Annotated in this window: 52 protein-coding genes and 1 pseudogene; 32 read left to right on the forward strand and 21 right to left on the reverse strand. The window is 72.8% G+C overall.

Features of this window, described 5'->3' with window-relative positions; translation table 11 throughout:
* Positions 1–493 precede the first annotated feature (493 nt).
* The 3 genes from ACIPLC_RS33890 (at position 494) to ACIPLC_RS33900 (ending at position 1869) form a co-directional block, all read left to right on the forward strand.
* The gene (locus tag ACIPLC_RS33890; protein WP_400476880.1) at positions 494–1033 is read left to right on the forward strand and encodes a GNAT family N-acetyltransferase; all 540 of its coding nucleotides are present in this window, start codon (positions 494–496) and stop codon (positions 1031–1033) included.
* A 164-nt stretch (positions 1034–1197) separates the two neighbouring features.
* Entirely contained in the window at positions 1198–1461 is a 264-nt protein-coding gene (locus ACIPLC_RS33895) for a transposase domain-containing protein (protein WP_400476929.1), read from the forward strand.
* A 54-nt stretch (positions 1462–1515) separates the two neighbouring features.
* A complete protein-coding gene (locus tag ACIPLC_RS33900) occupies positions 1516–1869 on the forward strand; it encodes a hypothetical protein (RefSeq protein ID WP_400476881.1) in 354 nt (117 codons plus the stop codon).
* A gap of 44 nt (positions 1870–1913) precedes the next feature.
* On the opposite strand, the gene ACIPLC_RS33905 is transcribed toward ACIPLC_RS33900, so the two are convergent.
* Positions 1914–2408: a DUF4240 domain-containing protein gene (locus tag ACIPLC_RS33905; RefSeq protein ID WP_400476882.1), complete on the reverse strand. Its 495-nt coding sequence runs from the start codon at positions 2406–2408 to the stop codon at positions 1914–1916.
* Between the two features lie 65 nt (positions 2409–2473).
* A complete protein-coding gene (locus ACIPLC_RS33910; RefSeq protein WP_400476883.1) occupies positions 2474–3196 on the reverse strand; it encodes a flavin reductase family protein in 723 nt (240 codons plus the stop codon).
* 477 nt (positions 3197–3673) lie between these two features.
* On the opposite strand from ACIPLC_RS33910, the gene ACIPLC_RS33915 reads away from it, so the two are divergent.
* Positions 3674–6709, forward strand: a complete 3036-nt coding sequence (locus tag ACIPLC_RS33915; protein ID WP_400476884.1) for a CARDB domain-containing protein — start codon at positions 3674–3676, stop codon at positions 6707–6709.
* A 178-nt stretch (positions 6710–6887) separates the two neighbouring features.
* Here ACIPLC_RS33915 and ACIPLC_RS33920 read toward each other — a convergent pair whose 3' ends face one another.
* Entirely contained in the window at positions 6888–7442 is a 555-nt protein-coding gene (locus ACIPLC_RS33920) for a TetR/AcrR family transcriptional regulator (protein WP_400476885.1), read from the reverse strand.
* Between the two features lie 141 nt (positions 7443–7583).
* Between ACIPLC_RS33920 and ACIPLC_RS33925 the strand changes: the two genes are divergently transcribed.
* The 4 genes from ACIPLC_RS33925 to ACIPLC_RS33940 all read left to right on the forward strand — a co-directional run bounded on the left by ACIPLC_RS33925 (position 7584) and on the right by ACIPLC_RS33940 (position 10273).
* Entirely contained in the window at positions 7584–8387 is an 804-nt protein-coding gene (locus ACIPLC_RS33925; protein WP_400476886.1) for an alpha/beta hydrolase, read from the forward strand.
* A gap of 233 nt (positions 8388–8620) precedes the next feature.
* Positions 8621–9115: a hypothetical protein gene (locus tag ACIPLC_RS33930; protein ID WP_400476887.1), complete on the forward strand. Its 495-nt coding sequence runs from the start codon at positions 8621–8623 to the stop codon at positions 9113–9115.
* Between the two features lie 186 nt (positions 9116–9301).
* Positions 9302–9721, forward strand: coding sequence for a hypothetical protein (locus ACIPLC_RS33935; RefSeq protein WP_400476888.1), 420 nt, complete (start codon positions 9302–9304; stop codon positions 9719–9721).
* Between the two features lie 267 nt (positions 9722–9988).
* On the forward strand, positions 9989–10273 hold the full coding sequence (locus ACIPLC_RS33940; RefSeq protein WP_400476889.1) for a hypothetical protein: 285 nt from the start codon (positions 9989–9991) through the stop codon (positions 10271–10273).
* A 54-nt stretch (positions 10274–10327) separates the two neighbouring features.
* On the opposite strand, the gene ACIPLC_RS33945 is transcribed toward ACIPLC_RS33940, so the two are convergent.
* Positions 10328–10486: a hypothetical protein gene (locus ACIPLC_RS33945; protein WP_400476890.1), complete on the reverse strand. Its 159-nt coding sequence runs from the start codon at positions 10484–10486 to the stop codon at positions 10328–10330.
* A gap of 16 nt (positions 10487–10502) precedes the next feature.
* Positions 10503–10964 carry an ATP-binding protein gene (locus ACIPLC_RS33950; RefSeq protein WP_400476891.1) on the reverse strand — a complete coding sequence of 154 codons (462 nt, stop codon included), beginning with the start codon at positions 10962–10964 and terminating at the stop codon, positions 10503–10505.
* Between the two features lie 113 nt (positions 10965–11077).
* Here ACIPLC_RS33950 and ACIPLC_RS33955 point away from each other — a divergent pair, with 113 nt between their 5' ends.
* Positions 11078–11965, forward strand: coding sequence for a Scr1 family TA system antitoxin-like transcriptional regulator (locus tag ACIPLC_RS33955; protein WP_400476930.1), 888 nt, complete (start codon positions 11078–11080; stop codon positions 11963–11965).
* Positions 11962–12150 carry a DUF397 domain-containing protein gene (locus tag ACIPLC_RS33960; RefSeq protein ID WP_400476892.1) on the forward strand — a complete coding sequence of 63 codons (189 nt, stop codon included), beginning with the start codon at positions 11962–11964 and terminating at the stop codon, positions 12148–12150. The genes ACIPLC_RS33955 and ACIPLC_RS33960 overlap by 4 nt, the downstream gene beginning before the upstream one ends.
* Positions 12151–12226: 76 nt before the next feature.
* Here ACIPLC_RS33960 and ACIPLC_RS33965 read toward each other — a convergent pair whose 3' ends face one another.
* Entirely contained in the window at positions 12227–13411 is a 1185-nt protein-coding gene (locus ACIPLC_RS33965; protein ID WP_400476893.1) for an alpha/beta hydrolase family protein, read from the reverse strand.
* Positions 13412–13621: 210 nt separating this feature from the next.
* On the opposite strand from ACIPLC_RS33965, the gene ACIPLC_RS33970 reads away from it, so the two are divergent.
* Positions 13622–14425, forward strand: a complete 804-nt coding sequence (locus ACIPLC_RS33970; protein WP_400476894.1) for a class I SAM-dependent methyltransferase — start codon at positions 13622–13624, stop codon at positions 14423–14425.
* 8 nt (positions 14426–14433) lie between these two features.
* Here ACIPLC_RS33970 and ACIPLC_RS33975 read toward each other — a convergent pair whose 3' ends face one another.
* The 3 genes from ACIPLC_RS33975 to ACIPLC_RS33985 form a co-directional block, all read right to left on the reverse strand.
* Positions 14434–16842 (reverse strand): SAM-dependent methyltransferase, encoded by a 2409-nt coding sequence (locus ACIPLC_RS33975; RefSeq protein ID WP_400476895.1) that lies wholly within the window; start codon positions 16840–16842, stop codon positions 14434–14436.
* Between the two features lie 8 nt (positions 16843–16850).
* Positions 16851–17096, reverse strand: coding sequence for a hypothetical protein (locus ACIPLC_RS33980; RefSeq protein WP_400476896.1), 246 nt, complete (start codon positions 17094–17096; stop codon positions 16851–16853).
* A gap of 75 nt (positions 17097–17171) precedes the next feature.
* Entirely contained in the window at positions 17172–17483 is a 312-nt protein-coding gene (locus ACIPLC_RS33985; RefSeq protein WP_400476897.1) for a hypothetical protein, read from the reverse strand.
* Here ACIPLC_RS33985 and ACIPLC_RS33990 point away from each other — a divergent pair.
* Positions 17482–18273 carry an aminoglycoside N(3)-acetyltransferase gene (locus ACIPLC_RS33990; protein ID WP_400476898.1) on the forward strand — a complete coding sequence of 264 codons (792 nt, stop codon included), beginning with the start codon at positions 17482–17484 and terminating at the stop codon, positions 18271–18273. The two genes, ACIPLC_RS33985 and ACIPLC_RS33990, sit on opposite strands and share 2 nt — an antisense overlap.
* 303 nt (positions 18274–18576) lie before the next feature.
* Positions 18577–19524 (forward strand): LLM class flavin-dependent oxidoreductase, encoded by a 948-nt coding sequence (locus ACIPLC_RS33995; RefSeq protein WP_400476899.1) that lies wholly within the window; start codon positions 18577–18579, stop codon positions 19522–19524.
* Positions 19525–19562: 38 nt separating this feature from the next.
* Here the strand turns inward: ACIPLC_RS33995 and hemC are convergent, their stop codons facing one another.
* The 3 genes from hemC to ACIPLC_RS34010 all read right to left on the reverse strand — a co-directional run bounded on the left by hemC (position 19563) and on the right by ACIPLC_RS34010 (position 23640).
* Positions 19563–20498 carry a hydroxymethylbilane synthase gene (gene hemC, locus ACIPLC_RS34000; RefSeq protein WP_400476900.1) on the reverse strand — a complete coding sequence of 312 codons (936 nt, stop codon included), beginning with the start codon at positions 20496–20498 and terminating at the stop codon, positions 19563–19565.
* A gap of 107 nt (positions 20499–20605) precedes the next feature.
* Positions 20606–22918 carry an ABC transporter permease gene (locus ACIPLC_RS34005; RefSeq protein WP_400476901.1) on the reverse strand — a complete coding sequence of 771 codons (2313 nt, stop codon included), beginning with the start codon at positions 22916–22918 and terminating at the stop codon, positions 20606–20608.
* A complete protein-coding gene (locus tag ACIPLC_RS34010) occupies positions 22915–23640 on the reverse strand; it encodes an ABC transporter ATP-binding protein (RefSeq protein WP_400476902.1) in 726 nt (241 codons plus the stop codon). Before ACIPLC_RS34010 ends, ACIPLC_RS34005 begins: the two co-directional genes overlap by 4 nt.
* A gap of 117 nt (positions 23641–23757) precedes the next feature.
* On the opposite strand from ACIPLC_RS34010, the gene ACIPLC_RS34015 reads away from it, so the two are divergent.
* From ACIPLC_RS34015 to ACIPLC_RS34040, 6 genes are all read left to right on the forward strand, one after another.
* The gene (locus tag ACIPLC_RS34015; protein ID WP_400476903.1) at positions 23758–24633 is read left to right on the forward strand and encodes a sensor histidine kinase; all 876 of its coding nucleotides are present in this window, start codon (positions 23758–23760) and stop codon (positions 24631–24633) included.
* Positions 24630–25355, forward strand: a complete 726-nt coding sequence (locus ACIPLC_RS34020; RefSeq protein WP_400476904.1) for a response regulator — start codon at positions 24630–24632, stop codon at positions 25353–25355. Before ACIPLC_RS34015 ends, ACIPLC_RS34020 begins: the two co-directional genes overlap by 4 nt.
* A gap of 168 nt (positions 25356–25523) precedes the next feature.
* Positions 25524–26729, forward strand: a complete 1206-nt coding sequence (locus ACIPLC_RS34025; protein WP_400476905.1) for a cytochrome P450 — start codon at positions 25524–25526, stop codon at positions 26727–26729.
* A gap of 130 nt (positions 26730–26859) precedes the next feature.
* Positions 26860–28017 carry a type III polyketide synthase gene (locus ACIPLC_RS34030; protein ID WP_400476906.1) on the forward strand — a complete coding sequence of 386 codons (1158 nt, stop codon included), beginning with the start codon at positions 26860–26862 and terminating at the stop codon, positions 28015–28017.
* Entirely contained in the window at positions 28014–28598 is a 585-nt protein-coding gene (locus ACIPLC_RS34035) for an NUDIX hydrolase (RefSeq protein ID WP_400476907.1), read from the forward strand. The genes ACIPLC_RS34030 and ACIPLC_RS34035 overlap by 4 nt, the downstream gene beginning before the upstream one ends.
* A gap of 114 nt (positions 28599–28712) precedes the next feature.
* The gene (locus ACIPLC_RS34040; protein ID WP_400476908.1) at positions 28713–29138 is read left to right on the forward strand and encodes an SHOCT domain-containing protein; all 426 of its coding nucleotides are present in this window, start codon (positions 28713–28715) and stop codon (positions 29136–29138) included.
* 72 nt (positions 29139–29210) lie between these two features.
* Here ACIPLC_RS34040 and ACIPLC_RS34045 read toward each other — a convergent pair whose 3' ends face one another.
* Positions 29211–31697 carry a Tex family protein gene (locus tag ACIPLC_RS34045; protein WP_400476909.1) on the reverse strand — a complete coding sequence of 829 codons (2487 nt, stop codon included), beginning with the start codon at positions 31695–31697 and terminating at the stop codon, positions 29211–29213.
* A gap of 167 nt (positions 31698–31864) precedes the next feature.
* Here ACIPLC_RS34045 and ACIPLC_RS34050 point away from each other — a divergent pair, with 167 nt between their 5' ends.
* The 7 genes from ACIPLC_RS34050 to ACIPLC_RS34080 all read left to right on the forward strand — a co-directional run bounded on the left by ACIPLC_RS34050 (position 31865) and on the right by ACIPLC_RS34080 (position 36162).
* Positions 31865–32302 carry a PPOX class F420-dependent oxidoreductase gene (locus ACIPLC_RS34050; protein ID WP_400476910.1) on the forward strand — a complete coding sequence of 146 codons (438 nt, stop codon included), beginning with the start codon at positions 31865–31867 and terminating at the stop codon, positions 32300–32302.
* A gap of 64 nt (positions 32303–32366) precedes the next feature.
* Positions 32367–33266 carry an aminoglycoside phosphotransferase family protein gene (locus ACIPLC_RS34055; protein ID WP_400476911.1) on the forward strand — a complete coding sequence of 300 codons (900 nt, stop codon included), beginning with the start codon at positions 32367–32369 and terminating at the stop codon, positions 33264–33266.
* A gap of 132 nt (positions 33267–33398) precedes the next feature.
* A complete protein-coding gene (locus ACIPLC_RS34060; RefSeq protein WP_400476912.1) occupies positions 33399–33899 on the forward strand; it encodes a DUF6232 family protein in 501 nt (166 codons plus the stop codon).
* Positions 33896–34219 carry a hypothetical protein gene (locus ACIPLC_RS34065; protein WP_363619038.1) on the forward strand — a complete coding sequence of 108 codons (324 nt, stop codon included), beginning with the start codon at positions 33896–33898 and terminating at the stop codon, positions 34217–34219. The genes ACIPLC_RS34060 and ACIPLC_RS34065 overlap by 4 nt, the downstream gene beginning before the upstream one ends.
* Before the next feature lie 114 nt (positions 34220–34333).
* Complete coding sequence (locus ACIPLC_RS34070) at positions 34334–34969, forward strand: TetR family transcriptional regulator (RefSeq protein WP_400476913.1); 636 nt, start codon at positions 34334–34336, stop codon at positions 34967–34969.
* A gap of 50 nt (positions 34970–35019) precedes the next feature.
* Positions 35020–35754: a tyrosine-protein phosphatase gene (locus ACIPLC_RS34075; protein WP_400476914.1), complete on the forward strand. Its 735-nt coding sequence runs from the start codon at positions 35020–35022 to the stop codon at positions 35752–35754.
* 147 nt (positions 35755–35901) lie between these two features.
* On the forward strand, positions 35902–36162 hold the full coding sequence (locus ACIPLC_RS34080) for a hypothetical protein (protein ID WP_400476915.1): 261 nt from the start codon (positions 35902–35904) through the stop codon (positions 36160–36162).
* 73 nt (positions 36163–36235) lie between these two features.
* On the opposite strand, the gene ACIPLC_RS34085 is transcribed toward ACIPLC_RS34080, so the two are convergent.
* Positions 36236–37162, reverse strand: coding sequence for a pentapeptide repeat-containing protein (locus tag ACIPLC_RS34085; RefSeq protein WP_400476916.1), 927 nt, complete (start codon positions 37160–37162; stop codon positions 36236–36238).
* A 169-nt stretch (positions 37163–37331) separates the two neighbouring features.
* Between ACIPLC_RS34085 and ACIPLC_RS34090 the strand changes: the two genes are divergently transcribed.
* Positions 37332–38027, forward strand: a complete 696-nt coding sequence (locus ACIPLC_RS34090; RefSeq protein ID WP_400476917.1) for a GNAT family N-acetyltransferase — start codon at positions 37332–37334, stop codon at positions 38025–38027.
* On the opposite strand, the gene ACIPLC_RS34095 is transcribed toward ACIPLC_RS34090, so the two are convergent.
* Together ACIPLC_RS34095 and ACIPLC_RS34100 are read right to left on the reverse strand one after the other, a co-directional pair.
* Positions 37958–38812: an SGNH/GDSL hydrolase family protein gene (locus tag ACIPLC_RS34095; protein ID WP_400476918.1), complete on the reverse strand. Its 855-nt coding sequence runs from the start codon at positions 38810–38812 to the stop codon at positions 37958–37960. The genes ACIPLC_RS34090 and ACIPLC_RS34095 overlap by 70 nt on opposite strands.
* Positions 38813–38952: 140 nt before the next feature.
* Positions 38953–39306, reverse strand: a pseudogene (locus ACIPLC_RS34100) (winged helix-turn-helix transcriptional regulator); the annotation flags it as partial.
* A 97-nt stretch (positions 39307–39403) separates the two neighbouring features.
* Between ACIPLC_RS34100 and ACIPLC_RS34105 the strand changes: the two are divergent.
* Both ACIPLC_RS34105 and ACIPLC_RS34110 read left to right on the forward strand, forming a co-directional pair.
* A complete protein-coding gene (locus ACIPLC_RS34105; protein WP_400476919.1) occupies positions 39404–40618 on the forward strand; it encodes a pyridoxal phosphate-dependent aminotransferase in 1215 nt (404 codons plus the stop codon).
* 18 nt (positions 40619–40636) lie between these two features.
* On the forward strand, positions 40637–40969 hold the full coding sequence (locus ACIPLC_RS34110) for a YnfA family protein (RefSeq protein WP_400476920.1): 333 nt from the start codon (positions 40637–40639) through the stop codon (positions 40967–40969).
* A gap of 99 nt (positions 40970–41068) precedes the next feature.
* Here the strand turns inward: ACIPLC_RS34110 and ACIPLC_RS34115 are convergent, their stop codons facing one another.
* The 3 genes from ACIPLC_RS34115 to ACIPLC_RS34125 all read right to left on the reverse strand — a co-directional run bounded on the left by ACIPLC_RS34115 (position 41069) and on the right by ACIPLC_RS34125 (position 43741).
* Positions 41069–42736 (reverse strand): purple acid phosphatase family protein, encoded by a 1668-nt coding sequence (locus ACIPLC_RS34115; RefSeq protein ID WP_400476921.1) that lies wholly within the window; start codon positions 42734–42736, stop codon positions 41069–41071.
* Between the two features lie 194 nt (positions 42737–42930).
* Positions 42931–43185 (reverse strand): hypothetical protein, encoded by a 255-nt coding sequence (locus ACIPLC_RS34120; RefSeq protein WP_400476922.1) that lies wholly within the window; start codon positions 43183–43185, stop codon positions 42931–42933.
* 151 nt (positions 43186–43336) lie between these two features.
* Positions 43337–43741 (reverse strand): (2Fe-2S) ferredoxin domain-containing protein, encoded by a 405-nt coding sequence (locus ACIPLC_RS34125; protein WP_400476923.1) that lies wholly within the window; start codon positions 43739–43741, stop codon positions 43337–43339.
* Positions 43742–43854: 113 nt separating this feature from the next.
* Here ACIPLC_RS34125 and ACIPLC_RS34130 point away from each other — a divergent pair, with 113 nt between their 5' ends.
* Complete coding sequence (locus ACIPLC_RS34130) at positions 43855–44205, forward strand: ArsR/SmtB family transcription factor (RefSeq protein ID WP_400476924.1); 351 nt, start codon at positions 43855–43857, stop codon at positions 44203–44205.
* Positions 44206–44257: 52 nt separating this feature from the next.
* Here ACIPLC_RS34130 and ACIPLC_RS34135 read toward each other — a convergent pair whose 3' ends face one another.
* Positions 44258–45913, reverse strand: a complete 1656-nt coding sequence (locus ACIPLC_RS34135) for an FAD-binding dehydrogenase (protein WP_400476925.1) — start codon at positions 45911–45913, stop codon at positions 44258–44260.
* Positions 45914–46224: 311 nt separating this feature from the next.
* On the opposite strand from ACIPLC_RS34135, the gene ACIPLC_RS34140 reads away from it, so the two are divergent.
* Complete coding sequence (locus tag ACIPLC_RS34140) at positions 46225–47163, forward strand: SGNH/GDSL hydrolase family protein (protein ID WP_400476926.1); 939 nt, start codon at positions 46225–46227, stop codon at positions 47161–47163.
* 60 nt (positions 47164–47223) lie between these two features.
* On the opposite strand, the gene ACIPLC_RS34145 is transcribed toward ACIPLC_RS34140, so the two are convergent.
* On the reverse strand, positions 47224–48345 hold the full coding sequence (locus ACIPLC_RS34145) for a HoxN/HupN/NixA family nickel/cobalt transporter (protein WP_400476927.1): 1122 nt from the start codon (positions 48343–48345) through the stop codon (positions 47224–47226).
* Between the two features lie 279 nt (positions 48346–48624).
* Here ACIPLC_RS34145 and ACIPLC_RS34150 point away from each other — a divergent pair, with 279 nt between their 5' ends.
* Entirely contained in the window at positions 48625–50469 is a 1845-nt protein-coding gene (locus ACIPLC_RS34150) for a CocE/NonD family hydrolase (protein ID WP_400476928.1), read from the forward strand.
* The last annotated feature ends 262 nt before the right edge of the window (positions 50470–50731 follow it).

Below are 50731 nucleotides of genomic sequence, written 5' to 3' on the forward strand. Positions count from 1 at the left end.
CAAAGGATGGATGTTGTTCATCTATCGGGCATAGCGTAATCAAAGCGACGTGACCATAAGCCATTTATGGGATCAGAGATCCCAAAACCCCCACTCAGACGCGCACGGAAAGTCGATCAGGTCGACTTCCCGTGCAGCATTCACTGGGCCCGGCGCAGAATATGACGGTCGGTCTACATATTTAGCCCGCGGCAAGCATGAGCACCCCGCCCGAGCACAGGAAGTCGACCTGGCCGACTTCCTGCGCGGCACCCAGGCGGGCTGGAAACAAGGAATATGACGGTCGGTCTACATAATCGCCCGGGATGGAATCAGCACCGAGCGCAGGGAGTCGGGAGTCGGGAGTCGGGAGTCGGGCAGCATGCCGTGTGACGCAGAGCCGTACCTGCCTGCGTCCGTGGCGAAACGGGAGGTTGGCGCCGGGGGCTAGTCCCAAGGCCGGGGAGTTGAGCTTTCCCGTTCGGTTGGTTTGACCACCTGTTAGCCTGCGCGGATGGAAGATCTGGGGCCCGGGGCTTGGCCGCCTGAGCCGATTAGGACCGCGAGGCTCGTGCTCCGTGAGCCCGAGGCCCGGGACCGTGCGGCGTTCATCGAGCTGCTCGCCTCGCCAGAGGTGCACACCTACCTCGGCGGCCCCCGGCCGCGTGACGAGCTCGAACGCGAGATACCCAAGGTGCCCGAGCGGTGGCCCGGGAGCTTCATCGTTGATCTCGACGGGTCGATGATCGGCCAGATCCTGCTCAGGAGGGCAACGGGGCACCGTCGCCCGGCTGCTGCGGGGAAGGCCGATCTCGGCTACCTGTTCCTGCCGCGGGCGTGGGGATTCGGGTACGCCGCCGAGGCGTGCGCGGCGGCACTCGACTGGCTCGCCGGCGCGCTTCCCGGCGAGCCGGTGGTACTCACCACCCAGACCGCCAACGTCGGCTCGATGCGTCTCGCGGCGAAGCTGGGGTTCACCGAGGTGGAGCGGTTCGAGGCCTGGGGCGCCGAGCAGTGGCTCGGCATGTGGTCCCCGGTCACGCCGTCCAGTTGAGTGTGCGACGGAGCCGCCGGGGAGTACCCGCCCATCCACGGGCGAGCGGCCTGCAACCGCGACTTGCCGGCGCGCATGCCGGGCGTCACCTCTAGAAACAACGCGGAACAGGCCGCCATAACGCGGACGGTCAAGGTAGCGGGCGTGCGTTCGCGCCCGGTCATATCCGCGAGTTGACCCGGATCGTGCCGTTCGAGATGGTCGATGAGGCACGGGCGGCGACCCGAACGGTCCAGCGGCGGGTCCGGCTGGTGCCGGCGCGCGCCACCGTGTATCCGCTGCCGGCCGGAGCATTGTTCGCCGAACCGGGCTACTACCGGCAGGTCTTCGACCGATTGTGCGCCGGCCTGTCGGAGACCGGGCGCCGACCAGACCGAGTGGCAGCGCGCTCCGGCAGGCCCGCCAGCGTCTGGGAGCGGCGCCGTTGAGGGCGCAGGAGGTCTGGGCACCGCTGGTGGCTTACCAGGCAACTGCGGACCGCGATGACCGACGCCACCGACAGCGTCCCGGGCACCGACCCGGACCGCGCAGGCTTCACCATCGCGCAGGCTTCACCATCGCGCAGGCTTCACCATCGCGCAGGCTTCACCATCGCGCTGTCTGCTACCCGCGACCAACTCGTCCTGGCCGCAGGCATCATCGTGGACACCGCCGTCGACCTGGTCGAAGTCGTCGGCCGCCACGTGCTGGCCCGGCTCCTGCCCATGCGGCGGGTCCGCGCCGAAGACCGCATCGTCAAACGAGCGATCTCCAAGGACAACGCACGCGGACCCGCCATCGACCGGACCACCTACCAGACCACCACCAGCGTCAGCATGCTCACGACCGACCCTTGACAGCATCCAGCCCGCTGTAACGCTCTAGCTGAACGGCGTTGGGGCTAGTCCGCGAAGCGGGCGGACAGGCGCGGGAGGAGGGTGGGGAGGTCGTCGTCCTCCCAGGGTTCGCCGATCGGGGAGCCGAAGGTGATGCCGTTGGAGGGGAGGTCGTCGCCGGTGAGCCGGCGGTAGGCGTGGGCGGCCGCGTAGCCGAGGTCTTCGGCTTCCAGTTCCTCCTGGTCGGGGGCGAGGAGTTCGGCGAGGCCGTCCGGGTCGGCGAGGGCCTGTTCGAAGAGGGTGCGGCCGGCGCCTATCAGCCAGTCGCGGAAGTAGTCGAAGCCGTCGTCGCTGCAGCCACCGTTGATGAGGTAGCCCGCGCCCCAGAGCAGCCAGGTGCAGGAGCGGGCCTTCTGCTGCGCGTAGTGACGGTCGAAGTCGGCGATCTGATCGGGCGCCAGGCCGGCGAGGTGTTCGGTGAGCGCATCGGCGTGTTCGCTCTCGTCGGCGGCGTCGGCGCGGGTGGCGTCGATGATCCGCCAGAAGGTGTCGAGGTCCATGCCCGTCACTCTGGCAGCCGGGGCTGACACTTGCGCGCGCGGACCGCGCCATGCCTCCAGCGGCTTCAACGCGGCGTCTGGGTACGGAAGCTGTGGCCGAGTTCGGGGCCGAGTCCGTAGTAGTGACGGAAGTTGTAGATCAGCGGGCTCCACCGGGCCGGGTCGACGTGCTGGGAGCCGGGGACGACGATGCGCGGATCGGCGTGGACCTTGAGCACGTGGGCTTCGACGATGAGGAACCCGCCGGAGGCGTCGGGCTGGATCCGGGCGGCGCGGGCCTCCAGTTGCAGGGGGCATTCGGCGACCCGGGGCGGCCGGACGAGTTCGGAGGGCTCGGGGCGCAGTCCCGCGGCCGCGAACTTGTCCCGCTCGAACCGGAAGACACCCTGCTTGTGGTCGGGTACGGGGGTGCGCCCGGTGAGCGGGGCGAGTTGTTCGACCGCCGGCCACTGGGTCGGCGCGGGCAGGTTGATCACCAGCTCGGGTCGGCTGCGGAGGTTGTGCGCGGTCTGCGCCTCGGCCCCCATGCCGAGGACGATCACCTGGCCGAGGGCCCAGGCCGAGGACATCGGCGCGAGATTGGGGGTGCCGTCCTCGTTCTCCGTGGAGAGCAGCACGACGGGCGTTCCGAAGTAGAGGATGCTCGGCGCGATGGCCACGTGGTCCGGGTCCGGGACCGGGTCCAGATTCGGGTCCAGATTCGGGTCCAGATTCGGGTCCAGGTCCGGGTCCGGGACCGGGCCCGCCGAGGTGTCGGTGCGCGTACTGCCGGGTGTCATGGTGTTCACGAGAGTCGACGGTAGGGCGGGGATTCTTCGGCGCGGGCCGAAGGATCGCCGTCGGCCGGTCCGACGATGCGTCCGTTTCCGCCCCACGTTCCCGCCCCATGCTTCCCTCTCGCGTTCCCGCCCACGTTCCCGCCCCACGTTCCCGGCCTGCGCGTTTCAGCTCGGGCGGCACCGGCCTCGGGCACGAGCGCGCGCCGTTCTCTGACGGCGGCATCAGGTCGGGTGTCACCAGACCGCGGGTGACGGGGCGGTGGCGGGGCGACAGCAGAGCGACGGCAGAGCCGCCGGGCACCGCGCGAGGGACCGCGATGGGGCCAGGTGGCCGACACGCGACAGCCACAGGCGGTTCGGGTACGCATGGCGGCCCGGGCCAACCCATGTCAAGTTACTCAAAGTGTTCACAAAAACACTTCGTGTTATCAACATTCTGTGGCGTGAGGCCTTTCGCTGATCACGCCCGACTGGAACGGAGGCGGTATGGCAGGGATCAGACGCGGCCGGTCGCGCGGCAGGCTCGCCGCAGCGATCGGACTGGCGGTCATCGGCATGACGGCGGGTTGGGGAGGCGGCGCAGCACAGGCCTTCCCGGCACAGGCCTTCCCGGCACGGGAGACGGCGTCCGTCAGGCCCGCCGCCGACGCGACGGCGGACGACGCCGACAGGAAGTCCCCGAACGGCGCGGACGGCGCGGACCGCGCGGACGCGAAGTCCGGTCCCCGGGCGCTGACCTGTCCGCCGGTACCGTTGTGGACGAACACCGGCGGTGGCGGTGACCAGCTGTACTCGTACAGCCCGACCGGTACGCAGTTGTCCGACGTGCCGCTGGTGCGGGACTACGGGGACATCGCGTGGAGCGCGGACGGCACGACGCTGTACGGGGTGTCCTGGCAGGAAACCCCGCCGACCCTGTACACGATCAACCCGGCCACCGGCGCGGAGACCAGCTCGGTGGTGATCACCGGTCCGGCCGCGGTCGACGGATTCGACTTCAACGCGCTGAGCGCCCGCCCGGACGGCAGCCTGTTCGTCGGGTCGTTCTTCTCGAACCAGATCTGGACGATCAACCCGGCCACCGGGGCGAGCACGCTGTTCCCCGTCTCGTACCCGGCCGGGCTCGTCTCCTCGGGCGACTTCATGACCCTGTCCGACGGCGATGTCCTCGGGGTCGCGTTCGATCCGATCGCGCAGAACCCCACCTACTACTTCCGAATCCACCCGGACAACACGATCACCGAGATCGGGACCACCCCGAACTCCATCTACGGTCTCGCCCAGTCCGGCGGCAACGTCTACATCTTCCGCGCGAACGGCACCATCGAGATGCTGAACTCGGTGCCGACCGCCACCTCGACCGCGACACTGCCGACCACCGTCGTCGTGAACACGGGGCACCGCTTCTACGGTGCCTCGGCCATCCAGGACGCCGGGAACTGCAACCTGCCGGCTGGCACCTCCTACACCGTCGCGAAGTCGGTCTCCCCGGCCGGCCCGGTGAACCAGGGCGACACCCTGACCTACACCGAGACCGTCACCAACACCGGCACCAACCCCGCCACCTACGCGGGTTTCAGTGACGACCTCTCCGCCGTACTGACGGACGGCACGCTGGTGCCCGGCTCCATCACCGCCAGCTCCGGCACCGCCGCCGTCACCGGGAACACCCTGACCTGGTCGGGCACGCTGACGGCGCCGCCCGCCGCCGGGTCCACCGTGACCGTGACCTACCAGGTCAAGGTCAACAACCCCGACACCGGCAACCTCGCGCTGACCAACAACCTCGCGCCGACCATCGCCGGTGGTACCTGCGCGACCGCGACGGGCTGCACCACCACCGTGCTGGTCAACGTCCCCGCCCCGTCGATCACCAAGGCGGCTGCGGAGAGCTCGTTCGTGGCGGGGCAGACGATCCACTACACCTACACGGTGACCAACAACGCCCCGGTGCCGATGACGAACGTCGCGGTCACCGACACCGGCCCCGGCACCCCGACGGTCACCTGCCCGGCGGGCCCGCTCGCCCCGGGCGCCTCGGAGAACTGCACCGCGACCTACACCGCGACCGCCGCCGACGCCACGGCCGGCAAGATCACCGACACGGCGAACCTCACCGCCACCGTCGGCACCCAGCCCGTGACCGCCACCAGCAACCAGGTCACCGTCCCGCTGCGGGCGCTGACCATCACGAAGTCCGCCGTCCAGCCGGACTTCACGGCCCCCGGCGAGACCCTCAACTACACCTACACCGTCACCAACACCGGCCAGATCCCGCTGACCAACGTGACGGTGACCGACCTGACGCCCGGTGTGACCGTCTCGGGCTGCGGCACCAACCAGCTCGCGCCCGGCCAGTCCACCACCTGCCAGGCCACCTACGTCACCACCGCCGCCGACGTCGCCGCCCAGAACGTGCCCGACCAGGGCCAGGTCACCGGCACCGACACCGGCGGCCAGACCGTCACCACCACCAGCAACAAGGTCAACACCCCGCTGGTCGCGATCACGGTGGTGAAGAAGGCCGCCGAGGCGCAGTACACCGCCGCCGGGCAGACCATCCACTACACCTACACGGTCACCAACACCGGCGCCCAGCCGCTGACCAACATCGGCGTGGTCGACAACGGCCCCGGCACCCCCACCGTCACCTGCCCGACGGGCCCGCTCGCACCGGGCGCCTCGGAGGACTGCACCGCGACCTACGTCACCACCGACGCCGACGTCGCCGCCGGCAAGGTCGTCAACACCGCCCAGGTCACCGGCACCACCCCCAGCGGGCAGAACGTCACCTCGACCAGCAACAAGGTGACCGTGCCCTTCGCCGGCCTGAAGATCGTCAAGGCCGTCCAGGAGACCGCGTACTCCGCCGCCGGGCAGACCCTGCACTACACCTTCACCGTCACCAACACCGGTAACACGACTATCAGTTCGATCGCCGTGACGGACGTCGCCCCCGGCGTGCCCGTGGTCTCCTGCCCGGTCACCACCCTGGCGCCCGGTGCGTCCACCACCTGCACCGCGACCTACGTGACCGCCGACTGCGACGTGACCGACGGGAAGATCACCAACACCGCGACCGTCACCGGCACCACCCCCGACGGCACCCCCGTGACCGCCACCAGCAACACCGTGACCATCGTCGCCTGCACCCCCTGCGAGGACCAGGACCACGGCGGCTGCGACGGCCACAACCCCGGCGGGTGGGATGACGGCCACGACGGCCACCACCCGCCGGGCCACGGCCCCGAGGGCACCGGCCCGGCCAACACCACCCCGGGTAGCACCACCCCGGCCAACACCACCCCGGGTAGCACGTCGGCCGGCGAACACCCCTCCGGCGAACACCCCGCGCCCGTTCCCCCGCAGCGCTCCGCCGCACAGGAACCCGCCCTGATGCTCGCGGGCACCGGAACCCCGGTGGCCGGGGTCGGCCTCGGCGGTGGCGCGCTGCTGGGTGTCGGCTGGCTCCTCGCCGGCTTCGCCTCCGGCCGCCGGCGCCAGGGCCGCTCCGGAGAGTGACCGCCCTTCGCCACCCGGGCAGGTCCTGGCAACACCCGCAACACCCGCAACACCCACAACACCCGCAACGGGCGTAGCAGCCGGAAGAGCAGAGTGCGCCACCACCGGTGGCGCACTCTGCCGCGGTTTCGTGCGGCTGTTCGGCGATCCCGTGACCGCGCCCGCCGGGGTGGGGGCGCTAACCGAGGACGGCGACCACGGCGCCCGCCAGCGCCTCGCGCACCGCCGCGGGGGCGGTGAAGCGGCTCTGGTTCATCGCGCCGTGCCGCAGGATCAGCAGGGTGTCGGCCGCCCGGTCGGGGTCGGGGTGGCCAGCGGCGGCGAGCAGGCCGGTCAGCAGGGCGCGGAACCAGTCCATGTGCTCCTGGATCGCGCGGCTGACCGGGTGGTCGGGGGCGGGGTAGTCGGCGGCGGCGTTGATGAACGGGCAGCCTCGGAAGCCGGGTGCGCAGAACTCGTCGGAGATGCCCGCGAACAGGGCCGTCACGGCCTCGCGCGGAGGAAGGTCCGCCACTGTGGCGGCGGCCGCACGGAAGAGGCGGTCGTGCTCGCGGACGTAGGCGAGCACGACGTCGTCCTTGGACGGGAAGTGCCGGTAGAAGGTCGCGTTCGCGACCGCCGACTCGCGGATCAGCTGGTCGATGCCCACCCCGCGCACGCCCTGGGCGTAGAAGAGCCGCATCGCCGCGGCCAGGATGCGCGCGCGCGGTGGCGCGGAATCTTTCGTCGTCATGACTTGACGCTAGCAGAAGGATCGTTCTACCTTGGAGAGGTAGAGAGAACGATCTTTCTACTTCTCGGATCGGACGGCCGCACCCCGGCCTGCCACCGCTCCGGACCCCCCGAACCCTCATGCACCAGGAGAGACCCCGCCATGCCCAGCAACCGCACCCCGGTCATGTTCATCCACGGCCTCTGGCTGCACTCCACCAGCTGGCAGGGCTGGGCCGACCGGTTCCGCGACGCCGGCTACGAACCGGTCCTCCCCGAATGGCCCGGCGTCCCCGCCACCGTCGCCCAGGCCCGCAGGAACCCCGACCCCCAGGGCGGAATCGGCCTCGCCGAGATCTCCGCCCACCACGCCCGCATCATCCGCGACCTCGACACCCCGCCCGTCATCGTCGGCCACTCCGTCGGCGGCTTCATCGCCCAGCACCTCCTCGGCCAGAACCTCGCCCAGGCCGCCGTCGCCATCTGCCCCGGCCAGATCAAGGGCGTCAAGGCCGTCGGACCCGCCCAGGCCAAGTCCGCCTTCGCGTTCCTGCGCAACCCCGCCAACACCAAGCGCGCCGTCTCACTCAACCCCGAGCAGTTCCGCTACGCGTTCGCCAACGCCGTCTCCCAGCAGGAGTCCGACGAACTCTTCGACGAATGGACCATCCCCAGCCCCGCCCGCCCGCTCTTCCAACTCGCCCTGAGCAACTTCGCCCCGCACTCCCCCGCCAAGGTCGACACCCGCAACCAGAACCGCGGACCACTCCTCCTCCTGTCCGGCAAGCAAGACCACACCGTCCCCGACGTCCTCACCCGCTCCACCCACAAGCAGTACCGCAAGTCCCCCGCCGTCACCGACTACCACCGCTTCGACGACCGCGGCCACTCCCTCACCGTCGACCACGGCTGGACCGAACTCGCCGACCACTCCCTCACCTGGCTCAACCAGCACCACATCAGCTGAACGGGCGACACCGCCCCCGGCGCCATCCGCCGGTGGCGGTCAGGAATCAGCGCCCTCGTTCACGGGCTCCGTCTCAGCCTCGACCTCGGTCTCAGCCTCAGCCTCGGTCTCAGCCTCGGTCTCGGTCTCAGCCTCGGTCTCGATCTCGAACGGAGCCCGCCCGGTGCCGGTCGGCCGGCCACCCCGCGGTTATGGTGTGGTGGGTCCACGGAGGCCATGGACAGGAGGGCCTCATGACGGTCGGGCATCGGTGGCCGGTGGACGAGACTCCCTGGCCCGAGCAGGCCACGCTGGCCTACGGCGAACTGGTGGAACTGGCGACGCCGCACCCGCCCCTTCCGGAACTGGGCCGGCTCGGGCCCGAGATCGTGGGCACCCGCGGGGTGATCGTCGCGTGTGCCGTCGAGCAGGACGAACGCGATGACCACGTCGGACCGCTCTACACGGTGGAGACCGAGGACGGCAGTCCCTGGCGGCTACGGCCGGAGTTCCTGGTCTCCCGGGGAGGGCTCCGCCCCGACATGCCGCCCCGCTACCGCAGCGACCTGCCCGAAGGAACCCGCGTCCGGATCCGCACGGAGTCGGACACGCCGGGCACGACGACGGGCGCTGTCGGGGAGGTCACCGGGATCTGGTGGACGACGTCCCTGGAGCCTCCGAAGGGCTACATCGTGCAGGTCGGCGAGGAATCCCACTGCGTGGCCCCACAGCAGACCGAGGCCCTCTAGGCCCGTTTGCGAAAGTGGATCCCGGCTCAAGACGATCAAGTTGGGGCGCGCGGGGATCTGGCGGACCCCGGATCTACCACCTGTTCCGCCGGTGGCACCGCGACGGTGGGCGTACGGCTCCCGAGGCGGCCGACCGCCGGACCTCCGACGAGGGGGCCATCCGCCCGACGGCCAGGGGGCCCTCGCATGAACACCGGCACCACCAGCACCACCGGCGCCACCTTGCGTGGACTGCGACTGGCCCTGCGGACCTACCCCGCCGCCTACCGCGCCGAGCACGGCGAGGAGATCACCGCGGTCCACGCCGACGCCACCGCCGGAGCCGGCCGACTGGCCACCATCCGCGAGACCGTCGGCATCGCCGCGTACGGCCTGCGGGTGCGCACCGGCATCACCGCGAGCAACACCGCAGGACGCCTGCTCGCCACCACCGCCCCGCTGGCCGCCGCCATGGCACTCGGCCAGCAGCTGACCGCCCTCGCGTTCCTCCCCCGGGCGTGGCAGCAGGCCACGGCCAACAACGCCCGCGCCTTGCAGCAGCCCGGGGCCGTCTTCCGCTACCTGAAGCCCGCTGCGGGAGCCCCGAGCCGCCTCGGCGCGGCGTGACCCCACCCCGCACTCTCTCGGCCCTCCCGGCGAACGCCGCGCACGACCTCCCCGGTCGGCGCGGCGCTCCGCTTCACGGATCCGCTGTCGCAACAGGTCCCGACTCGGCGGGAGGTCGACCGTCGGCCACGCGAGGTCTCCGGAGAGAGGCGGGGCCAGTCCCGCTGCACGGGCTGCGCCAGGGCAACCATTCGGCCCCGGGGGCCGTCATTTCACGGATGTCGGGGCACGAGAGCCCCGCCTCAAGGACGGCGGGAGCCGGTCTCGTTGAAGAAGAAGCCGTACTGGCAGTCGTACTGGTGGCGGCTGCTGTTCCGTGCGGACGGCACGGCGGCGTGGGAGGCGATGGGCCGGGGACCGCTCATCCCCGTCCCGAGCGCCGCACTGGCGAGGGCTCCCCTTGAGGTGTGGGCCGATGCCTTGCTGGAGGGGGCGCCGTACGAACTCGAAGACCTGCGCGGCGATCTGCTCCTTGAGTGCTACGCGGAGGCCGCCGTCACGGACGGCACTCCGCCGGTGTACTCACGCCAGGTGCGGCTGCCGGGGAAGTGAGTCCGGGGCCGGTTCGGCGCGGGAAGTCGGTGGGGCCGACTTCCCGTGCCGTCGTCAGCGGGCGGGGGCGGGGGCCGAGGTCGGGGTCGGGGCCGGGGTCGAGGTCGGACTCGGGTGGGGGTGGTGGCCGGACGGGTGACCGGCGGTGAGGGGGTAGATCCAGGCGAGGAGAGCGAGGAGGAGGGCGAAGGGGAGGAGGGTGTAGGCGGTCACGGCGCCCGGGGTGACGTCAGGACGCATCGAGGGCGGCGGGGAGGTCGAGTTCGGCCCAGACGGTCTTCGCGTTGGGGTGGCGGGGGATGGTGCCCCAGCGGTCGGCGAGGGCGTCGATGAGGGTGAGGCCGCGCCCGGACTGGGAGTTGGGGGCGAGGACGGCGGGCAGGGCGGGGTAGCGGTCGCCCCGGCAGTCCGAGACCTCGATCCGCAGGGTGGTGCCCCGGCGCACGGTGGTGGTGAGACAGAGGTGAAACTCGAAGCCGCGCCCCGGAACGCGGCCATGGGTAGTCGCGTTGGCGGCGAGCTCCGCGACGACGAGGAGAGCCGAGTAGTACGGCTCGGTGTGGGACAAGTTCAGTCCCCAGGCCGTGAGTTGACGCCTGGCGATGCGTCGGCAGATCGCGGCGCCCTTGGGAGTGGCGGCGAGGGTGATGGTGTGACGGCGGGGGCTGTCGAGGGGGATTTCGGTCGTCATGGAAAAAATGGTGACGTCGCGGACGTACGCTGACCATGCATCTGGGGAGTACGGAGAGTGCTTGTCCAGCTGCGGACAGCTTTTGTTCGTGTGGCCGAATCACAAACGGGGTGATCGCGGTGGGTGCAGCGCGGAACATCGAGTCGAGCGACGACGTTCGTACGGAACTGCCGGAGGACCTCTCGGAGGTGTCGGACTTCTTCCGCGCCATCGGGAAGCAGATCAAGTTGCTCCGGGAACGGGCCGGGATGACGCAGAAGGAGCTCGGCGAGCACGTCGGCTACGGGGAGCACCTGATCGGCGCGGTGGAGCGCGGGCAGCGCACCCCGCAGCCGGAGTTCCTGGTGGCAGTGGACAAAGTCCTCAACGCCGGCGGCCTGTTGGCCATCACGAAGGACGACGTGATGCGGGCGCGAGCCAAGGCGCGGCTGCGGCACCCGGCCTGGTTCCGGGGCTACGCGGCCCTGGAGGTCGACTCGATCGAGACGCACAACTTCGCCACGCTCGACATCCCTGGTTTGCTCCAGACCGAGGAACACGCCCGGGCCGTCTACGCGATGAGGCAACCCCCCTTGTCGGAAGAGGTGATCGAGATGCGGGTCGCCGCGCGAATGGCGCGCCAGGAAGTACTGACCCGGTGGCCCCGGGGGATGTTCAGCTGGGTGATCGACGAGAGCGTGCTGCGCAGGCCCCTGGGCGGGTGGGACGTGCACGCGGCCCAGCTCCGTCGGCTCCTGGAGGTCGGACGGACTCGCGGCATGGTCATCCAGGTGCTGCCGCTGGACAAGACAGAGCACGCGGGTATGGGTGGACCGTTCATCCTGATCACGCCCAAGGGGCGCCCCCAGCACGCCTACATCGAGGCGCAGACGAGCAGTAGGCTGATCACCGATCCGGATGAAGTCCGGATCATGAACGCGCGCTACAACATCCTCAGGGCGCAGGCCCTTAGTCCCGAGGAGTCCCTGGCCTTGATCGAGAAGATCCTGGGAGAACGATGAGCACCGAGCTGGCATGGTTCAAGAGCAGCTACAGCGGCAACGAGGGCGGCGAGTGCGTCGAGGTCGCCGAGACCACCGAAGTGATCCACGTGCGCGACTCCAAGGACAAGAGCGGCCCGCAGCTGGCGTTCGAGCCGGCCTCGTGGCAGGCGTTCGTGGCGTTCGCCGCGACCGCCGAGGTCTGAGCACTATCCCAACGGCCCACCGCTAGGCAGCGGTGGGCCGTCGGCGTACCGCCAGAAGGCATGGAACTCGCCTGGTTCAACGGGTGAAGGCCACCTCGGGGAAGTCCCGGCTGGGGCCGTTGAGCAACGGCTCGCAGGCTCCCTTGAGTTGGCGTTCGAAGAAGGCGCCGACATAGCTGGTGGTGATCACGATCGACCGGGGAGCGTTCGGGATGGGCAGCACGCCGCTCTCGTTGACCAGGTAGTCCAGGTCGGTGAAGGCGTAGTGGTCGGCGCCGGCGACGGTGAGCCACCGCTTCCATCCGTTCAGGTTCGGCCAACTGCTCGTCCAGGACGGCACGATGTCCGGGCTGCTCGGGTCCGCGGCCGCGATCAGCAGGACCGGGCGGCCGTCGATGCCGGTCGCGGGAACCGGTGGGGTGATGGCGCCGTCGAGGTCGACACCGGCCAGCACGCGTCGGTCCGCGCCCATGGCGGCCAGGGTCGCATCGCCGCCGACGGAGTGTCCGGCCATGCCGATCCTCGCCGGGTCGATGAGTGCGGAGTACCGCCACACCGGGCGCGGACCGGTGAGCTCGGTGAGCAGGAAGGACACGTCCTGGGCGCGGCCTGCGGCGATCTGTTCCTGGGTGGCCGCGCCGGAGTTGTACTCGTCGCACGCCGTACAGGGCAGGATGCCGTCCGGAAACCGGGTGGCCGCCGATTCGTGGGCATGGTCGACGGTCGCCACCACGAATCCCCGGCTGCTCAGTTCCTCGGCCAGCGCGGTGAGGGTGTAGCGGGGCACCGTGAAACCGGGGGACAGCACGACGAGCGGGTAGCGGCCCCGCGCCGGTGCCGCGTCGGCCCGGGCCCAGGTACGGGCGTCGGCGAGGCGGGCCGGTTCGAGGGCCCCCGACAGACCGGCATAGGTGATCAACGCCGACGCTTCGGCGGTGCTCATGTACGCGGCAGGCGTGCCGCTGTTGGCGCGGGCAGGGTAGTAGAGGTCGACCATCAACTGTCGCGGTCCCGACTGCGGTGCCCACGGATCGGCGCGCCGGTGGTCGACGAGGTGCAGGGTGTCACGACCGACCGCGTACGGCCCGGTCGGCCTCGGCAACGACAACGCACTCGCTGTCTGGGCCTTCGACGTGCTGGCTGCCGTCAGCGGTGTCGCGGCGGGTGCCGCGACCGCTGGGGCTGACACGCTCAAGGGGATGATCACCATGGCGGTGGCGCAGCTCACCGCGTACCTGGTTGCCCGTCGGATTGTCCTCATGGCGGTGATTCTTTCCACTGGCGCGGAGGTGCGGCATCCGGGTAGGCCCCCGACGAATCCCTGACTTCGGCGTCGAACTCCCCTACGAGCCATCATGACGGCTTAGGCGATCTCGAATTGTCGACGTCGATCCGATCGCCGATGCGTGGGCGGTTGCAGCCCGGGGTGAAGGGGGTGGCCGGCCGGCGGCGGCGCGGCTAGCGTGACCACATGGATCGAGATCAACGCCTACTGCACGCCTCGTCGTTCGGCGCGGCGGCGGTCGCGTACGCCGAGCACCGCCCGGACTACGCGCAGGACGCGGTGCGTTGGGCGCTCGAACCCGCTCCCGGCCCGCGCGTGCTCGACCTCGGCGCCGGAACCGGCAAGCTGACCGGCGTGCTGGCCGCGCTGGGTGCCGAGGTCATCGCGGTCGAGCCCGACCCGGCGATGCTGGCCGAGTTGCGCCGTTCGCTGCCGAAGGTCCGTGCCCTGTCGGGGAGCGCGGAGGCGATTCCGCTGCCGGACGCTTCCGTCGACGCCGTGGTCGCCGGCAACGCCATGCACTGGTTCGACATGGCCGTCGCGGGGCCCGAGATCGCCCGGGTCCTCGCCCCCGGTGGCGTCCTGGCCGGTCTGTGGAACGTGATGGACGACCAGGTCGCCTGGGTCGACGGGCTCGCGCAGGTCAGCGGGGGCGAGGCCATCGGCCCGCGTGACACGCCTGCCAGCTGGCGCGCCGAGACGACCGGCATGCACCTTCCGAAGACCGGCGCGGCCGCCCGGTTCGGCTCGCCGGAGCAGGCGGCGTTCCCGCACGGGCAGCTCCGCACCGCCGACTCCCTCGTCGCGACCCTCGCGACCCGCGCGGGCGTGCTCGTCATGCCGGAGCAGGAGCGGGAGGCCAGGCTCGGCCGGATCCGCGCGTTCCTCGCGGACAGGCCGGAGACCGCCCACGGCGAGTTCACGCTCCCGATGCTGACCGCCGTGCTGCGCGTCCGGCGGCTGGCCCCCGCCCTGGGGCCGAGAGGCTAGCCACGCGGTCAGAGACCCGCCTCCCAGAGCGCGCGCCGCACCGTGTGCAGGGCGGTGGCGGACTGTTCCCAGCCGTGCCACCAGAACAGGCCGCCACTGTGGCTGGCCTCGGCGGCGAGCGCCGCCAGGTGCGCCCACGGCCCGGCCGGGAGGCCGAACTGCGGGCGGGTGGCCAGGAGTTCGGCCTCCCCGGCGGCGACCGGCACCATGCCGACCACCGGCAGCGGTGAGCCGTCGGGCGCGCGGCCGGTGCCGCTGAGCATCGGGTGCAGGGTGATCGGGTCGAGCAGCAGGGTCAGCTCGGCGGCCGGCAGCGGCGCGGGGCCGTCGCGCCAGGTGAGGCGCTTGCCGGTGAACTCCGCCTTGACGAGCGGCTGTTCGTCGAGCGTGACGCCGTCCCCGGCCACCCGGAGCTCCGCCCCGCGGCCACCCGGCAACTGCACCCGGTAGGAGCCGTACAGATACGGCGGCGCGGCCGACGCGGGCACGGCCCGGGCGTAGGGGACGGCGACGCCGTCCACCTCGAAGGCCGCCGGGCCGACCACGACCGCGGCCGCCGTGGGCACGCCGTCGACCGTGACGCGGACCCGCAGTGCGCGGCCGCCCTCGCCCGGGCCGACGGAGACGAGCAGTTCGCGCCCCGCCCCGTCCGCCGCCCGGTAGTCGCCGACCAGGTCCGCGAGCGGCGGCACGTCCGGCAGTGCGTACTCGGCGAGTTGGACCGAGAACTCCGCCGCCGCCACCCGCCCGGCGGGCCACACCGCGCCGACCAGCCGGCGCCGCCCGTCCCGGCCGACCTCGGTGCGCAGTTCGCCGCCGCAGTCGTTGCCGTCCTCGGCCTGCCAGCGCAGCACGCCGTGGACGTAGCGCGGGCCGGTGATCCGCCGCCCGTTGACGTGGATCCGGTGCCGGGGCGGGTCGGTGGCACGGCCCAGGACGTAGACGTCGAGGTCGCCGCCCGGCGTGCCGTACAGGCCCGTCCACGGGTAGAGGGCCTCGGCGAGGACGGTGTCCAGGTCCCGGCGGACGGTCGTCCCGTCGAGCCCGCCGCCCCCGAGCCCGAGCCCGCCGTCGCGGACCGACCGGAGCAGCGCGCGCGCCTCGGACTTGCGGGTGAGCAGGGTGCGCAGCCGCCGCGCCGCCTCCGGGGCCGGCCGCCGGTAGCGGCCCTTGGCGGCGGCCTGCATGGCCGCGTCCTCGCGGCGGGCCAGCAGCGCGCGTTCGGCGTCGGCGAGGTCCGGCGGCGCCCAGGACGCCACCGCCGCCTCCGGCTCCCGGACGAAGCGTTCGCGCAGGGCGCCGTCCTCCCCCAGGGCGAGGACGAAGCGGGCGGCGGGCGTGTCCTCCTGCCAGTGGTAGCCGCCCGGGATGTGGAAGTCCGTGAAGCCGTCGAGGGCGGCGAGTTCGCGCGGCCCGTAGTCGTCGATCGTCCGGACCGGGCCGGTGGGCGGCCGCACGGTCTGGCCGGGCCGGATCAGGCCCAGCCGTTCGAGCATCCGCGGATCGGCCGGGGCGGCGACGGCCGGTGGGAGGTACCAGGTGGAGGCGCTGGTGACGGTCCGCTGCACGGCCCGGTCCCGGAGCCCGGCGACGGTGTGCTCGTCGGTGACGGGGGCGATGCCCCGGTACCGGGCGCCGATGTAGTTGACCACGGGGTGGTCCGGGCCGTAGACCTCCTCCAGCCGGTCCACCAGGACGGGCAGCCTGTGGTTGAAGAACCCGGTGCGCTGGTAGCCGAGTTCGCCGACCAGCCCGACCTGCCAGAGCACCAGGTGCAGGCCCGGGTCGATCCGCCGGCCGCGGATCAGCAGGTCCGAGGCCTCGAAGGTCTGCATGCCGGGGCTGCTCGGGTCCACACCGAGATCGGCGCACAGGACGTCCAGCGCGCTGATCCCCGGGCGCATCACAGCCTGGTGGCCCTCGCGGCGGGCGATCCGGACGGCGCGGTGGCTGGAGAGGACGAACACGCCCGGGTGGCCGTAGAAGACCGCCGCCACCCGCCGCCCGGCCCGGACGAAGTGCAGGATCGCCTCGGACATCTGGACGTACGTCAGGTACCGGTCCTTGGCGTCGTCGTAGAGCACGCCGAGGTCGTAGGAGTCGGGCCGCCAGGCCTTGATCCGCACCACCGTCACCGGGTCGGCGACGCAGTGGAAGACGTGGTCCGCCTCGCGGAGCAGCCGCTCGTCGGCGCGGGTGAACCCGGCCGCCTCGATGCCGGAGCCGAGCACGACCAACTCGCCCTTGCCCGACGCTGGTTCGTGGCCGCCGCGGTCGGCGGCGACGGCCCGGGCCAGCTCCGCCCAGCGGTCCTCGTGCTCGCGGCGGGTCGGGAAGCGGTCGAAGGGGCGGCCGTACGGACGGCCGTACGGGCGGGCGAAGGGGCGGTCCGCGTCCGACGCCGGCTCCTGGTCCATCGGGGGAGTCAGGCGATGGCGGCGTCGAAGTCCATCTGGACCAGCTGTGGCGACGCGGGCGGCAGCAGGGCCGGGGCTTCCAGCTCGAAGTCCATCTGGGTGATCTGCGGGGCGGGCTCCATCAGGATCGGGGCGTTCACCTCGAAGCTCGTCCGGACGGGATGCGGCAGGTCCGCGACGGTGTCGGCGTCCCACGCGAGATCGACGTCCACGTCGATGTCGACGACGTCGAAGGCCAGGCTGCTGGTGATCACGGTCTCGATCGTCCCCTCGGAGCCACGGGCAGGAGCACATGCATGCTACTGAACACCCGTTCGCACCGACAGCCCTCAGCGGCGCCTCCGGTGCGCCAGCAGGCAGAGGTGGGAACGGTCGGCGCGCTGCGGGTGCGGCTGCTCCAGACGGGTCGTGACGGCGAAGCCCGCCTCGGCCAGCAGCCCGGCGAGGCGGTCCGCCGGGACGAGGTGCGAGGCGTACGACACCGGGTGCCCGTACGCCTCGGCGGGGTGCAGGCGGGCGTCGCCGGCATGGCCGCCGAGCAGCAGGTGGCCGCCGGGGGCCAGGGCGGCACGCGGGCAGCGTCCGGCCGAGGAAAAACCCGCTGGCGCACCGGCCCCGCCGACCTGCAAGCTGGCCCGCATGCGCGTCAACGGCCCACTCTGCACCCGCCAGTCCCTCGCCGCCGACCTGCGTGCTGCCGGGGTCGAACCCGGCGGCACACTGCTCGTGCACTCCTCGCTGCGCTCCCTCGGCTGGGTCTCCGGTGGGGCGGTCACCGTCGTCCACGCCCTGCTCGACGCCCTCGGACCGACCGGCACCCTCGCCGTACCCACCCACACCGGGGACAACTCCGACCCCGCCGACTGGTCCAACCCGCCGGTGCCGGAAGCCTGGTGGCCCGACATCCGGGCGTCCTGGCCCGCGTACGACCCGCAGGTGAGCCCCACGCTGGGAATGGGCGCCATCCCCGAGGCCGTCCGGACCTGGCCCGGCGCCCGGCGCAGCGCGCACCCGCAGACCTCCTTCGCCGCCCTCGGCCCGGGCGCCGCCGAGACCACCGAAGGACACGCCCTCGACTGCCTCCTGGGCGAGGCCAGCCCACTCGCCCGGCTGGAGGACCGCGACGCGCAGGTCCTGCTGCTGGGCGTCGACTTCGGCTCCTGCACCTGCTTCCACCTCGCCGAGTACCGCGTCCCGGGCCCGAGCGAGGACATCTCCTTCGCCGCCCTCACCCCCGAGGGCCGGCAACGGCTCACCGTCCGCGACCGGGCCATCTGCGCCGACGACTTCGCCGAACTCGGCACCGCCTTCGAGGCCGACCGCCCGAAGGCCGTCCGCCACGCCACGGTCGGCGCCGCCACCACCCGCCTCTTCCGCCTCCGCGACGCCGTCGCCTACGCGCAGCACTGGCTGCCCGACCACCGGGCGTAGGGCTGAACGAGCCATCCGGGGGCGAGGACGTGGGGACCGCCTCCAGCGCCGCGTCCGTCTCCGGCGCACCGCCGGGAATATTGACCATTCGTCAGTTCTCCGGTGATTCGCGGGCATCATTCCAGGCACGGACGCGGGGGAAGGGACGTTGAACTCACGGACCTCGCGCCACCGTCGCCGCACTCCGACGAACGCGCTCCCCGGAACGACGAGCCGCAGGACGGGGAGCAGGGCCGCGCACCGCGCGCGGGCCCGCGGAGGGGCGGCGCCCGTATGCGGCACGCCTTTCGGAGGATGATCGCCATGCAGCCCGACCCTCAGACCACCTCGCAGCCCGCCCCGCAGCCCACCTCGCAGCCCGCCCCGCAGGCCGCCCCGCAGGCCGCCCCGCAGGCCGTCAAGATCGGCCTCGGCCTGCCCCTCCAGGACCCCGTCCTGCTGTTCGAGTGGGCCCGGCGGGCCGACGCCGGCCCGTTCAGCACGCTGGGCCTGGCGGACCGGGTGGTGTTCGACAACCCCGAGCCGCTGGTGACGCTGGCCGCCCTGGCCGGCGCCACGTCCCGCGTCCGCCTGCAGACCGAGGTGCTGCTCGCGCCGCACCACGTCCCCGCGCTGCTCGCCAAGCAGACCGCCACCCTGGACCTGCTCTCCGGCGGGCGGTTCACGCTCGGCCTCGGCGTCGGCGGCCGGGAGGACGACTTCCTGGCCGCCGGCATCGACCCGCGCCGCCGGGGCCGGCTCCTGGACGAGCGGATGGCGGTGCTGCGCCGCCTCTGGGCCGGTGAGCCGTTCGGCGATGGGGTCGGCCCGGTCGGGCCCGCGCCGGTGACGCCGGGCGGCCCCGAGGTGCTGTTCGGCGGCTTCGCCCCGGCCGCGCTGGACCGGGTCGGCCGGTTCGGGGACGGCTTCCTCGGCGCGGGGGTGCCGCCGGAGGCGATGGCCGGGCTGTTCCAGGACGTCGAGAAGTCCTGGCAGCGGCACGGCCGCGACGGCCGGCCCCGGCTGGTCGCCCAGGCGAACGCCGTCCTCGGCTCGGCGGAGACGGTCGAGCAGGCCCGGCGCAACATCCGTGCGTACTACGAGTCCAGCGGCCGTGCCGACCGGATGGAGGAGGGCCTGCTCACCACGCCGGAGGCGATCCGGGCCGCCGTGGCCGGCTTCACGGCCATCGGCGCGGACGAGGTGATGCTGTACTGCTGGTCCCCCGAGGTGGACCAGGTGGACCGCTTCGCCGAACTGCTGTTCCGGTAGCGGTCGCAGAGCCGGAGATCAGTGCGGGATGCCGGAGATCAGTGCGGGATGCCCGCGATCAGCTCCTGTGCGCCCTGCCGCTTGAGGGCCAGCGCCGTGGAGGTGCCGAGGTCCTCGGGGCTGAGCGCGCCGGCCCACTCGTGGGCGTCCAGCACCTGCTTGCCGTCCGGGCTGAAGACCCGGCCGCGCATCGAGAGCCGGCCGTCCGGTTCGGCCTTGGCGTAGCCGGCGATCGGGCTGTTGCAGTGGCCCTGGAGGACGTGCAGGAACATCCGCTCGGCCGCCGCCTCGCGCCAGGTGTCGCGGTGGCCGAGCGCGGCGACCGCGTCGACGGTGACGACGTCGTCCTCGCGGCACTGCAGGACGAGGATGCCGGCGCCGATCGGCGGGCACATCACGTCGACGTCCAGGACCTCGGTGATCCGCGCCTGCTCGCCGATCCGCTCCAGCCCGGAGACGGCGAGCAGCAGCGCGTCGGCGTCCCCGGCGGCCAGTTTGGCGAGCCGGCTGTTGGCGTTGCCGCGGATCGGCACGCACACCAGGTGCGGGTGGGAGGAGGCGAGTTGGGCGACCCGGCGGACGGAGGAGGTGCCGATCCTGGTGCCGGGCGGCAGTTCGGCGAGGGTCAGGCCGCCGGGGTGGACGAGGGCGTCGCGGATGTCGTCGCGGCGCAGGTAGGCGGCGAAGACGGTGCCGGCGGGCAGCGGGCGGTCGGCGGGCACGTCCTTGAGGCAGTGCACGGCGACGTCGGCCTCTCCGGCGAGCAGCGCGGCGTCGACCTCCTTGGTGAACGCGCCCTTGCCGCCGAGCCGGGCGAGGTCGCCCATCCAGCGGTCGCCGGAGGTGGTGACCGGCACCACCTCGGTGCGCAGGCCCGGGTGCAGGGCGGCGAGTTCGGCGCGGACCCGCTCGACCTGGGCGAGTGCCATGGGTGAGGAGCGGGAGACGATGCGGATCAGCTCAGCGGTGGCCATGGCGCGATGATAGGCGCTCGAACGACCACGCTTGATGGTGCGTCAGCCATGCGGCGGACGGCCGGGCGACTTCTCCACCCGGCCGTCCGCCCGTCCGCCCTCCGCGGTCACTCGTTGTGCAGCACCTCGGCGATCGGCAGCCGGGCCGCCGAGCGGGCCGGGACGAGGGCGCCGAGGACGGCGATCGCGACGCCCGCGAGGGCGAGCCCGGTGAGCAGTGGGGCGCCCCAGACGTCGATCATGTCCTCCGGGAAGGCCAGGATCCGGACGTTCTCGGCGATCAGCCGGTGCGCCAGGATCCCGACCGGGATGCCGATGACGCCGCTGAGCGCGCCCTGCCAGGCCACCGAGGTGACCGTCATCGCGACGACCTGGCGGGGCGTCATGCCGATCGACTTCAGCATGCCGAGGTCCCGGCGGCGCTCGCGGATGGTGAGCAGCAGGGTGTTGAAGACGCCGAGCGAGGCGACCACCGACAGCAGGACGGTGAAGATCGTGCTGAAGGTCTTGATCGCGACGACGGGCCCGGCCGAACTCGCGACGACCACCGAGGGCGTCAGGCTCGGGTCCGCGTCCGTGACCGCCTTCCGGTAGGCCGCGGTGTCGGCGCCGTCGGCGAGCCGCACGTCGTACTCGACCGTGTGCGGGTCGGGGGTGAGCGCGGCCCGGGTGGCGTCGTTGGAGGTGATCGCGTTCGCGTTGCCCTGGATCTCCTCGCCGACGATGGTGACGGCCAGCTGTCGGCCCTCCAGCGTCAGGGTGATCCGGTCGCCGAGCTTGAGCCCGCGCTGGTCGAGGAAGGCCGGCCCGGCCTGGACCTCGTTCGGCCCCGTCGCCGGGCGGCCCTTGACCACCCGCAGCCACTTGGTGGCGGCGATGTCGTCGCCCCCGTAGAAGTCCATGAAGACGGGCTGGGTGTGGCCGACCACGCCCACCCGGACCAGCCCCCGGGTGACGACCTGCGCGGCTCCGGGCGTGGCCCGCAGCATCGCCTCGGCCTGGGCCGGGGTCAGCCTCGGCTCGGTCGCGTTGCCCCCGAAGTGGCTGGTCTGCACGTTGACGTGGGTCTTGCCGTCGCTCACGGCCATGCTCCTGCCCAGGGTGCTGCTCAGGCCGGTGGTCACCGTCACGGTGACCACGCCGAGCACGATCGCCGCCATGGTCAGCGCCGTCCGGCCGGGGCGGGCGAAGGGCTGGCCGAGGCCGAGGCTGACGGCGCGCGGCAGCCGGGTGCCGCTCAGCCAGCGCTGGACCTTCAGCCCGCGCCCGGTGCGCGGCGCGCTGCCGGCCGAGATCGCCTGGGCGGCGGAGAGCCGGTGGGCGCGCGAGGCCGGGACGAGTGCGACGAGGGCGACCAGCAGCGGGACACCGATCAGGGTGGCCGCGGGCAGCCAGCCGGCCGGCTCGATCACGGCGGTGCCGGTCGAGATTCCGGAGAAGGCGATCTTGAGGATCGGGAACGCTGCCGCCCAGCCGGCCGCCGTCCCGAGGACCGTGCCCGCGATCGCGGGCACCGAGACCATGGTCAGGTAGACCGTGACCACCTGGCGCGGGGTGAAGCCGATCGACTTCAGTACGCCGATGTGCCGGTAGCCGGAGACCACCGCGCCGCTCACCACGTTGCCGACGATCAGCGCGGCGACCGCCAGGCCGAGCACGCCGAAGACCGTCATCAGCGGCAGGTAGGCGTCGGCGCCCGCGGAGAAGGCCTGCTTGAGCACCAGGTACGACTGGGCGCTGGCGAGCGCGCCCTCGGGCAGGCCCTCGGTGGCCGCTCCGAGGGAGGCGGTCACCTGCTGCTCGGTGCCCGCGTCGGCGAAGCGGTAGAGCATCTGACGGCCGGTGGGGTGCAGGGCGGCCGCCTGCTCGGGGGTGACCCAGCCGCCGGCGGACTGGCTCATGGTGCTCGCGAAGCCGACGATGGTGAGTTTCAGCCCGGTGCCGGTGGTGAGCGGCTTGCCGAGGAACTGCGTCGCGGCGCCCCCGCCCGGTTGCTGGATGACCACCTCGCCGGGCGCCGTGGCCCAGCGGCCGCCCAGCATCTCCACCCGGTCCACCGGCCCGGCCGGATCGGCCCGGCCGACCAGGGTCAGCGGGCCCGGCGGGCGGCCGACCCAGTCGGTGGGGATCTCCACCACGGCCTGGTCGAAGGGCCCGGCGGCCGCCTCGACGCCCGGCCGGTGGGCGGTGGCCGCCAGTTGCTCCGCCGAGGCCTTGGCCGGGTCGAAGGCCGCGACGACGTGGGCGCCGCGCTCGGCGGCGAAGGCGTCGTCGAAGGGGGCCCGGGCGGCGCTGATCACCGCGAGGGCGAGCAGCACCGTCGCGGTGGAGCAGAACACCACCAGGCCGATCACGAAGGTCTGCACCCGGCGGCGCTTCACGGCCGCCCGGGAGGCCCGCCACACGGCTCCGCCGTTCACGACTGCGGCTCCAGGGTCCGCTCGCGCGCCACCTTGCCGTCCGCGACCTCGACCAGGCGGCTGGCGCAGCGGGTGGCCAGGTTGGGGTCGTGGGTGACGATCAGCAGGGTCTGGCCGATCTGGTTGAGGTCGATCAGCAGGTCCATCACCTGCTCTCCGGAACGGCTGTCCAGCGCGCCGGTCGGCTCGTCCGCGAGCAGCAGCGCCGGGCGGTTCATCAGGGCCCGGGCCACCGCGACCCGCTGGCGCTCGCCGCCGCTGAGCGCGGCCGGGTAGGTGTCCTTGCGGTGTGCGACGCCGAGTTCGTCCAGCAGTTCCAGGGCGCGGCGGCGCGCCTGGCGGGCCGTGGTGCCGGTCAACTGGGCGGCCAGGGCGACGTTGTCGAGGGCGGGCAGGTCGTCGATCAGGTTGAAGAACTGGAAGATCATGCCGATGTGGCGGCGGCGGAACAGGGCCAGCCCGGTCTCGTTCAGCCGCCCGAGGTCCTGGCCGTGCACCCGGACGGTGCCGGAGGTCGGCCGGTCCAGCCCGGCGACCATGTTCAGCAGGGTGGACTTGCCGCACCCGGAGGGGCCCATCACGGCGACCGCCTCGCCCGCCCGGATCCGCAGGTCGACGCCGTCCAGCGCCTTGGCGTCGCCGAACTCCTTGTGGACCCCGGACAGCTCGACGACGGCCTGTGCGTCGTCCGGCGGGGTGGTCCCGTCGTGGTCGTTGCTCATGGTGGACGACGGTAGGCGCGACCGCCCGGGCCCGGCGTCCCACCCGGGGTGTAACCGGGGCGGCCGTAGTACCCGGGATGTACGCGGGCGGCACCCCCGGATGATGTCGATCATGCCGTGAGCTGGGAAACTGGCGGTGTGTGGGGAACGGGGACGAACTGGGCCGCCGTAGCGGTGGCGAGCGCGGCGGTGGCGGGTACGGCGGTCGCGGGGGCCGGCTGGCTGGGCGTCGCGCTCGCCCGGGCGCGGCGGCTGCACCGGGCGGCCATCGGCGAGCGCGGCTGGCTGCTGGAACGGGAGCGGGAGAGCGCCGCCCGTACCGCCGTGGACGCCGAACGGTCGCGCATCGCCGCCGAGTTGCACGACATCGTCAGTCACAACGTGAGCCTGATGGTGGTCCAGGCCGGGGCCGCGCGCGAGGTGCTCGCCACCATGCCCGAGGAGGCGGCGGCGGCGATGGGCGCCGTCGAGGCCGCCGGGCGCGACGCGATGACCGAGCTGCGGCACCTGCTCGGGCTGCTCGCCCCGGCCCCGGACGGCACCGACGAGGAGGCGGCGGGCGGGTTCGCGCCGCAGCCCAGCCTGAGCCGGCTCGGCCCGCTGATCGACCGGTTCGCCTTCGCCGGGCTGCCGGTGGAGGTGCGGATCTCGGGCGAGCCGAGACCGCTGCCCGGCGGCGTCGACGTGACGGCGTACCGGATCATCCAGGAGGCGCTGACCAACGCGCTCAAACACGGGGACGGGGTGACGGCCGAGGTGACGGTGCGCTACGCGGACCACTACCTGCGGGTGGAGGTGCTCAACAGCGGGCCGAGCGTGCTGGCGAGCGCCCCGGCGGGGCCCGCCGAGCCCGTACGGCCGGCCGACGGGGCCGGGCGCGGGCTGCTCGGCCTGCGCGAGCGCGTCGCCGTGTACGGCGGCGACCTCGACGCCCGGCGCCGGCTCGGCGGCGGCTACCGGGTCCGCGCCCGCATCCCGCTGGACCGGCCGTGACCGGGGCCGTGGTGGAGCCCGGGCCGGAGCCGGAGCGCCGCCCGCGGGTGGTGATCGCCGACGACCAGGAGCTGGTCCGCACCGGCTTCCGGATGATCCTCACCGCGCGCGGCATCGACGTGGTCGCCGAGGCCGCCGACGGCGCCGAGGCGGTGGCGGCCGCCGTCGCGCACCGGCCCGACGTCGCGCTGCTGGACATCCGGATGCCCGGCATGGACGGCCTGGAGGCCGCCCGCCGGATCCTCGCCCGGGCGCCCGGCTGCCGGGTGATCATGCTGACCACCTTCGACCTCGACCACTACGTCTACGCCGCCCTCGCCGCCGGGGCCAGCGGCTTCCTGCTCAAGGACGTCACCTCCGCCCACCTCGCCGCCGCCGTGCGCCTGGTCGACACCGGGGACGCCCTGCTCGCCCCCTCGATCACCCGGCGCCTGGTCGAACGCTTCGCCGCCGGCGCCCCGCGCCCCGCCCCCGGCGCCGACGGCCCGCCGCTGCACCGCAACCTCGCCCCGCTCACCCCGCGCGAGGCGGAGGTGCTGGCGCTGCTCGGACGCGGGCTGTCCAACGCCGAGCTGGCCGTCGAACTGACGCTCAGCGAGTCGACGGTGAAGACGCACGTCGCCCGGATCTTCGCCAAGCTCGACCTGCGCGACCGGGCCCAGGCGGTCGTCCTCGCGTACGAGACCGGGCTGGTCCTGCCAGGGGGTGACCGGGAGAACTGACAGTCAGTCAACTCCCTTGATTTGCATGACAATCATCCGGCTAACTCGTTAGAGCTAACTCCCGGTCCGATTCACACTTTTGCCAGTTCATGGGGGAACATCTCCATGTCCGAGCCCGAACGAGAAATAACCGTTCGGGCGGCATTATCACGACATTTGGACAGGCCCGTGACTACCTCCGCCCCCGTGTGGGACTGCCCCTTCAACCACACCGAAGGCCTGGAGTTCGACCCGCTCCTCAAGCGACTGCTCACCGAGGCCCCGATCGCCAGGATCCGGCTGCCGCACGGCGAGGGCGAGGCCTGGCTGGCCACCCGCCACGAGGACGTCCGGATCGTCACCACCGACCGGCGGTTCAGCCGCGCCGCCGGCATCGGGCGCGACCTGCCCAGGATGACGCCCGCCCCGATCGCCCAGGCCGAGGCGATCAACCTGATGGACCCGCCGGCCCACAACCGGCTGCGCCGCCTCGTCGCCCAGGGCTTCACCAACCGCCAGGTCGAGCGGATGCGCCCGGCCACCCAGCGGATCGTCGACGGCTACCTCGACGAGATGGCCGAACACGGCTCCCCCGCCGACCTGGTGCACTTCCTCTCCAGCCGGCTCCCGCTCACCACCATCTGCGAGCTGCTGGACATCCCCGAGCAGGACCGCGCCGAACTGCGCGGCCACGCCGTCGCCATGATGACGATGGGCCCGGGCAGCCGGGCCGGCCAGGAAGCCGCCAAGGCCGCGCTGCGCGGCTACTTCACCGAGCTGACCGCCGCCCGCCGCGCCCACCCCGGCGAGGACCTGATCAGCGCCCTCGCCACCGCCCGCGACGGTGACGAGCTGCTGGACGACCAGGAGTTGGCCGTCATGGCGATGGTCCTGCTGGTCACCGGCCACGACACCAGCACCTACCAGCTCAGCAACATCACCTACACCCTGCTCACCCACCCCGAGCAGCTCGCCAAGCTGCGCGCCCAGCCGGACCTGCTGCCGCGCGGGCTGGAGGAGCTGCTGCGCTTCATCCCGTTCCGCCAGGGCGTCGGCATCGCCCGGGTCGCCACCGAGGACGTCGAGCTGGGCGGCGTGCTGATCCGGGCCGGCGAGCCCGTCCACGTCTCCTACCTCGCCGCCAACCGCGACCCGGCGATGTACGAGCGCCCCGACGAACTCGACCTCGACCGCGGCGCCCCCACCCACATGGCCTTCGGCCACGGCCAGCACCACTGCCTCGGCGCCCACCTGGCCCGGATGGAGCTCCAGGTCGCCATCGGCACCCTGCTGCGGCGCTTCCCCGGCCTGCGGCTCGCCGTCCCGCCGTCCGAACTCGACTGGCGGACCGGCTCGATCTGGCGCTACCCGCGCACCCTGCCGCTCGCCTGGTGACCTCCTCCCCACGCCGCCGCCGGCTCCGCCACGGAGCACCGCGCGGCACCCGACCGACGCATCCGTAGGCCGCCCACGCAGGCCGCCCACCGGCCCGCCTGCCCAGGCCACCCAGGGGGAGACCCACACCATGGCAACACTCTGCCGCCCTGCCATCGCCGTACCCGAGAACGTCATCACCCTCGACCAGACCCTCGACCTGGCCCGCGGCCTGCACGCCGGCCACCCGCAACTCGGCCTCGTCCTGCGGCTGATCGAGAACACCGGGGTGCGGACCAGGCACCTGGTCCAGCCGATCGAGCAGACCCTCACCCACCCGGGCTTCACCGCCCGCAACGCGGTCTACGAGCGGGAGGCCAAGCTCCGCGTCCCCGAGGTGGTCGAACGGGCCCTGAAGCACGCCGAGTTGGGCGCCCGAGACATCGACCTGATCATCTACGTGTCCTGCACCGGCTTCATGATGCCCTCGCTGACCGCCTGGCTGATCAACGCCCTGGGCTTCCGCTCCGACACCCGCCAGATGCCGATCGCCCAGCTCGGCTGCGCGGCCGGCGGCGCCGCCGTCAACCGCGCGCACGACTTCTGCCGCGCCTACCCGGGCGCCAACGTGCTGATCGTGTCCTGCGAGTTCTGCTCGCTCTGCTACCAGCCGACCGACCTCGGCGTCGGCTCGCTGCTCTCCAACGGCCTGTTCGGGGACGCCGTCGCCGCCGTGGTGATGCGCGGACACGGCGGCACCGGCGTGCACGTCGAGCGCAACGGCTCGCACCTCGTCCCGGGCACCGAGAACTGGATCTCCTACGGGGTCAAGGACACCGGCTTCCACTTCCAGTTGGACAAGCGGGTGCCCGGCACCATGGAGATGCTCGCCCCGGCGCTGCGCGGCCTGGCCGTCGAACACGGCTGGGACGTCTCCGGGTTGGGCTTCTACATCGTGCACGCCGGCGGCCCGCGCATCCTCGACGACCTCTGCCACTTCCTCAACCTGGAGCCGGCCACCTTCCGGTACAGCCGCGCGACGCTCACCGAGCGCGGCAACATCGCCAGCGCCGTCGTCTTCGACGCGCTCGCCCGGCTGTTCGCCGACGGCGGCGTGGCCGACGGCACCACCGGCCTGATCGCCGGTTTCGGACCGGGCATCACCGCCGAGATCTCGCTGGGGAGTTGGGTCGGCGAGCCGGTCGAGGCCGCCCGCCGCCGGCCCCGGGCCATCTCCACCTCGGACATCACGCTCGTCCATCCGAGCGCCCCCCGGCGTTTCCCGGCCGGCACTACGATCACCGAATGACCGACACCACGCACCAGGCGGACACCGACGACAGATCCGCCGAACTCGCCGCCCTCTTCCCCGCGTTGCACGCCCCGCAGTACTGGACCTGGGGCCGGTACGACGCGCTGTTCTCCACCGTCCTGCCGCCGGACGAGCTGGTGACCAACATCCATCTGGTGGGCTTCGCGGACGACAAGGTGGTCCTCTGCCGGGACGACCGGGACCACTGGTTCCTGCCCGGCGGCACCCGGGAGCAGGACGAGAGCATCGCCACCTGCCTGGCGCGCGAGCTGCGCGAGGAGGCGGGCGCCCGGCTGCTCGGCGAGCCGGACTGGCTCGGCGCGCACCGCTGCCGCACCGAGGACCCGACGCCGTACCGGCCGTGGCAGCCGCACCCGGAGAAGGCCTGGCTGTGGGGCTGGGCGGAGGTCGCGGTGGACTCGACGCCGACCAACCCGGCGGACGGCGAGCAGGTGGTCGAGGTACGGGCGGTACCGGCGGACGAGGCGCAGCGGCTGCTGCTGGCCGGGCACGACGCCTGGTGGGGCGAGCTGATCGGGCTGGCCGTGGAGCTGCGGCGACGGGCCGGACGGGCCTGACCCCTCCTCCCCCTTCGGTATGGTCCCGCCAGGATATTCCCGCCGGGCCGGAGAACCACTGGAACGGCCGAACAGCAGAGAGCAATGTCCGTTTTGCGGTGATATGACTCGGCCATGGACACCAACATGCTGGCCGTGGACTACCCGGTGCTCAACATCTTCTGGACGATGCTGGAGCTGTTCCTCTGGATCCTCTGGTTCTTCCTGCTGTTCAAGATCATCACGGACATCTTCCGCAGCCACGACCTGGGCGGCTGGGCCAAGGCCGGCTGGCTGCTCCTGGTGATCCTGCTGCCGCTGATCGGCGTGCTGGCCTACGTGATCGCGCGCGGGACGTCGATGAGCCAGCGGGACGCCGCCCAGGTCCAGCAGAGCGAGGCCGCGTTCAAGGCCTACATCCGGGACGCGGCCGGAACGGCCTCACCCGAGGGTGGCGGCGGCGGCCACGTCGACGGCCTGGCCAAGCTGGCGGACCTGAAGGAGAAGGGCGCCATCTCCGAGGAGGAGTACCAGAAGGCCAAGGACAAGCTCCTGACCTGAACCGGCCCGCACGGCGGCCGGGGCCGGTGGACGTCTGCGCGTCCACCGGCCCCGGCCGCCGCGGTCAGCCGCTCAGCGCCGTCCGGAGCGCCGGTCCCCCGAACCGCCGTCGCCGCCGGTCAGGCCGGCCCGGCGCAGCGCGTCCGCCATCGCGCTGTTCGCCAGCGACGCGCCGCCGCCGGAACCGCCGGAGCCGCCGGAACCGGAACCCTGGCCGCGCCGGTCCTGGCCGCCGCCCCGGCGCTCCTGGCGCGGCGGGCGCGCCTGCCGCTCGCCGCCGCGCTCGCCGCCCCGGCCGCGGTCGCCACCGCGCTCGCCCCGGTCACCCCGGTCGCCGCCCCGGTCGCGGCCGACCTCGTCGTCCAGCCGCAGGGTCAGCCCGATGCGCTTGCGCGGCACGTCCACCGAGACGACCCGGACCTTCACGATGTCGCCCGGCTTGACCACCTCGCGCGGGTCCTTGACGAAGTTCCTCGACAGCGCCGAGACGTGCACCAGCCCGTCCTGGTGGACGCCCACGTCGACGAAGGCGCCGAACGCGGCCACATTGGTGACCACGCCCTCCAGCACCATCCCGACCTCCAGGTCGCCGATCTTGTCGACGCCCTCCTTGAAGGTCGCGGTGCGGAACGCCGGGCGCGGGTCGCGGCCCGGCTTGTCCAGCTCGCCGAGGATGTCGGTGACGGTCGGGACGCCGAAGACGTCATCGGCGAAGTCGGCCGGGCGCAGGGCGCGCAGCCGTTCGCCGTTGCCGATCAGCCCGCGCAGCTCCCCGCCGGTGGACGCCAGGATCCGGCGCACCACCGGGTACGCCTCGGGGTGCACGCTGGAGGCGTCCAGCGGGTCGTCGCCGTCGGGGATGCGCAGGAAGCCCGCGCACTGCTCGAAGGCCTTCGGGCCCAGCCGGGAGACGTCCTTGAGCTGCCGGCGGGTGCGGAACGGGCCGTTGGCGTCGCGGTGGGCCACGATGTTGTCGGCGAGCGTGCCGGTGATGCCGGAGACCCGGGTCAGCAGCGGCGCCGAGGCGGTGTTGACGTCCACGCCGACGGCGTTGACGCAGTCCTCGACCACCGCGTCCAGCGAGCGGGAGAGCTTCACCTCGCTCAGGTCGTGCTGGTACTGGCCGACCCCGATCGACTTCGGGTCGATCTTGACCAGTTCGGCCAGCGGGTCCTGGAGGCGGCGGGCGATCGAGACCGCGCCGCGGATCGACACGTCCAGCTCCGGCAGCTCCTGCGAGGCGAAGGCGGAGGCCGAGTAGACCGAGGCGCCCGCCTCGCTGACCATCGCCTTGGTGAGCTTCAGCTCGGGGTGGCGCTTGAGCAGGTCCTCGGCGAGCTTGTCCGTCTCCCGGGAGGCGGTGCCGTTGCCGATCGCCACCAGGTCGACGTCGTGCTTCTTCGCCAGCGCGGCCAGCGAGGCGAGCGCGGCGTCCCACTTGTTGGCGGGCTGGTGCGGGTAGATCGTGTCGTACGCGAGGACCTTGCCGGTGGCGTCCACCACCGCGACCTTCACCCCGGTCCGGAAGCCCGGGTCCAGGCCCATGGTGGCTCGGGTGCCGGCCGGCGCGGCCAGCAGCAGGTCGCGCAGGTTGGCGGCGAACACCCGCACCGCCTCGTCCTCGGCCTCGGCCCGCAGCCGCGACCGCAGGTCGATGCCGAGCCGGACCAGGACCCGGGTGCGCCAGGCCCAACGGACGGTGTCACCGAGCCACTTGTCGGCCGGGCGGCCGTGGTCGGCGATGCCGAAGCGGGCGGCGATCCGCCGCTCGTAGTCGTTCTCGCCGGGCAGATCGCCCTCCTCGCCGTCGTACGGCGAGAGGTCGAGGTCCAGCACCTCCTCCTTCTCGCCGCGCAGCATCGCCAGGATGCGGTGCGAGGGGAGCTTGGTGTAGGGCTCGGCGAAGTCGAAGTAGTCGGCGAACTTGGCGCCGTCCTGTTCCTTGCCGTCGCGCACGGTGGCCACCAGCCGGCCCCTGGTCCACATCCGCTCGCGCAGCGAACCGACCAGGTCGGCGTCCTCGCCGAAGCGCTCCACCAGGATCGCCCGGGCGCCCTCCAGCGCGGCGGCCGGCTCGGCGACGGACTCGTTCAGGAACCCGGCGGCCAGAGCCGCCGGGTCCTGGGAGGGGTCGGCCAGCAGCGTCTCGGCGAGCGGCGCCAGGCCGGCCTCGCGGGCGATCTGCGCCTTGGTGCGCCGCTTCGGCTTGAACGGCAGGTAGATGTCCTCCAGCCGGGCCTTGGAATCGGCGGCCAGCACCTGTGCGCGCAGCGCGTCGTCCAGCTTGCCCTGGGCCTCGATCGACTCCAGGACGGCCGCCCGGCGCTCCTCCAACTCGCGCAGGTAGCGCAGCCGCTCCTCCAGGGTGCGCAGCTGGGCGTCGTCCAGGGAGCCGGTGACCTCCTTGCGGTAACGGGCCACGAAGGGCACCGTCGCGCCGCCGTCGAGCAGCTCGACCGCGGACTTCACCTGCCCCTCGCGGACGCCCAGCTCCTCGGCGATCTTGCGCTCGATCGCCTGCTGGGCCTGCCGGGCCACCTGTTCGACTGGCGTGGTCACGAAGCCGGTCACCTTCTCCTTCAGTGCTTTCGCCGTACGCCCTGCATTCTGGCAGGTGCCGGGGGCAGCTCCCGGCCGCGCCCGGGGCGGCCGGGCGTGGCGGCCCCCGCCCGCGGCCCCAACCGGACTCAAGCGGTGCCCCGTTACCCCTTCCTACGCTGACGCGCATGGACACCTCCCCCGAACTGGACGCCTCCCGCACCCGGGACGCCGGCCCTTCTCCGGACGCCGCCGCCCGGCTCGGCGAACTCGCCGCCGCCAAGTACCTGTTGTTCACCACCCACCGCAGGAACGGCACCCCCGTGCCGACCCCGGTCTGGGTCGCGCGCGACGGCGACGCACTGGTCTTCACCACCGTCACCCGCACCGGCAAGGTCAAGCGGCTGCGCAACCGCTCCGACGTGCTGGTCGGGCCGAGCGACATCCGCGGCACCCTGCTCGGCGAGCAGGTCCCGGCCACCGCCGTCCTCGACCCCGAGCGCGCGCCCGCCTACCGGAAGCTGCTGCGCCGCAAGTACGGGCTGCTGTGCGCGATCGCGCTGACCGCGAACGTGCTGCGCTTCGGCAAGGGCGGGACGATCGGCGTGCGGGTCACGCTGGGCTGAGGCCGGCCGTACGCATTCCGGGAATCCGCTGAAGGGCGCCGATCCGCGCTGTACGCTGCCGGGCATGTGCGCTGCCACCCGGATGCACCCCGACGAACTGGTCATCGACGCGGCCCTGGTGCGGCGGTTGATCTCCGCCCAGTTCCCGGACTGGGTCGGCCTCCCGGTCACACCGGTCGCCTCCACCGGGACGGACAACGCGATGTTCCGCCTCGGGCCCGAACTCGCCGTCCGGCTCCCCCGGGTGGAATGGGCGGCGGGGGACGTCCGCCGCGAGAAGCAGTGGCTGCCCGCACTGGCCCCCCGGCTGCCCCGGCCGATACCCACCCCGGTCGCGGTCGGCCGGCCCGCCGCCGGCTACCCCTGGGAGTGGTCGGTGCTGCGCTGGTTCGACGGCGCCAACCCGGTCGCCGGCGCCCTCGCCGCCCCCGGCGCCCTCGCCCGCGACCTGGCCGCCTTCGTCAACGCCCTGCGCGCCGTCGACCCGGCCGGCGGCCCGGCCGCGCACCGCAGCGTCCCGCTCGCCTCCCGCGACGGCGCCACCCGCGCGGCCATCGCCCAGCTCGCCGGAGCGCTCGACACCGGGGCCGCAACCGCCCTGTGGGACAAGGCCCTTCGCCTCCCCGAGTACGCCGGCCCGCCCGCCTGGATGCACGGCGACCTCACCCCCGGGAACCTCCTGCTCGACCGGTCCGGCCGACTCGGCGCCGTCCTCGACTTCGGCCTGATGGGCGTCGGCGACCCCACCGCCGACCTGATCGTCGCCTGGAACCTGCTGCCCGCCTCCACCCGCCCCGCCTTCCGCGCCGCCCTCGGCGCCGATGACGCCATGTGGGCCCGCGGCCGCGCCTGGGCCTTCTCCATCGCGCTGGTGACGATCCCCTACTACCGCCACACCAATCCGGGCCTCACCGCCAACGCCCGCCACGTCGTCCGCGAGGTGCTCGCCGACCGCAGCACCTGACCGGGCCCTGCTGCTGACCGGGCACCGCCGCCTGACCAGCGGGGCGGCACTCCCGCCGCCGCCGTCGGCGGCCGTTGCTATGGTTCTCCCCGCCACTACGGGTAGGGGGACGACTTGGCACGCAGAAGCAGTGTGATCGACGTCAGAGTCAGCCGACGGGTGCTGTGGGTGGGGGGCGACGCGTACCCGCTCCACAACATCGCCCGGGCCCGGCAGTTCCAACTGCTGCCGCCCAAGCGCGTGCGGGTGGTCATCCGGTTCGTCCGGCAGGTGATCGGCCTGCTGGTGGCCACCGCCGTCCTCGGCTCGCTGCTCGGGAACGGCGCGCACCAGGACACGACCAAGAACGTGATCGGCGTGGCGGCGCTCGTACTCTTCGTGGCCAGCCTCTACCGGCTGGTCACGCGGCTGCGGATGCGCACGGTCTACCAGCTGATCATCGAGACCTCCAGCTCCTCGAACACGGCGGTGGTCAGCCACGACGCCCAGCAGGTCGGCAACCTGATCCAGCTGATCATGGAAGCCATCGACAACCCGCTGGCCGAATTCGCGCTCCAGGTGGAGAACGTCCACATCGGCGACCAGATCAACCAGTACGGCGACCACAACACCGGAAAGAAGGTCAGCCTGTGAGCGGCGGCATCCACTTCGGGGACTCGGTCACCCAGCACGGCGACCACAACATCGGCATCATCAAGCACCAGGGCCCGGCCGACCCCCAGGCCGCGATGCGCGAACTCATCGCCGCCGTACGCCAGTTGCGCGAGCAGGTGCCGGCCGAGGACCGCGAGGTGCTGGACGAGTCGCTGGCGGACCTCGGCGGCGGGCAGGCCACCCCGCCCGCCACCCTGCGCCGCGCCCTGCGCAACATCTCCGGCGTCGCCGCCCTCGCCGCCGCTGGCGCCCCGGTGGTGGAGTCGATCCGCCGCATCCTGGACTCGCTGAGCTCCTGAGCTCCTGAGCTCCCGAGCAGCAGATGACGGGCAGCAGGCGACACCTCACCGGGAGAAAATGTCATACCGGGTCAGAAATCTGCCCGGGTCAATACCTGCTGCTAGCCTGACGCCATGAGCGGACTACGGGAACGGAAGAAGGAGCGGACGCGGCGGGCGATCTCCGAAGCCGCGATCGCGCTCTTCCTGGAGCACGGCTTCGACCCGGTCTCGGTGGCGGACGTCGCGGCCGCCGCCGAGGTGTCGAAGCCGACGCTGTTCAGCTACTTCCCCACCAAGGAGGACCTGGTCGTCCACCGCTTCGCCGACCACCAGGAGCAGGCCGCCGGCGTGGTCCGCGGCCGGGCGGCCGGCGAACCGGTGCTCGCCGCCCTGCACCGGGACTTCCTGGACGGGCTCGCCCGGCGCGACCCCATCACCGGGCTCAACGACGACCCCCGGGTCCTGGCGTTCAGCGATCTGGTGTACTCCACGCCGAGCCTGAGGGCCCGGGGCGCCGAATACCTCGCCCGCGCCGAGCAGTCCCTCGCCCTGGCCCTGCGCGAGGCCCCCGACCTGGCCCCGCCCCGGTGCCTCACCGCCCCCCTCCTCGCCGCCCAGGTCACCGCCACCCAGCGGGTCCTCGCCGAACACAACTGGCACCGGATCCGGGACGACGGCCAGACCGCCGACGAACTCCACTTCGAGGCCGCCACCAACGCCGACCGCGCCTTCGAACTCCTCGCCGCCGGGCACGAGGGCCCGGGCTGACCACGGAGGCCCCACCGGGCACAGCGGCACCGCTGGCTAGAGTGCCGCGCATGACAATGCGTCACATCGCCTTCGAACGGCTGCACAACTTCCGCGACCTGGGCGGCCACCCCGCCGCCGACGGGCGGTCCGTCCGCCGGGGCCTGCTCTACCGCTCCGACTCGCTCGGCAAGCTCACCGCACCCGCCGACCTCGACCGGCTCCAGGCCCTCGGCGTACGCACCGTGATCGACCTCCGCTACCCCTGGGAGATCGCCGCCAAGGGCCGGGTGCCCGACTACGACGGGCTGGTCTACCACAACCTCTCGATCGAGCACCGCCCGTACGACCAGGCCGAGATCGACCCGGACGTCGACCCCTGGCGGTACCTCGCCGACCGCTTCGCCGAGGTCGCCGAGGACGGGGTGGAGGAGATCCGCGCGGCCCTGGAGGTGATCGCCGCCGCCGAGGAGCCGCTGGCCTTCCACTGCGCCTCCGGCAAGGACCGCACCGGGCTCATCGCCGCCCTCGTCCTCACCCTGCTCGGGGTATCCGAGGACGACATCGCCGCCGACTTCGCCCTCACCGAGCTGGCCACCCCGCGCCTCGTCGCCGAATGGCACGCCGCCCACCCCGGCCGCACCCTCCGCTGGCCCGGCTACGGACGCGCGCCCGAGACGGTCATCCGCCTCGCCCTCGCCGACCTCGCCGCCCGCCACGGCTCGGTCGAGGACTACGCCACCGGCGCCCTCGGCCTCTCCCCCGCCCGGATAGCCGCCCTCCGCTCCCGCCTACTCACGGCCTGACGCCATCCGGCGACCCGTCAACGGCCGGGAAGGGTGAGGGAGTTCACTCGAACACGAATTGACCTAAACATGTCATGCCGCATTGCCCCCGCCTCTCCGCGCTGCCAGCATCGGGCCACTGCCCAGACGAACCAACGGGAGAAAACCATGAGGATGCGTTCCGTTCTGCCCGTCGCCCTGCTGGCCGCGGCCGGCCTGTTCGCCGGCGTCAACACCGCTTCGGCGGCGGGGTACCCCGGCTACCAGTGCTTCAAGACCGCCGACCGCGTCGAGTACTGCAGCGACGCCAAGGTCAAGAACCACACCGCGGGCTCCAACTGGATCAAGACCTGCCCGGCCGACGTCGTGGCACACATGGGCAAGCCGTACATCGCGGCGAGCCGCCCCTCGGCCGCGCACAGCTGTTAGCACCGGGCACCGAAACACCGAGCCCGCCCGGCAGACACCTGCCGGGCGGGCTCGACCGCTGTCGTGACCGGCCTCAGCGGCGGCGCGGCCCGCCCGGGCGGCCGCCGTTGCGCGGCTTGCGGGGGGCCCGCGTGCCGGTGGCGGCCGCCGTGGCGGGGGCCGTGGCGGGCCAGTGGGCGGGGCGGGCGAGGGCGGCGGGCAGGCGGGTGGTGGCATCGCCGCGGGCCGCGTTCAGCTGGGCCTGGGTGAGGAAGAGGGCCTCGGTGAGGTCGGCTCCGGAGAGGTCCGCGTCCCGCAGGTCGGCGCCGACGAGGTCGGCGAGGCGCAGGTCCGCACCGCCGAGGTCGGCGGCGACGAGCAGGGCGCCGCGCAGGTTGGCCCCGCGCAGGTCGGCGCCGCGCAGGCGGGCACCGAAGAGGTCGGCGCCACGGTGTTCGCGACGGCGCGGGACGGCGGCGCGGACGAGTTCGCTGGCGCGCAGCAGCAGGTCGCTGACGCGCTGCCGGTGGGCGGGGACGTCGACGGCGAGGATCTCCTCGGGGGTGCCGCCGGCGAGCCGGTCGGTCTCCTCCAGGGCCTGCCGCAGGTCGGCGTGGACCGGGCGGGCGGGGGCGTAGCCGAGCGCCTCGGTGAGGTACCAGAGCAGTTCGTGGAGCTGCCGCACCACCGGGAAGACGTCGTACATGGGCTTGCCGTCGGCCGGCGCCTCGCGCCAGCTGCGGCCGCCGAAGGTGACCTGGGAGACGCGCTGCCCGGCGCCGAAGCAGTCGTAGACGGTGCAGCCCGGGAAGCCCCGGTCGCGGAGCCGTTCGTGGATGCCGCAGCTGAAGTCGGTCTGCAGGTTGCGGCACGGGCTGCCGGCGGCCTTGTCGATCGCGAAGTCGGTGCTGGCGGCGAAGGGCAGGGCGACGCAGCAGAGGCCGAAGCAGCTGCCGCAGTCGGAGCGCAGTTCGGTCGGCTGAGCCGCCGTGGGGTGCTGCGGCGGCTCGGTCTCGCGCACGTCGCGTGGTCCTTCCGGCGTGGGCACCGGCCGGTCCGGTGCGTCGAACCGCCAAGCGTACTGTGCGCTGGCCACGGCCACCCCACCACCGGTAAGGTGTCTATCTGCGGTGCACCTATTACACAGCGCACCTATGACGCAGTGCACCCATGACGCATCGGGGGTAGGAGTGCAGGAGCCGACCATCAACGAACTCGTCCGGATGTGGATCGCCGGCTGGAGCGTCTCGCGCGGCGCGGCCGAAGCGGTGGACGAGCCCTGGGGCTGGACGATCGACGTCGGCGTGGTCGGCCACGTCGCCCGGCACGTGCTGCCGGAACCGACCGAGGCCGACGTCCGCAAGATCGTCGAGGCCACCACCGCGCCGGGCACCTGGCTGAAGCTGTTCACCGAGGACGCCGTCGTCCGGCCCTGGCTGGGCCCGCAGTGGCGGTTCGACCAGCCGGGGTACCTGATGACCGCCCCGCTGGCCGCCGAACGGCCCGAGGTGCCGGCCGGCTACACCGTCACCACCTGGAGCCGGGGCGGGATCGTCCGGGCCCTGGTCCGCACCGAGGCCGGACACCTCGCCGCGCGCGGCCAGGCGGGTCTGGCCGGCACCGTGGCCGTCCCGGACCAGATCCTGACCGCGCCCGAGCACCAGCGCCGGGGCCTGGGCGCCCTGGTGATGCGGACCCTGCAGAACGCCGGGCGCGAGGCGGGCGCCGACACCGCCGTCCTGGTCGGCACCCCGGACGGCCGGGCGCTCTACACCTCGCTCGGCTGGACCACCCGCTCCCCGATGGCGAGCCTGGTCTACGAACCCGAAGCCGAGACCGGAGCCGAGGCTGAAGCCGAAGCCGAGACCGGGCCCGAGGCCGGGTAGGGCAGCAGCTCGGCCCGCTTCGGCAGTCGGCCGTCGCCGGAGGAACGCCCGGTGAGCCGGCGGCCGATCCACGGCCCCAGGTGGCCGCCCAGCCAGCGGGCGTCGGCGCGCAGCCGCTCGGCCCGGCCGGTCGGGGCGGCGGGCGGCAGCGGGGCCCGCCAGTCGAAGGCGGCGGGGCGGCCGAGCGCCTCCAGCACCCCTTCGGCGACCCGGCGGTGACCCTCGGGCGACAGGTGCAGGCGGTCCTCGCCCCAGAGCCGGCGGTCGTCGAAGCAGGGGGCGGAGAACAGGTCGACGACGGCGACGCCCTCGTCCTGGCCGAGCTCGTGCACGAAGGCCTTCATCCGCAGGACGGCCGGGAGCAGCCGGGCGCTGCCCGCCATCCTGCGGGTCGGGTCGGTGCTGGTGAACAGCACGACGGTGGCGCCGGTGGCGCGCAGCCCGTCGGCGCAGCGGCCGAGCAGCCGCTCGACCCGGGCGAGGTCGCAGCCGGGGCGCAGCACGTCGTTGAGGCCGCCGGCGAGGGTCACGAGGTCGGCGCCCATCGCGGTGGCGGTGGCGAGCTGCTCGTCGTGGATCTGGCCGATGAGCTTGCCGCGGACGGCGAGGTTGGCGTACCGGAACCCTTCGCCGTCTCCGGTCCCGCCGCCCCGGACCTCTGCGGCGAGCGCGTCGGCGACCCGGTCGGCCCAGCCCCGGTAGTGGCCGTCGGGCAGCAGGTCGTCGCACATGCCCTCGGTGAAGGAGTCCCCGACGGCGACGTAACTGCGGTAGGTGGTGGGCACGGGCGGTCTCCGCTCTCCTCCGATGACTCCGTGGCCCGACGATGCTACGCGCGGCCGGTCCGGGCGCCGGCATCGGACCCCGGCACCGGCACCGGCACCTAACCCGCGACGGGCGCCCCGTCGTCCGCCGTGCGGGGGGTGAACCAGTGCTCGCGGACGGCGTCGGTGGGCCGCTGCTCGCCGAGGGCGGGCAGGCCCCACTCCCCCAGTGCCTCGATCACCGGGCGCAGTTCGCGGCCTCGTTCGGTGAGCTCGTAGACGGTGGCGTTGGCGGGCCGTTCGAGTCGGCGGCGCAGGGCCAGGCCGTCGCCCTCCAGCTGCTTGAGCCGGGCGGCGAGGATGTCGGTGGAGACGCCGGGCAGGTCGGCGTGCAGGTCGGTGTAGCGGCGCGGGCCGCCGAGGAGTTCACGGACGATCAGGAGGCTCCAGCGCTCCCCCACCGCGTCCAGGGCGCGGGCGACGGCGCAGTACTGGTCGTAGCTTCGGCGTGACATGTGGATCAGCATAGCCAAAAGGTTGGACTTTCCAAGTGCCAACTTGGTAGAACAAAGCATCAGCAACGATGCGGGTGGTGACGGTCGGGAGGCCGCAGTGGAGTTTCGGCAGTCCAGCAAGCTGAATGACGTGTGCTACGAGATCCGCGGCCCGGTGGTCGACCAGGCCAACGCCCTGGAGGAGGCCGGGCACAGCGTGCTGCGGCTGAACACCGGCAACCCGGCCGCGTTCGGCTTCGAGGCGCCCGAGGAGATCGTCCAGGACATCATCCGCAACCTGCCCAAGGCGCACGGCTACAGCGACTCGCGCGGCATCCTGCCCGCCCGCCGCGCGGTGGTGCAGTACTACCAGCAACGCGGCGTGACCGGGGTCGGCGTCAACGACGTCTACCTCGGCAACGGCGTCTCCGAACTGATCCAGATGGCCGTCACCGCGCTCGTCGACGACGGCGACGAGGTGCTCGTCCCGATGCCGGACTACCCGCTGTGGACGGCCGTGGTCCGGCTGGCCGGCGGCAAGGCCGTGCACTACCTGTGCGACGAGCAGGCCGACTGGTACCCGGACCTCGACGACATCGCCGCCAAGATCACCGCCCGCACCAAGGCCATCGTCGTCATCAACCCCAACAACCCCACCGGCGCGGTCTACCCGAAGGAACTGCTGGAGGGCATCCTCGACCTCGCCCGCCGCCACCAGCTGATGGTCCTGGCCGACGAGATCTACGACAAGATCCTCTACGACGACACCGAGCACCACTGCCTCGCCGCCCTCGCCGACGACGTCCTCACCCTCACCTTCAACGGCCTCTCCAAGGCCTACCGGGTGGCCGGCTTCCGCAGCGGCTGGCTGGTCGTCTCCGGGCCCAAGCAGCACGCCACCGACTACCTGGAGGGCCTGACCATGCTCTCCGGCATGCGGCTGTGCCCCAACGTGCCCGCCCAGTTCGCCGTCCAGGCCGCGCTCGGCGGCCACCAGTCCATCAACGACCTGGTGCTGCCCGGCGGCCGGCTCACCGAACAGCGCGATGTCGCCTTCAAGGCCCTCAACGAGATTCCCGGCGTCAGCTGCGTCAAGCCCAAGGGCGCCCTGTACGCCTTCGCCCGGCTCGACCCGGCGGTGCACCGGATCGTCGACGACGAGCGGTTCGTGCTGGACCTGCTGCTCCGCGAGAAGATCCACGTCGTCCAGGGCACCGGCTTCAACTGGCCCCGCCCGGACCACTTCCGCTTCGTCACCCTGCCCCGCGCCGACGACCTGGAGACGGCCATCAACCGCATCGGGCGCTTCCTCGCGACGTACCGCCAGTCCTGACGCCTAGGCTTGCCGGTCATGACCGTCCTGCGTTCCGTCGCCCTGTTCGTCGTCGCCGCCCTCGCCGAGATCGGCGGCTGCTGGCTGATCTGGCAGAGCGTGCGCGAGCAGCGGCCGTGGTGGCTGGCCGGGGTTGGGGTGGTGGTGCTCGGCGGGTACGGCTTCGTCGCGGCGCTCCAGCCGGACAGTCACTTCGGCCGGGTGCTGGCCGCGTACGGCGGGGTGTTCGTCGCCGGGTCGCTGCTCTGGGGCGTGGTCGTGGACGGCTTCCGGCCGACCCGCTACGACGTGGTGGGCGCGCTGGTCTGCCTGGCCGGGGTCGCGGTGATCATGTACGGGCCCCGGCGCTGAGCGCACTGGGCCCTCCACGCACGGGGTTCTCCACGCACGGGGCCCCGGCGTCGAGGTGCGGACTCCTCAACGCCGGGGCCCGGCAAGCCGGTTCGGGGGCTACCAGCCCCAGCCGCCGCCCTGACCGTCGTCGTCGCGGTCGGAGTCCCAGCCCTCGCCGACCTTGCGCAGGATCGTGTAGTTGTCGATCTGCGTGCCGTCCTCGGCCAGCGCGGTCACCTTCATGGACGACTTCTGGCCCAGGTGGGCCGGGGTGACGTCGACCTTGATGAAGGAGTAGCCGGTGTAGCGCACCCGCGACCACTGGATGGTCTCGGGCACCTTCGTCTTGCCCTTGCCCCAGTAGTAGGTCTTCACCTCGTCCTGGTGGTTCTCGTGCCCCTCGTAGGTGTCCGGCACGTCGAACTTGTACAGGCTGCGGCCGGCCGCGCCCGCGGTCACGTAGACGACGCCGTCCTTCGCCGGCTCGATGGTGGCGCCGCTCGGCACCTGCTTCGAGACCTTGTTGCCGAGGATCGCGTCGGTGCGCTCGTAGATGTGGTTGTGGCCGTTGATGACCAGGTCGACCCGGAACTTCTCGAACAGCGGCACCCAGGCCTCGCGGACACCGCCCTCGGAGGCGTGCGCGACGGTGGTGGAGAAGGCGCAGTGGTGGAAGAAGACCACGACGAAGTCGATGGTCTCGTCGTTGCGCAGGTCCTTGAGGGTGCGCTCCAGCCACTTGGTCTGCTTGTTCGCCGAGATGCCCAGGTTCGCCGGGATCTCGTAGGAGACGTCGTTGGCGTCGAGGGAGATGACGCCGACGTTCTTGTAGCGGAAGGTGTAGACGCCGGGGACCTTGCGCGGGTCCGGGCCGTTGTCCGGGAGGAAGAAGCGGGTGTTCTCGCCGCCGTACCCGTTGGGCGAGTACCAGGCCTCGATGTCGTGGTTGCCGTACGCGACCATCCACGGGATCTCGGCGGCGACCGTCTCGGTCTGCACCAGGAAGTCGTCCCAGGTCTTCGCGTTGAAGACGGACTTGTCGGGGTCCGTGCCGGAACCGGCCGGGTCGGCGTAGCAGATGTCGCCGGCGTGCAGGTGGAAGGACGGCTTCTGGGCCTTGATGACGTGGTCGTTGCCGGCCGCGTGCGAGCTGACGCCCTGGTCGCCGAAGGCGGTGAAGGTGAACGGCTCGTAGACCTTGCCCCAGCGGTGGTCGCGGGAGGGCGCGGTGCGGAAGGTGTGCAGGGTGGAGATCTGCTGCTGCGAGGCCGGGTCGAAGCCCTCGTGGCCGACACCGTAGTAGTAGGTGGTGTCGGGGTGCAGGTCCTCCAGCGCCACGTGCAGGTAGTACTGGTCCACCGGCTGGCTGTTCGGGGTCAGCGCCGGGGTGTGCAGGGCGCGGACCTCGGCCTGGAGCTTGTGGCTGAGCTCCCACGGGGTCCTGCCGTAGCGCAGGAACGGCTTCTTGACCGGCGCCGGGACCTGCCAGGAGACGCGGAACTGGGTGTCCGGCTCGGGGCCGAACTGGAGGTGGCGCCCGATCGGCGCGACCAGCGAACCGTCGACGCCGGCCGTCGCGGCACCGGTCAGCAGCTGCGGGCTCGTCGGCGCCGCGAAGGCCGTTCCACCGCCCAGCGCACCGCCGACGGCGACGGCACCGACGGTCACGGCGCCGGCGCGCAGCATCCGGCGGCGGGAGAAGCGGGCCCGCAGGTACTCGTGCTGCTCGGCCGTGCTCATGCGGTCGACGAGCTTGGCCGGTACGCCCATGTGAGGGATATCCATGCGCGGGACTCTTCCAGCGGCGCGTTGACCGCACACGGACGCGGGGTGAACGGGCCGCAGCGCGCCGCCCATTCGAACGCCAATGTTCGACCATGATCAGGTAAAGAACGCGCTCGCACCGGGCCAACCCCGGATCATGGCCCCGGCCCGCGGCACGGCCTGAGCCCCCGTCGGCACCGCCGCGGACGGGGCGCTCAGCCGGAGGGCTCGTCCCAGGTGGTGGGGGCCCGGTTGCCGGTGCCGTCGCAGGTGCGGCAGATCTCGTCCCGGTAGGCGTGCTTGGCGCCGGTCGCGTCCACCCGGTAGCGGACGTACACCCCGGTGCCGTCGCAGAGGAAGCAGTTGCCGCCCCCGCCGCCCACCTCGGTGGTGCCGGTGCCCTGGCAGGTCCGGCAGCTGAGGCCGGCGGTCCGGCCGGTGCCCGCGCAGATGCGGCAGACCGTCGTCATCGTCGTCCTCCCTGGGCGGAACCGCTGGCAGCCACCGGTCATGGTAGTGGGACCGCCGAGGGCGGCGTCCAGCGGATCCTCCTCGGCCGCCGGACCGGCCAACCCCTCGGACTCCCAACCGCGATGAGGACGGATCAGCTCCACCGCGCCGCTACTCCGCCAGGCCTTCGCGGACCCGGCGGGACACCGAGATCAGCTGGAGGTCGAGCAGTCCGGGCGGATCGGCCAGCCCGGGACCGCCCGCGTGCACCCAGGCGGCTATCTCGTCGATCATGTCGTCCGCCAGCACGAAGCCCAGCCAGACCGGACGGCCGCCCGCGGCCCGCCCCTCCCCGGAGGGGCCGACCACCACCACGTTGGACTGGGTGCACACGTCCAGGCACGTGACCGCGCGGACCCGGCCCGCCGCCCCCACCGCCGCCCGCAGCCGCTCGTACTGCCCGGCGTGGTCCACCCCCGGGTGCTTGGCCTCGGTGCCGCAGCAGCAGCCCCGGCAGACGGTGACGGTCACCGGGGAGGCGGACGCCTGCTTGCGGTCCCGGTCTCGGCGGCTCATCGGCTCTGGAACTCCTCCTGGTCACGGGGCGCGCTCTGCACGCGCAGCCTACCGGGCGCCCCCGACCTCACCGCCGGGTGCCGGGGTTCGGCGGCGGTCCGTAGGATGCCCCCATGGGACACGCGACCACCGAGAAAGCCGTACCGCGGATGCGCCTGGACGCCTCCAACGCGGCCAAGGTCGCGACCACCCTCCAGGCGCTGGCCACCCCCTCCCGGCTGCTGATCCTCGCCGAACTGCGCGAGGGGCCGCGCGCCGCCACCGAACTCGCCGACGCCGTGGGCATGGAGCAGTCCGCCTGCTCCCACCAGCTGCGGCTACTGCGCAACCTCGGCCTGGTCGTCGGCGAGCGCCGCGGCCGTTCGGTGGTCTACTCCCTGCACGACGACCACGTCGCCGCCCTCCTCGACCAGGCCGTCTACCACGTCGAGTACCTGCGCCTGGGCCTCACCGACGAGCGCTGAGCCCGCGCCGGGCCCACGCCGTCGCCACCCACGCCGTCGCCACCGTCTCCGCCTACGCCGTCGCCTCCGCCGCCGCGCGCCCGGCAGTACGGCCGGAGAAGAGGCAGCCGCCGAGGAAGGTGCCCTCCAGGGAGCGGTAGCCGTGGACGCCGCCGCCGCCGAAGCCGGCGGCCTCGCCGGCGGCGTAGACGCCCGGGAGGGGTTCGCCGTCGGGGCGCAGGACGCGCGCGGAGAGGTCGGTCTCCAGGCCGCCGAGGGACTTGCGGGTGAGGATGTTGAGCCGGACGGCGATCAGCGGGGCGGCACCGGGGTCGAGGATGCGGTGCGGCCGGGCCACCCGGATCAGCTTGTCGCCGAGGTAGCGGCGGGCACCGTGGACGGCGGTGACCTGGAGGTCCTTGGCGAAGGGGTTGGCGAACTGCCGGTCGCGGGCCTCGACGGTGCGGCGCAGTTCGGCGGGGTCGATCAGCGCCTCGCGGGTCCTGGCGTTCATGCCGCGGGCGAGGTCCGCGAGGGTGCTCGCGACGACGAAGTCGGGCCCGTGCCGCAGGTGGCCCCGGACCGGCCCGGGGGCGCCGGGCAGGGCGCGGCCGAGGACGCCGCGCACGGACTTCCCGGTCAGGTCCGGGTTCTGCTCGGAGCCGGAGAGGGTGAACTCCTTCTCGATGATGCGCTGGTTGAGCACGAACCAGGTGTGCCCGTACCCGGTGGACATGATGTGGTCGAGCGTGCCGAGGGTGTCGAAGCCGGGGAAGAGCGGGACGGGCAGCCGGTTGCCGCGCGCGTCCAGCCAGAGCGAGGACGGGCCGGGCAGGATGCGGATGCCGTGCCGGGCCCAGATCGGGTCCCAGTTCTCGATGCCCTCGGTGTAGTGCCACATCCGGTCGCCGTTGATGAGGCTGGCCCCGGCGTCGCCGGCGATGCCGAGCATCAGCCCGTCGACGTGGGCGGGGACGCCGGAGAGCAGTTTGGCGGGCGGGGTGCCGAGCCGGGCGGGCCAGGCCTTGCGGACGAGGTCGTGGTTGCCGCCGATGCCGCCGGAGGTCACGATCACGGCCTGGGCGCGCAGTTCGAACCGTCCGGCCGCCTCCCGCGAGCTGGCCTCGCCGCGGGCCGCCGCGCTGGGCACCAGCACCTCGCCGGTGACGGTGTCGGTGACGCCCGCGGTGGCGGCCAGGCCGGTGACCCGGTGCCGGAAGCGCAGGTCGACCAGCCCCCGGGCGGCGGCGGAGCGGACCCGGCGGACGAAGGGCTCCAGCAGTCCGGGCCCGGTACCCCAGGTGATGTGGAAGCGGGGCACCGAGTTGCCCGGGCCGTCGGCGAGGAGGCCGCCGCGCTCGGCCCAGCCGACGACGGGGAAGAACCGGACGCCCAGGCCGTGCAGCCAGGAGCGCTTCTCGCCGGCCGCGAAGTCGACGTAGGCCTCGGCCCAGCGGCGCGGCCAGGCGTCCTCGGGCCGGTCGAAACCGGCGGTGCCGAGCCAGTCCTGCCGGGCCAGGGCGTGCGAGTCGCGGATCCGCATCCGGCGCTGCTCGGGCGAGTCGACCAGGAAGAGGCCGCCGAAGGACCAGTGCGCCTGGCCGCCGAGCGAGGTCGCGGGCTCCTGGTCGAGCAGGATCACCTTCCGTCCGGCGTCGGCGAGTTCGGCGGTGGCGGCGAGTCCGGCGAGTCCTGCTCCGATGACGATGACGTCGGCGTCCAGGGCCATGCGCAGTCCTCCGTCGCGGCGGGCTGGACGGCGCGCGGGGGGTGGGCGCCGTCGCTGTGCGCCCGATACTGCGGCCTGTGGTGACGTCCGGTCAACCGGCCGGTAACAACCGACTGCGGCAATTCCGCTCCACACCGTTTCGGAAATGCCTTCGATACCCGGTGGAGCGAAATGCGAAATGCGATCTGACGGAATTTCGGAAATTTCCGTGCACGGCATGGACGTCCACGAAACCAACAAGTAACTTACCTGCGAGTAGCCGTGGCCCGGCCCGACCCCCACCCGTCGTTTCTCTCCCCCCAGGAGGAACCGTGCTCCGCCCTGCCCGGAAACCCCGACGCCTGCGCAGCTCCACCGCACTCGCCTCCGTCGCCCTGGGCGCCGCCCTCGCGCTCACCTCCACCAACGCCCAGGCCGCCGCCCCGGCGCCGAAGCACCTCGTGGCGCTCGGCGACTCCTACGCCGCCGGCGCGGGCGTGCCCGGCCAGTCGGCCGGCCTGTGCCTGCGGTCCGACCGCAACTACGGCCACCTGGCCGCCGCCGCCCTGAAGGCCGGCGCGTACACCGACGTCACCTGCGCCGCCGCCAAGGTCAAGGCCATGACGCAGCCGCAGTACGACGCCTTCCTCCGGGTCAACGACCCGCAGCTGGACGCGGTGACCCCCGACACCGACCTGGTCACCCTCGGCATCGGCGGCAACGACCTCGCGGCCAGCGACCTCGGCCTCGGCGAACTCGTCGCCACCTGCATCGCCGGCGCGGTCGTCAACCCGCTCGGCACGCCCTGCAAGGACGTCTACCACCACGGCTACTGGGACTGGAGCAGCTGGTCCTGGCAGTACGGCAACGACGACCTGGCGGAGCGGATCAGCACCGGCATCGCGCCGCAGGTCGCCGACACGCTGCGGCGCATCCGCGCCAAGGCGCCGCGGGCCCGGGTGCTGCTGGTCGGCTACCCGTCCGTCCTGCCCGCCGACGGCCGCTCGTGCGTCCTGCGCCAGCCCGTGACCCCGGGCGACGTCGAGTACATGCACGGCGTGCTCGACAAGCTGAACGCCGCACTCAAGGCCACCGCGGCCGCCGGCGGCGCGACGTACGTCGACACCGCCACGCCCACCGCCGGGCACGACGTGTGCTCCGACGACCGCTGGATCGAGGGCGCGCTGCCCGGCTCGCCCGCCGTGCCGTTCCACCCGAACGCCACCGGCGAGAAGGTGATGGCGGACGCGGTGCTCGCCGCGCTGCGGTAGGCCCCGGAACGCCGAGGGGGCGGCGACCGGACTCCGGTCACCGCCCCCTCCGCCCCGTCGCTACTCCGACTTGGCGGCCGCGGCGGCCAGGCCGGCCGACCACTTCTCCTCGACCTTGCCGAACTTCCAGTAGGCGATCGCCGCGACCCAGGTCAGCACGAACAGGCCGACGATCGCGTAGCCGACGAAGTTGAGGTCCAGCCCGCCGATCCAGGCGATCGGGCCGCTGGTGATGTCCAGCTTCTCGCCGAGCAGGCCGATCAGCTCGACCAGGCCGATCACCAGCGCGACCAGCACCGACAGGCCGGTGACGGTCAGGTTGTAGTAGATCTTGCGGACCGGCTTGGAGAAGGCCCACTCGTAGGCGAAGTTCATGAACGAGCCGTCGATGGTGTCCAGCAGGCTCATCCCGGCCGCGAACAGGATCGGCAGCGTGAGCAGCGCGTACCAGGGCAGCGAGAACGCCGCCGCGCCGCCGGCCAGCACCAGCAGCGACACCTCGGTGGCGGTGTCGAAGCCGAGGCCGAACAGCAGGCCCACCGGGTACATGTGCCAGGGCTTGGTGACGGTCCTGGTCACCCGGCCGAGGATCCGGTTCATCAGCCCGCGACGCTCCAACTGGCGCTCCAGCTCGGCCTCGTCGTACTCGCCCACGCGCATCCGGCGGAACACCTTGAGGATGCCGTTGAAGGCGCCCAGGTTGATCAGGCCGAGGAGCAGCAGGAACGTCCCCGACACGGCGGTGCCGATCAGACCGGTGGCCTGGTGCAGGGTCGAGTCGTCGGACTCCACCTGCCCGGCCAGCGAGCGGATGCCGAAGGCGAGCAGCGCGCACAGGCCGAAGACGATCGAGGAGTGCCCGAGCGAGAACCAGAAGCCGACCGACAGGGGCCGCTTGCCCTGGCCCATCAGCTTGCGGGTGGTGTTGTCGATCGCCGCGATGTGGTCCGCGTCGAAGGCGTGCCGCATCCCGAGGGTGTAGGCGGTCAGGCCCATGCCCGCGCCGAACACCTGGCCGCCGACGTCGTAGTGCTCGGGCGCGACCAGCGCGAGCAGGGTGAACCAGCCGACCACGTGCAGCACGAGGATGAAGCCGCCCATCCCGGCCAGGCGCATCCACTCCTCCCGGGTGAGCCGGTCACGCCATCTGACGGGCGGGGCACCTGCGGCGGGGCTGGACATCCTGTGGTCCTTTCGGGTGGTCCGGGCGAAGCTGGGCCATCTTTCCCCCGCCGGGGAAGTAGTTGCAAGTCATGCGCAAATACCGGTCCGCGGCGGACTGGGGCACTCGGGCGCGGGTGAGGGGCGCGCGACGGCGAGTGCACGCCTTCCGACGGGGGCTTCGTCAGGAAATCGGATGATTCCTCCCCTAGGGTCGAGATGTCGACGCCCGCGGCGCGCTCCCCGTACGCGCCACGGGCCCGCCGGCGCTCACCGGCCCGGGATCCGATGGGAGCGGCCATGCCGTCCTACCCCTTCCGCACCACCCGCGAGGACGTCCGCATCCCGCTGCCCGACGGCACCCGGCTGGCCGCCCGGCTGTGGCGCCCGGTCAGCGAGGAACCCGTCCCCGCCCTGCTGGAGTACTCCGCCGGCCGGCTCACCGATCTCACCGCCGCCGAGGACGCCCGCCGCCACCCCTGGTACGCCGGCCACGGCTACGGCTCGGTCCGGGTCGACACCCGCGGCCACGGCAACTCCGACGGCCTGCCCGGCGAACCCGGCGGCGACCGGGAACTCGACGACGGCGCCGCCGTCCTCGACTGGCTCGCCCGCCGCCCCTGGTGCAGCGGCCGGGTCGGCCTGCTCGGCGTCGGCGCCGCCGGCACCACCGCCCTGCTGCTCGCCGCCCGCGCCCCCGACACCGTCGGCGCCGTGGTCACCGTCTGCCCCGAGGGCGGCCACCGCCTCGGCGGCGCCCTGCTCGCCGCCGACCTGCACACCCGGCTCACCGCCCTGGTCGCCGGCGCCGCCCTCCCGCCCGACCCCCGGCACGTCGGCGACGCCTGGCGCACCGGCTGGCTGGCCCGCCTGGAGTCCCTGGACCCGCCCGTCGAAGCCTGGCTCGCCGCCGGCGAGACCACCGTCCCCGTGCCCGCCCCCACCTTCGCCGTGGCCGGCTGGGGCGACCCGTCCTGCTCCTTCGTGCTGCGCCTGCTCGCCACCTCCCCCACCGCCCGCGCCCTGCTCGGCCCCTGGCCGCACGGCCTGCCCGAGGACACCCTGCCCGAGACCCTGCGCTGGTGGGACCACTGGCTGCGCGACCTCGACACCGGCGCCCTTCAGGAACCCGCCCTGCGCAGCTGGATCGACACCCGCTGGACCAGCGAGGAGTCCTGGCCCTCCCCCGACGTCCGGGAGATCCACTACGGCCTCGACGGCCCGCTGCGCACCGCCGGCACCGCCTCCGACGACCGCCACGTCCGCGTCCGCTCCCCGCAGCACACCGGCCTCAACGCCGGCGCCTACGTCCCGCTCGGGCGCCCCGCCGACCAGCCGCCCGACCAGCGCGAGGAGGACGGCCGCTCGGTCTGCTTCGACTCCCAGCCGCTGCCCGAACCCGTCGAAGTGCTCGGCGCCCCGACCGTACGGCTGCGCCTGCGCGAGGGCGGCCCGCCCGCCCAGATCACCGCCCGGCTCTGCGCCGTCGGCCCGGACGGCACCTCCACGCTGCTCACCCGGGGCGTCCTGGTCGCCACCGGCCCCGACGCGGACGTCGAACTCGCCGCCTGCGCCGGCACCGTCCCGGCCGGGCACCGGCTGCGGCTCGCCCTCTCCTCGGTCTACTGGCCGTGGGTGTGGCCCACCCCGGACGGCGCCGGCTACGCGCTCGACCCGTCCCGCTCCGCCCTCACCCTGCCCGCCCGCCACCTCGCCGCCGACATCGGCGCCGCCCCCGTCGCCTTCGCGGCCCCCGCCCTGCCCGAGCCGCTGGACATCCACCTCACCGAGCCGCTCACCGCCCGGCCCGAGCACGTCACCGTGCACGACATCGGCCGCCGGGAATGGCGCGCCGAACTCTCCCCCGCCACCGACGGCACCCGCACCCACCCCGACGGCCTGGTCCGCGACGAGCACACCGTCACGGCCTACCGGGTGCTCACCGACGCCCCGCTCAGCGCCCAGGCCCGCACCGACCACACCGTGCGCCTCGAACGCCCCGACATCGGCTGGGACGTCACCGTCCAGACCCGCGCCCAACTGCGCTGCGACGCCGGGCACTTCCTCAGCATCGTGCAGTTGCGGGCGCTGGAGGCCGGCTCGGTGGTGTTCGCCCGGGAGTGGCAGCACCGCGTGCCGCGCTGAATTCCACCGGACGCTTCCCGAGCAATGCCTACGCCTTTGCTTTTCCCTTCCCGTACTACTTCCCGTACCACTTCCCGCACGGCTTCCCGTACTGCTCCACAAATGGCGACATGAGGCCCCTCGGCCCGATCGGCGGCACGGGCCGGGAATCCACCGCCGAGCACTACTAGTGCTTGGTCAGGTCCGTGTGGGTATGCGGATGTCGCGATGGCAGGTGGGGCAGGCGCCGGCCCAGGTGGCGAGGAGTAACTGCAGCTCCCGG

It is taken from the genome of Kitasatospora sp. NPDC086801 (genome assembly GCF_044745805.1).
Taxonomy (GTDB): domain Bacteria; phylum Actinomycetota; class Actinomycetes; order Streptomycetales; family Streptomycetaceae; genus Kitasatospora.

Bases quoted from the DNA above. Each gene is read 5' to 3' on its own strand.
- ACIPLC_RS34075 (WP_400476914.1), top strand. From the start codon at position 35,020: ATGACAATGCGTCACATCGCCTTCGAACGGCTGCACAACTTCCGCGAC.
- ACIPLC_RS34080 (WP_400476915.1), top strand. From the start codon at position 35,902: ATGAGGATGCGTTCCGTTCTGCCCGTCGCCCTGCTGGCCGCGGCCGGC.
- ACIPLC_RS33900 (WP_400476881.1), top strand. From the start codon at position 1,516: ATGACCGACGCCACCGACAGCGTCCCGGGCACCGACCCGGACCGCGCA.
- ACIPLC_RS33920 (WP_400476885.1), bottom strand. From the start codon at position 7,442: ATGACGACGAAAGATTCCGCGCCACCGCGCGCGCGCATCCTGGCCGCG.
- ACIPLC_RS34120 (WP_400476922.1), bottom strand. From the start codon at position 43,185: ATGACGACGGTCTGCCGCATCTGCGCGGGCACCGGCCGGACCGCCGGC.
- ACIPLC_RS34125 (WP_400476923.1), bottom strand. From the start codon at position 43,741: ATGAGCCGCCGAGACCGGGACCGCAAGCAGGCGTCCGCCTCCCCGGTG.
- ACIPLC_RS34130 (WP_400476924.1), top strand. From the start codon at position 43,855: ATGGGACACGCGACCACCGAGAAAGCCGTACCGCGGATGCGCCTGGAC.
- ACIPLC_RS34110 (WP_400476920.1), top strand. From the start codon at position 40,637: ATGACCGTCCTGCGTTCCGTCGCCCTGTTCGTCGTCGCCGCCCTCGCC.
- ACIPLC_RS33995 (WP_400476899.1), top strand. From the start codon at position 18,577: ATGCAGCCCGACCCTCAGACCACCTCGCAGCCCGCCCCGCAGCCCACC.
- ACIPLC_RS33965 (WP_400476893.1), bottom strand. From the start codon at position 13,411: ATGAGGACAATCCGACGGGCAACCAGGTACGCGGTGAGCTGCGCCACC.
- ACIPLC_RS34030 (WP_400476906.1), top strand. From the start codon at position 26,860: ATGGCAACACTCTGCCGCCCTGCCATCGCCGTACCCGAGAACGTCATC.
- ACIPLC_RS34070 (WP_400476913.1), top strand. From the start codon at position 34,334: ATGAGCGGACTACGGGAACGGAAGAAGGAGCGGACGCGGCGGGCGATC.
- ACIPLC_RS34010 (WP_400476902.1), bottom strand. From the start codon at position 23,640: ATGAGCAACGACCACGACGGGACCACCCCGCCGGACGACGCACAGGCC.
- ACIPLC_RS33925 (WP_400476886.1), top strand. From the start codon at position 7,584: ATGCCCAGCAACCGCACCCCGGTCATGTTCATCCACGGCCTCTGGCTG.
- ACIPLC_RS33950 (WP_400476891.1), bottom strand. From the start codon at position 10,964: ATGACGACCGAAATCCCCCTCGACAGCCCCCGCCGTCACACCATCACC.
- ACIPLC_RS34050 (WP_400476910.1), top strand. From the start codon at position 31,865: ATGGACACCTCCCCCGAACTGGACGCCTCCCGCACCCGGGACGCCGGC.
- hemC (WP_400476900.1), bottom strand. From the start codon at position 20,498: ATGGCCACCGCTGAGCTGATCCGCATCGTCTCCCGCTCCTCACCCATG.
- ACIPLC_RS34115 (WP_400476921.1), bottom strand. From the start codon at position 42,736: ATGGATATCCCTCACATGGGCGTACCGGCCAAGCTCGTCGACCGCATG.
- ACIPLC_RS33970 (WP_400476894.1), top strand. From the start codon at position 13,622: ATGGATCGAGATCAACGCCTACTGCACGCCTCGTCGTTCGGCGCGGCG.
- ACIPLC_RS34040 (WP_400476908.1), top strand. From the start codon at position 28,713: ATGGACACCAACATGCTGGCCGTGGACTACCCGGTGCTCAACATCTTC.
- ACIPLC_RS34035 (WP_400476907.1), top strand. From the start codon at position 28,014: ATGACCGACACCACGCACCAGGCGGACACCGACGACAGATCCGCCGAA.
- ACIPLC_RS33990 (WP_400476898.1), top strand. From the start codon at position 17,482: ATGCGCGTCAACGGCCCACTCTGCACCCGCCAGTCCCTCGCCGCCGAC.
- ACIPLC_RS34055 (WP_400476911.1), top strand. From the start codon at position 32,367: ATGTGCGCTGCCACCCGGATGCACCCCGACGAACTGGTCATCGACGCG.
- ACIPLC_RS33960 (WP_400476892.1), top strand. From the start codon at position 11,962: ATGAGCACCGAGCTGGCATGGTTCAAGAGCAGCTACAGCGGCAACGAG.
- ACIPLC_RS33975 (WP_400476895.1), bottom strand. From the start codon at position 16,842: ATGGACCAGGAGCCGGCGTCGGACGCGGACCGCCCCTTCGCCCGCCCG.
- ACIPLC_RS33915 (WP_400476884.1), top strand. From the start codon at position 3,674: ATGGCAGGGATCAGACGCGGCCGGTCGCGCGGCAGGCTCGCCGCAGCG.
- ACIPLC_RS33985 (WP_400476897.1), bottom strand. From the start codon at position 17,483: ATGCGGGCCAGCTTGCAGGTCGGCGGGGCCGGTGCGCCAGCGGGTTTT.
- ACIPLC_RS33930 (WP_400476887.1), top strand. From the start codon at position 8,621: ATGACGGTCGGGCATCGGTGGCCGGTGGACGAGACTCCCTGGCCCGAG.
- ACIPLC_RS34145 (WP_400476927.1), bottom strand. From the start codon at position 48,345: ATGTCCAGCCCCGCCGCAGGTGCCCCGCCCGTCAGATGGCGTGACCGG.
- ACIPLC_RS34150 (WP_400476928.1), top strand. From the start codon at position 48,625: ATGCCGTCCTACCCCTTCCGCACCACCCGCGAGGACGTCCGCATCCCG.
- ACIPLC_RS34135 (WP_400476925.1), bottom strand. From the start codon at position 45,913: ATGGCCCTGGACGCCGACGTCATCGTCATCGGAGCAGGACTCGCCGGA.
- ACIPLC_RS33905 (WP_400476882.1), bottom strand. From the start codon at position 2,408: ATGGACCTCGACACCTTCTGGCGGATCATCGACGCCACCCGCGCCGAC.
- ACIPLC_RS33935 (WP_400476888.1), top strand. From the start codon at position 9,302: ATGAACACCGGCACCACCAGCACCACCGGCGCCACCTTGCGTGGACTG.
- ACIPLC_RS33890 (WP_400476880.1), top strand. From the start codon at position 494: ATGGAAGATCTGGGGCCCGGGGCTTGGCCGCCTGAGCCGATTAGGACC.